We start from the raw sequence: 57671 nt of genomic DNA, 5'->3' as shown, positions 1-57671 counted from the left end.
GGTGCAGGCGCTGATCATCATGGAATATCTGTCGCCGCACATCATTCTGCGGCGGGCACTGATCGAAGGCCGGCAGTTGCCGAACATCGCTAGGGATATCGGCCTGTTCATGGCCCGTACGCTGTTTCGCGGCTCCGATCTGTCGATGACAGCCAGGGATCGCAAGGCCGATCTGGCGCTGTTCGCCGACAATGTCGAACTTTGCGACATCACCGAGAACCTGGTGTTCTCGGACCCCTATTTCGACGCCAAGATGAACCGGCACACCAGCCCGCAGCTCGACAGCCTGGTTGCAGAACTGCGCGCCGACCGCGACCTCAAGGTCGAAGCGCAGCGGCTGAAGCATATCTTCGCCGCCAATGCGGAGACGCTGCTGCATGGCGACCTGCATTCCGGCTCGATCATGGTCACCGACACGGAAACCCGGATGATCGATCCGGAGTTCGCCTTCTACGGCCCGATGGCCTTCGATGTCGGCATGCTGCTCGCCAATTTCTGGATGTCGTTCTTCTCGCAGCGCGGACATGAGCAACAGGGCAAGCGCGATGCCATGCGCGCCTATCTGCTCGATGTCATCGTCGAGACATGGGCGGTGTTCCGCGCCGAATTCTCGCATCTGTGGCGCACCGAGCGTACCGGCATGCTCTACCAGAAGAGCCTGTTCGAGGATCAGGGCGACAGGCTCGGCGCAGAGCAGGCGCTCGACCATGTGCTGCACCAGATCTGGACCGACCTGCTCGGCTTTGCCGGCATCGAGGTGCACAGGCGCATCCTCGGTCTCGCCCACAATGCCGATTTCGAAACCATTGCCGATGAAGACCTGCGCGCCAGTTGTGAAGCGAAGGCGCTGAAATTCGGCCGTCACATCGCCGTCAACCGGCGTCAGATTCACAGCATCGACGAGGTCAATAATTTGGCCGCGCTGATCGAACAGGAGAGCGGAATTTGAACGTCGGCGACCGCCAGTACCGGACCATCTGGCTGAGCGATGACGGGCGTTCGGTCGACATCATAGACCAGCGCTGGCTGCCGCATGATTTCCGTGTCGAGAGAATCGGCACCGTATCCGGCATCGCCACCGCCATCCGCGACATGTGGGTGCGCGGCGCGCCGCTGATCGGCGTCACCGCCGCCTATGGCGTCGCCATGCAGATGGCGGACGATGCGTCCGATGCCGCGCTCGATGCCGTGTGGGAGACCTTGCATGAGACACGTCCAACCGCGATCAATTTGCGCTGGGCGCTCGACGAGATGCGACGCTTCCTTCGCCCGCTGCCAACAGAACAACGTGCCGCGGCCGCCTATCGGCGCGCCAGTGAAATCGCCGACGAGGACGTCGGGCTGAACCGCGCCATCGGCGAAAACGGACTTGCCATCATCAAGGCGATCGCCGCGCGCAAGCAGCCGGGCGAGACGGTCAACATCCTGACCCATTGCAACGCCGGCTGGCTGGCGACCGTCGACTACGGCACCGCAACCGCGCCGATCTACCTGGCGGCCGAGGCGGGCATTCCCGTCCACGTCTATGTCGACGAGACGCGGCCGCGCAACCAGGGCGCCCAGCTAACCGCCTGGGAGATGGCCGGCCACGGCGTGCCGCACACGCTCATCGTCGACAATGCCGGGGGTCACCTGATGCAGCGTGGCGAGATCGACATGGTCATCGTCGGCACCGACCGCACCACCGCCGACGGCGATGTGTGCAACAAGATCGGCACCTATCTCAAGGCGCTCGCCGCCGCCGACAATGACGTGCCGTTCTATGTCGCGCTGCCGTCGCCGACCATCGACTGGACGGTGCATGACGGGCTCAAGGAGATCCCGATCGAGCAGCGCTCGGCCGACGAGGTTTCGCTGGTCTGGGGCAAGACCGCCGGCGGCGAAATCGCCCAGGTGCGCGTCTCCCCGGAGGCGACGCCCGCGGCGAACCCTGCCTTCGACGTGACACCGGCGCGGCTGGTCACCGGCCTGATCACCGAACGCGGCGTCGCCAAGGCCTCGCGCGAAGGCCTGAAGGCGATGTTCCCCGAGCGGGGATGATCGGTCGGCAACTTAGTAAAGTGGCCTGACCAGGTGTCGCGGCATTGGCCATTGTCCCGTGATGCCGGGCTGTACCGGTCGTTCGAGATAGGTCGACAGCACCACATAGCTGCGCGTCGACGTAACGCCGGGCGTGTCGTAAAGGCGCGAGAGAAGCCCTTCGAGCGCCCTCGTGTCCTCGGTGCGGACCTTGAGCAGCACGCAGGTATCCCCGGCGACCGTGTGGATCTCCTCGACCTCCGGGTATTCGGAAATCGCCATCAACTCCGGGGTCTTGCCCCAGCCCCTTGTGTCGATGTGGACAAAGGCGAGCAACGGCTTGCTTACCGCATGGGGATCGATGATGGCGGCTGTGTTGCGAATGGCGCCGCTGCGCCGCAGCCGCTTCACCCGCTCGTGCGCGGCCGGCGGGGAAAGCCCAACGCGATCACCGAGTTCGGCGTAGCTGACCGTGGCGTCGTCGACCAGCACGCCTAATATCTTTCGGTCGATTGCATCGATATCCCTGGCCGGGGGCCTGTTCGGCTGAATACCATTTGTTTCTTCATTCATGGAGAGAATTCCCGATTGCAGCTGAATGAAATACGGCCATTATGGCGATATGTCGAACAGCAATCAAGCAGCAGCTCTAACCGCAAACGCCCGGCCGCCCATCCCAGCCCTCGCCTATCTGTTGACCGGGTGCATCGCTGTGATTGGCTCGAACTCGCTGGTTTTGGGGCCGATAGCCCCTGCCGTGGCGGTGTCGTTCGGAACCAGCGTCCCCGCCGTCATGGTCGCGGCGGCTGCTTTTGGCCTCGGAACCTCGGCAAGCGCCCTGTTCCTGGCACGCTATATCGACCGGCTCGGTGCCCGCCGGATGCTGCAGGGGGCATTGCTACTGCTGGCGATAGCCCTTGTGGCCAGCGCGGCGGCACCGACTGTAATCATGCTGGTCGCAGCACAGCTCCTCGCAGGCATCGCCGCCGGTGTCGCGATGCCGGCCATCTATTCCAGCTCGGCGGCGATCGCGCCGCCCGGCCGCGAAAGCGGGACCATCGGCATCGTGCTGACCGGATGGACGCTCAGCATGGTGGCCGGGGTCTCCTTGTCGGCCGTGCTTGCCGATCTCGTGCATTGGCGCGCCGTTTTTGCCGCGGTCGCGCTGCTCGCGATCCTTGCGCTGGCAAGTCTTGCGATGACGTCGCTGAGCGACGCCAGGAAGACTGGCCCGGCACCAACGCCGCTGGCGGCGTTGAGCATTCCCGGCATCGTGCCGCTGCTCATCGCCTGCGCGGCCTTCATGACCGCCTTCTACGGCGTCTACGGCTATCTCGGCGATCACCTGCACAGCGGGCTGGGCAAGCCGGTGAGCGCCAATGGGTGGGCCGCGCTCGCCTATGGCATCGGCTTCGGCGCGGCCGCTCTCCTCGACGGCGTGATCGATCGCCTGGGTGCCCGCCGCGTCATGCCGTTCGCCTATCTGCTCGTCGCCGTTGTCTACGTTGCCCTTGCGGCGACGAGCAACAATTTCGGGCTGGCCCTGGCCATGGTGGCGGTGTGGGGGCTTGCCAACCACTTCGGACTGAATGTCCTGGTCACCCGCCTCTCGGCACTCGACCCCTCGCGGCGCGGCACGATCATGGGCTTGAACAGCGCGGTGACCTATCTGGCGGTTTTTGTCGGCACCACCGGTTTCGGCCCGCTCTATTCCAGCTTCGGCTTCGCCATCTGCGCAATGGTCGCGGCGCTGCTGATGCTGGTTGCCGCTTCGGCGGCGGCATGGCGCTAGACTAGCCGAACGGACGTAATGGGCCACCGGCGTCCGCACGGTTGACAGCAGCACTCCCGCTCTTTCATACAAGCACGTTAATGTTCTCAGGGCGGGGTGAAAGTCCCCACCGGCGGTAAGGACTCTCACTTCGCATGGTTCCTTTCCGAAAACCGGTTTCGGTTTTCGGGGTCGTGCACGAGACCCAAGCCCGCGAGCGCTTTCCAACAGAGTTGGAAAGGTCAGCAGATCCGGTGTGATTCCGGAGCCGACGGTCACAGTCCGGATGAAAGAGAACGAAACGGAAAACGGACCGCCCAGGCGGGCCGGCTTTCGTGTCGTGCGTCCTGATTCTGGTTCGAAACGGAAGGATGGACCCATGAATCAGCATTCCCACAAAGACTACGAAACACGCATCGCCGTTGTCAGGGCGCGCTGGCACGCCGATATCGTCGACCAGTGTGTCGCCGCCTTCGAGGCGGAACTTGCCGCGCTCGGCGACGGGCGCTTTGCCGTCGAAATCTTCGACGTGCCCGGCGCTTACGAAATCCCGCTGCATGCCAAGACCCTGGCCGCGACCGGCCGCTATGCCGCGATCCTCGGCACGGCATTCGTCGTCAATGGCGGCATCTACCGGCATGAGTTCGTCGCCGGCGCCGTCATCGACGGCATGATGAACGTGCAGCTCTCCACCGGCGTGCCGGTGCTTTCGGCGGTGCTGACACCGCACAACTATCACGACAGCGCCGAGCACCACCGCTTCTTCTTCGAGCACTTCACCGTCAAGGGGAAGGAAGCGGCCAAAGCCTGTGTGGAGATCCTCACCGCTCGGGAAAACATCGCGGCATGAAGGCGGCGGCTCAGGCTGTTTGCAATTGGTCTGACGCAAGGCCGCGTCGCCCGTCCCGGGATCTGTACCCGGGGTGCCGGGATGGGACGCGGCCCTGCCGATGGCGGTCTACAGCTTCAGATCGAAACTGACCTTGAAGGCATGCCCCTGGACGTCCTTGGCGATCTGGCCGGAATAGGAGGCACCCAGCGTGGCGTTGGGGGACAGCGGAACATCAAAACCAGCTTCGACCGCCAGCGCGTCCCTGGCGATCGGCACGCCCGCAATGGTGAAGAAGGCTCCGGTGTTGAAGGCCAGATCGGAGGTCGGCCCGACATCGCCATAGGCGTGCTGCCAGCCCAGCATGCCGTGCAGGGCAGCCCCGGTCACTCCCGTGTCGAACTGGGTCGAAGCACGAACACCGAACGTCGAGAAGGTGTTCTGGGTCGACATCTCCTGGCCGGTCAAGGCAGACGTCGCGCCGCCGGTCTCGGCGAAGCCATCGGTCTTCAGATGGACATAGGCGAGGTTGGCGAAAGGTTCGAAGGCATTGCGCCCGATGTCGAACCGGTAGGAAAGCTCGCTGAAGGCCTGCGCCGTCGTGGCATTGTAATCGGCGGAAAGCTGTTCGCTGAAGGCGGGGAAGACAACGCTGCGCCTGGTTTCGATGTCATGCCAGCCATAGATCGCGCCGGCGCGGAAACCGAACTGGCCCAACTGCGTGCCGGCATAGACGCCGAGATTGTAGTTGTCGCTCGAGCCCGATGAGTCGCGGTCGGTGACATCGAAGCTCGAATTGCTGTAGCCGCCGAGCACGCCGAGCCGCCAGCTTCCGACAGGTGCGTCGGCGCCCCCGATGAACCCGGCTGTCTTGCGGCCGAAGGCGGCCGCATCGCCGGATCCGTTCGCGTCGCCCGTCATGGCCAGTGCCTCGCTCCAGATCACGATGCCGTCGGCGGTGGACGGCGCGGCGTGCACGCCGCCGGCGTCGATGCTGGCGGTGGTCAGAACGGGTGCGGAGACCGCGTCGAAGGCGGATTGCAATCGGCGGTTGGCGGCGTCCCGCGCGAAGCGGCTATCCTCGACAAGCGCGCCATTGATATCGGCGTGGATCTCGCCGGAGAGCGCGTTTCCAAAGGGGCGCAGATAGCGATAGAAGCCTACCGCTTCTTCGTTCGGGTTGCCCTCCAGCGCTTCCCGGTTGAGGATGTACATCGACCAGCCGTCCTTCGTCTGGTTGAAGGAAAGACCTTCGACTTCCTGCTCGCCGTCGATTTTCAGGTTGCCGAGGTTTTCGACTTCGCCGGTCTTGAGGTTCGCCCGGTAGATGATCTTATCGTCATTGTCGGTCGAAAAATACATCCAGCCGTTGAGGAGTTTGCCCCCTTGCGCCTGGTCGATCGTGTGCGTCAGCGGAATGTATTCCTTGAAGCTCCAGTCCGACAGATTGTAGACCGCTATTTCCGTCGCATTCTCATAGGCCATGCCGTAGCCGAGGCCGTTCTTGGCATCGACGGCCACCCAACTGGCGATGTCATGGATGCCGTGCGGCGGGTTGAGCGAAAAGGCCTGCCCGGTGAAGCTCATGTCACTCGCACGATAGACCGCGAAAACCGGGTTTTCGTACTTGCCCCCGGTGACCGGGTCGCGCTTGCTCGAGTCCAGCGAAATGTAGAGAAGCCCGTCGGCGTAATCGATGTCGCCGATATGGTTCAGCCCGATGTCGGAATATTGGGACGGAAGCTTGAGACTATCGGGAATGGCGGGCGAGACCGTCAGGGAGGGATTGTAGTTCTTGTCCGTGCGCTCGAGAATATTGGTACCGGAGAAGTACCAGTTCGTGCCGTCCGTGGTCACGCCCTGCTGCTTCGAGGTTATCGCATCGCCGGTAAAGATCGTCTTTTCGACCATGATCCAGGGTTCGACGGCAAACGCCGGCACGGATGTCATGGCAAGGGCGCTGGACAGCACGATGCAGGAGGTTATGGTTTTCGGAAGGCAGGCCGTTCCCCTCAGGGCGGCTTTGCTGGCGTGGTCAATCATCTTGGGAGACATTTCTGGCGCATTCCTGTTGGTGTGTATGATCGACGGCTCGACGCGCACGACATCGGCCAACGACGGCGAGGCGCCGTCGGCGATGACCAGACTCGAGATTTTTATGGCTCTTCGGGTGCTATCTGCGCTTCGGTTCGTCGATCGCTCTGGCGGAGAGTTCAACGATGTGCTCACTAGGGCGGGCACGTGACAATCGTATGAATAATGGGAATAGTATGAAGATTTCAGGCGCCCCTCCCCGGGCATCCCGGATGACGTCCCGCATGGCTGGCTCGTCTCATTCCGGCCTTCACGCCAGGCTGCTCAACGAAATCGGTCTCAGCATCGTGCGCGGCGAATTGATTCCGGGCGATCAGCTGCCGAATGGCGATGACTGGAGCGCCTCCTATGGCGCAAGTCGCACCGGCCTGCGAGAGGTCGTCAAGGTGCTGGCGGGCAAGGGGATGGTGGAAATGCGCCCCAGGACGGGGACCAGGGTGCGCCCGCGCAAGGATTGGAATTTCCTCGACCCCGATGTGCTTTTGTGGCGTTTCGGCTCGAGAACCACGGCCGAGGAGGCGCGTTCGCTGTTCGAACTGCGCCGCGCGATCGAGCCTATGGCCGGGGCCCTGGCGGCGGAGCGCGCCAGCCCGGAGCAGATCGCTGAATTGCGGGCCATCCTGGAAGAGATGGAACAGGCCGGCGACGACGGCGAACGCTTCGCAGTACCGGATCTGGCATTCCACCAGACCATCCTGCACATGTCGGGTAACGAGCTGATCGGGTCGCTCGCCGCCTTGATCGAGACCGCGCTGGTGATCAGCTTCCGGCTTTCGGACGACAATCCGGCCGGCCAGCGCCACTCGCTCAGCGTGCACCGGCAGATTGTGGAGAACATCGAAAAGCGCGACCCGGCAGCCACCAGCAAACTTCTGATCGACCTGCTGGACGGGGCGGAAGAGGATGTGCGGCGTTCCCTCGCGGCCCGGCTTGGCAGACAGAAATGAGGCGGCGTTGCACACACTCAGCGCTGGGCGTCCCGGACCCTCTTCCCCCCGACGCCGACATCGCGTTCGATCCGTCCGGCGGAGTGCGGTCAATAGGGAGCCAGCCTTTATCGCGCTGTAAGAAGATTTGCGGCCGGGTCGGTCGGCGGCGGTTGCGGTCGCGCGGAAATCCGGCCAGAAGCATCGGTGGGCTGGACGATGCGCGGACAGTCCGCAACCACAGCTTGAAACCAGATACGGGAGACTATTCGTTGGCTCGCATCACATTGAGACAATTGCTCGATCACGCCGCCGAACACGGCTATGGCGTGCCTGCCTTCAACATGAACAACATGGAACAGGGCCTCGCCATCATGGAGGCGGCGGAGGAGACCAAGTCTCCCGTCATTCTGCAGGCGAGCCGCGGCGCGCGCGCCTATGCCAATGACGTGGTGCTGGCCAAGCTGATCGACGCGCTGGTCGAGATCCATCCCGACATCCCGGTCTGCATGCATCTCGACCATGGCAACAACGAAGCCACCTGCGTCACGGCGATCCAGTACGGCTTCACCTCGGTGATGATGGACGGCTCGCTAAAGGAAGACGGCAAGTCGCCCGCCGACTACGCCTACAATTCCGGCATCACGCGCCGCGTCGTCGACATGGCGCATTGGGGCGGCGTTTCGGTGGAAGGCGAGATCGGCGTGCTGGGCTCGCTCGAGAGCGGCGGCGGCGAGCAGGAAGACGGCCATGGCGTCGAGGGCGCGATCAGCCACGACCAGTTGTTGACCGATCCGGTGCAGGCCGAACAGTTCGTGCGCGACACGCATGTCGATGCGCTGGCGGTGGCCATGGGCACCAGCCATGGCGCCTACAAATTCTCCCGCAAGCCCGACGGCGCAGTGCTGGCGATGAACGTCATCGAGGAAATCCACCGCCGCCTGCCCAACATGCATCTGGTCATGCACGGCTCGTCCTCGGTGCCGGAAGACTTGCAGGAGATCATCAACAAATATGGCGGCCAGATGAAGCCGACCTGGGGCGTGCCGGTGGAAGAAATCCAGCGCGGCATCAAGCACGGCGTGCGCAAGATCAACATCGACACCGACAACCGCATGGCGCTGACCGGCGCGATCCGTAAGGTGCTGACCGAGAACCCCAGCGAGTTCGACCCGCGCAAATACCTGACGCCGGCCATGGCGGCGATGAAGAAGCTCTGCAAGGAGCGTTTCGAGCAGTTCGGCACCGCCGGCAATGCGCCCAAGATCAAGCCGATCCCGCTGTCGGACATGGCCAAGCGCTACAAGTCGGGCAGCCTCGATCCGAAATTCGGCTGAACGGCCGGCTGCTGGAGCGGTTCAGCGTTTGAAGCGCCGAACCGCTCTTCGTTTTCCACGCACTTGCCGGGATCCTGCGAGGCCCGCCGTGCAGGGCGCCAGGGCAATCGGTGATCTCGAGCGGTATGACCATGCCGGCGGCGTCGATCGCATTCTGCAGGATCCCCAGCCGCTTGGCGACCTCGGACTGGCCAGGCCGCCTGACGTAGTGAAGCCACGTGGCGCGTGCCGGCGGCAGTTCGGCTGGAACTTCGAGCGTCAAAAAGGGTTCTTACATCGACACTTCAGAGTCGCGGCGCGCGGCAAGGAAGGAGCACGTCATGAGCAAGGATCGCGGCAGGGAAGGCCCCGCCTTTTCCGGACAGGACGCAAGGCAGGGCGAAATCATCCTGCGCACGCGCACTCAGCGCATCATCTTCGTTGCTGGCCTGATCGGCATCGTTGTCCTGGCATTGGTGCTGGCTTTGGCCGTCCGATGACCGGCGTGCCCCGTCTCGACTCGAGGGTGCGGCGCATTGCGCCATAAGGAATCGCCGGCGCCGGGCGGTGCCGAAGACCTTGCGAACAAGGGCGGAGCACGAAAACAATGTTCGAGCCGCTTTGCTGCGATATGCCGGTTCATCCGACTTGGCCCGATCTCGTCGCGCGCCTCCTGTTTGTGCTGCTGGCAGGTTTCCTCATTGGCCTGAACAGGGAAGCGCGCGGCCACACCGCCGGGCTTCGCACGACCATCCTGGTCGGCCTTGCGGCCGCGGTTGCCATGATCCAAGCCAACATGCTGCTTGATACGATGGGCAAAGGGGCGGACTCCTTCGCCCGCATGGATGTCCTGCGTTTTCCGCTTGGCGTGCTGACCGGTGTCGGCTTCATTGGCGGCGGCGCCATCCTTCGGCGCGGCGATCTTGTGACCGGCGTCACCACCGCCGCCAGCATGTGGATCATGACCGTGATCGGGCTTGCGTTTGGCGGCGGCCAGTTCGGCCTTGGCGCGATCGCAACGCTGCTGACGCTGGTAACGCTCCAGCTGTTGAAATGGGTCGACCTCAAGATTGCGCGAGACCACCATGCGATCCTGTCGGTCGCCTCGGCGAAATCCTCACCGCCCGACCTTCAGGAAATGGTACGGCCGCTTGGCTACGACGCACGTCTTTCCTCGGTCGAGCATGACTCCGTCCGCGGCCGCTTCGTGTACTCCTTCAACCTCGAATGGAAACAACCCGAGGCGGTCGAAACGTCAACGGAAATCCTGGCGGTGGTCGGCCGGCACTGCGAGATCGAGAGATTTGAGCTGATCGGCGAGAAGTCGCCCTGAATGACGGAAGCGTTGCGGTCTCACTTCCGCGCTACCAGGAACTCGATCCCATCGCTGCCATCCAGGTGAAACGCCACCGCCCTAGCGGAACGTTCCGGTACGGAGTGCAAGCGAGTGCCGCCTGACCGTATTGCTCCGCAAGCGGACGCCCGATGCCAGTCATTCGAAGGAAACAGATCCTACTGCAAAATCCGCGCGGCAGGCGGTACGGAGTGGTTATGCGCGATGCCGGCGTCGGCATCGCCCTCGCCGAGCGAACGGTCGAGGCCGGTCGCCACCACCGAAACCCTGAAGCGACCTTCCATGCTCTTGTCGAAGATCGCGCCGACGATGATGTCGGCGTCTTCGTAGACCTCCTCGCGGATGCGGGTGGCGGCCTCGTCGACCTCGAACAGGGTCATGTCCCTGCCGCCCGATATCGACACCAGGACGCCTTTCGCGCCCTTCATCGACATCTCGTCAAGCAGCGGATTGGCGATCGCGGCCTCGGCCGCCTTCATCGCCCGGTTGTCGCCGGATGCCTCGCCGGTTCCCATCATGGCGCGACCCATGCCGCGCATGACCGACTTGACGTCGGCGAAGTCGAGATTGATCAGGCCTTCCTTGACGATGAGATCGGTGATGCAGCTGACGCCGGAATAGAGCACCCGGTCGGCGATGACGAAGGCATCGGCGAAGGTGGTCTTGGCATCGGCGATGCGGAACAGGTTCTGGTTCGGGATCACGATCACCGTGTCGGCGCTTTCGCGTAGCCGCTCGATGCCCTCCTCGGCCATCTGCATGCGGCGCCTGCCCTCGAAGGTGAAGGGCTTGGTGACGACGCCCACGGTCAGAATGCCGGCCTTGCGCGCCGCCTGGGCGATGATCGGCGCAGCACCGGTGCCGGTGCCGCCACCCATGCCGGCGGTGACGAAACACATATGCGTGCCGGCCAGATGGTCCATGATCTCATCGAGCGATTCCTCCGCGGCGGCGCGGCCGATCTCGGGAAGCGAGCCGGCGCCCAGGCCTTCGGTGACATGCGCGCCAAGCTGGATCAGCCGCGTCGCCTTCGACATGGTCAGCGCCTGGGCATCGGTGTTGGCGGCGATGAATTCGGTTCCCTGAAGCTGTTCGGCGATCATGTTGTTGATGGCGTTGCCGCCACCACCGCCGACGCCGATGACGGTGATCTTGGGTCTCATCTCGGAGATTTCCGGCTTCTTGAACTCGGCCATGCTGCTTCTCCTTCGCCAATTGCGCGCGCTTCACGCCCCACCCGCAGAATGCCTGTAAGACATTGCGATCGAGCGGCATGACGCGAATCAGTCCGTCCGGATGGGTGCCCCAAAAAGCCAGAGAGCGGCCGGACGTGCAAGAGCACGCAAGGTCAAGATTTGTGATGAAGAGGCCAGCCGTGTGCTGCCCGCCGTCCGGCCCCTGTCGAATGCGCGCGATCCGGCCTTCGCTTCAGGACGCCTTGCGCTTGGAATAGCGGGGATAGTGACTCCCGTTTTGCCGATCGCGTCGGTAGCCAGCGCAAGGCCTTAAAACGGACTTTGCACCAATCATGATCCGATGGGGTATACACCAGGAAACGATGCCGACGGTTTAGATCGAAAGAATAGAGGTACGAGAGAATTGTCCAGTCTGCCACCAAACAGAGCGTACGGGCCCGGATCGTCGCGTGGACTTCTGCCGCTATGAAACGCCCCGTCGAGCATGGCGCCATGGCCGTTTCCGGCTACACGGTTCCCTGGCACATGGCGGCCGGAACCCCGGTCGCGCTCCATCTCTCATCGTCGCGGCCGCTGCGCGACGTGCGGATCGTGCGACTCGACACGCCCTCGGCCGAATTCATGGATTGGCATGTCGAGCCGACCGGGCATGCCGCGTCGCATCGCGACTTCGATCATGGGTCCTTCCTGAAGATCATGGCGACTGAACTGGCCAAGGCCGCCGAGATCACCGGTGTTGCCTTCGAAGTCTATCTGACCCGCAATGACGGCGCCCGCGTGCTCTTCGAGAGCGGAAACCTGCGCCTTGGGCTGGAGGATGGACGACTGACGTCAGGCCATGACGGCAAGCTGTCCGAGGCCGGCGAGATCCTGCCGGCAAACACCTGGCTCACGGTCGAGATTTCGTCCGACGGCGGCGGGACGATCCTGAAGATTGGCTCCGACGACCTCTTGTCGCCTTATCGCCTGCACCATCAACTTGATCTGCGCTGGTCTCCGTCCGGCGACATGGTCTTCGGTACCAGCGCGGCAAACGATGTCCGAACACTGAATGCCAAGTTTGCAGCGATTGCCCTGCAAACAGCGGTCGGACGCATCGCCTGGACGTTCCCGACCTTGCTGCCAAGCGGCCCGATCGCCTCGACGGGCGGAGATAGCGCCCTCTTGCTGGAAGCGGTCAACCAGCCGGCATTCTGCATGACCTCGCGGCGCTGGGACGGGTCGAGCTTCGATCCCCGGCTGGTGCCGTCGCATTACGACGCGGTGCATTGTCACGACGACGATATGGGCGGGCTGCAGTGGCCGGCCTCATACCATCTGCATGTCCCGGCCGAAGCGTCGGCGGGCGTCTACGCGTTCGATGTCGGCCATGACGAAGGATCGGAGCGCATCGTCTTCTTCATCACTTCGACGGGCCGCCGGGCGCCGCTGCTGTTCCTGGTGCCGACAGCCACCTATCTCGCCTACGCGGACGAATTCCTGCCGGCGCATCTCTACGAATGGCTGTGCGAGGATCGCGGCCATCGCTTCGCGACCGATAACAATCTGAAGTCGCTCTACGATTACCATAGCGACCTCAGCGGCGTGTCGATCGTTTCTTACAGAAAGCCGAAGGCGACGCTGCGCGACGACTACAATTACCCGCTGTGCGGCTGTCCGCACAACCTGCCGGTCGACCTGCATTTCCTGCGCTTCTGCCACAACAACGGCATCGCCTTCGATCTCATCACCGACCACGACCTGCATGAGCGAGGTCTTGCGGGCCTGGAGGGCTACCGGGCCGTGATCACCGGCAGCCATCCCGAATACATGTCGGTCGAAATGGAGCATGCGCTGCGCCAATTCGCGGCGGCGGGCGGCAGCATCGCCTATCTCGGCGGCAATGGTTTTGCCGGCAAGGTGGCGTTCCGGGACGATCTGATGGAACTGCGCCGTTCGCCGCTCGAGGCGGGCCGCACCTGGGACGGACCGATCGCCGAACAGTCGCTGTCGATCACCAACCAGCCGGGCGGCCACCTACGCGCCAGCGGGCGCGGCGAATTCTCGCTGACCGGCGTCGCCATCTCGCTGATGGGGTTCGATGGCGCGCGGCCCTTCACGCGCACGCCGGAGAGCCGACAACCTTCAGCCGCTTGGCTGTTCGACGGCGTCGCCCACGAGACCTTCGGCGACGAGGGTATCGTGCTTGGCGGCGCGGCCGGCTACGAGGTCGACGCCACCGATCCGCATCTCGGCACGTCACCCGATACGACAGTCATCGCGCGCGCCACCGGCTTCCCGGACAGCTTCGTCCATGACCCGACGCGCTGGTACGAGGGCGGTGCGGGCGAACTCGAATCGCGCCGTTGCGCGGAGATGACGCTGCGCCACCTGCCTTCAGGCGGTTTGATCTTCTGCGCGAGTTCGGTCGCCTGGTGCGGCGCCTTGCCGACCGGCGATGCGACGAACGACGTCGGCAGGATAACCATGAATTTGCTGACGTATCTGGCGGCGGCAAAGAGCCGGCCGGATCCGGACCGGCGCACCGGGTCCGATTGATAGCGGGGCTGGAGCGAGTGCAGGGGAAGGTCGGCTTGCCGCGCAACGAGCGAAGCATCTATCATGCGCCGATAAATCGCTGGCTTCGGCGTATTCGCCGTCCCCGCCTTTCGGGACTATCCGCGGCTGATGTCGTCAGGTTGGATTTCAGAACGTATGAAGTAGCGCTCCCGCCCATGGCCGACAGAACACAATTCGGGTTGACCGCCGTAGACAGCATCCCCTTGCACGAGAAGGTCTATCTGGAGCTTGTGCGGGCCCTGATGTCGGGCCAGTTCACGCCCGGGCAGAAGCTCACCTCGCGCAAGCTCGCCAAGGAACTCGGCACCAGCGACATGCCGGTGCGCAGCGCCTTCATGCGGTTGCAGGCGCTGCGGGCGCTGAGCCCGATGCCGAACGGCAGCGTCGAGGTGCCGGTGATCTCGGCCGACCGGTTCTCGCAACTGACCGCCGTGCGCACGATCCTCGAAGGTTCGGCGACCGAACTGGCGACAAAACGCATCAACGGCAACAATCTGCGGGCAATCCGGCGCCACAGCATGGACTTGACCCTGGCGGCGCGCGAAGGCGGTATCGACGATTATCTGAGGAAGAACTACGCCTTCAAATTCTCGATCTATCGCCATTGCGGCAACGAGCAGATGATCTTCCTGATCGAGACCGTCTGGATGCAGGTTGGCCCCTTCCTCAGGAATCTCGCCATGGGGTTCGAGGATGATCTCTCCTCGATCCTCGACATCGACTATCATGAGGAGGTCGTCGCGGCGATCGAGGCGCAGGACGGCGCGCGAGCCCGCGCAGCCATCGTCCGCGACATCGACGAGGGTGCCGCGCACATCCTCCAGCAGGCCAGGTTTCCGGACGCTAGAGGGTAGGATTGAAGGTCTCCCGACAGGCGCCACCTGTCGTTCCTTCGGCGAATGATCGCAAACCCTGAAGATTGGCCTACGCCGCGCGAACTTCGTTATCCCTAGGCGGAGCAGGAGCGAAGCTCCGTCGCGGAGACTCTGGGATGACGACGCGATGGAGGTTTCTGCCAATCGCCAAGGGCTGCGGTTCGGGGGGCAAGCGATCGAATGCCCCTTGGCTTTCGGCCTGCTTGCCTCTATGTTGCGATCGCAGATCGCGAAATTGGTTTTCAAATGCCTCCCGACATCCCGGCTAGTGAATTGAAAAAATAAGGAAAAGCATCCGGCGCCGACCGGACATGCTTTCCGAAAAACTCACTAGAATTTTTACCAGGGATAGCGCAGCCGGCCAGGCTTGGGCACCTTCGAAAACCAGAGGTTGGAAATTGAGCGATGCAATTGCGGACGTCCTGAGCTGGCTTGAAAGCAGGAACGACATCCAGAGCCTGAGGGCGGCGGTGTGCGATCTCAACGGCGTCATGCGGGGAAAACGCATCCCTGTGGAGCAGGCCCGCAAGGCGCTGGAAGGCAAGCTGCGCATGCCCTACTCGCTGATTGGCCTCGACATATGGGGCGAGGATATCGAAGGCAACACGCTGGTGTTCTCGACCGGCGATGCCGACGGACTTTGCCAATGGACGGGACGCGGCATCCTGCCGGTGGACTGGACAGCGCATCCGACGGCGCTGGTCCCGCTCTGGCTCGCCGACGAAAGCGGCGCGCCCTATCTCGGCGATCCCCGGCGGGCTCTGGCCCGCATCCTCGACCGCTACCAGGCGCTCGGGCTGACCCCGGTCGCGGCGACGGAGCTCGAATTCTATCTCGTCGATCCGCAATCGCAGCGGCCGGTCGGGCCGGTTTCGCCGGTCACCGGGCGCCGCCTCGATTCCGACGCGGCACTGTCGATCGACGAGATCGACGATTTCGAGTCCTTCATCCACGACGTCTACGAAGCCTGCCGCGCGCAAGGCATTCCCGTCGACACGGCGATCGCCGAAAATGGCGTCGGCCAGTTCGAGATCAACCTGAACCATGTCGCCGACGCCCTGCGGGCGGCCGACGATGCGGTGCTGTTCAAGCGCACGGTGAAGGGCATTGCCCGCAAGCACGGTTTTGCCGCCTGTTTCATGGCCAAGCCCTATGGCGACCGGGCCGGCAACGGCTTCCATGTCCATTTCAGCCTGGTCGATGCCGAAGGGCGCAACGTGTTCGACGACGGTACGGATCAGGGCTCCGACATCATGCGCCATGCCGTCGGCGGACTGCTGGCGGCGATGGCCGAGAGCACCTTGGTTTTCGCGCCGCATTTCAATTCCTACCGCAGGCTTCGCCCGCGGTCCTATGCGCCGACCGCGGTCGCCTGGGGCTACGAGAACCGCATGGTCGCGATCCGCATTCCCGGCGGCCCGACCGGCGCGCGGCGCATCGAGCATCGCGTGTCGGGAGCGGACGCCAATCCCTATCTCGTGCTTGCCGCCATACTGGGCGCGGCGCTGATCGGCATCGAAAGGCAGATGTCGCCAGGCGACCCGACCGGAAGCGATGGCCAAGGCCTTCCACCGGCGAAGCTGCCGCCGGACTGGGCCTCCGCGATCGCGGCCTTCGAAAGCGGAACGCATGTGGCGGAGATTTTCCCGGCGATCCTGCGCGACTCCTTCATCGCCTGCAAACGTCAGGAACTGAACACGTTCGCCCTCAATGTCAGCGACTTCGAGATCGAGACCTATCTCGAAAGCGTCTGAGGTGCTTACGGCGATCGCTCGGCCTTCAGCACCGAGACCGCCGCTTCGCTGTTGTGGACATAATCGTTGGCGTCCGGCTGCCTCTGCAGCAGCAGGATGAACAGCAGGTCCGTCAGCGTCAGCTGCGCGTCGCGCGCGGTGATAGAGGAGGAGCGCGCACGCTCTTCATCGGCGATGGTGTAAAGGCGGATGTCGGCGACGCGGCTCAGCGGATTGTCGTCCAAGCCGGTGACGGCGATCACCGTCGTGCCGCGCTTGCGGGCAAGCTCGGCGATGCGCAAGGTTTCAATGCTGGCGCCGGAATAGGACAGCGCGAACAGCACGTCGCCCTCCCCAAGCGTCGAGACATTGGCCATCTGGATGTGGCTGTCGCTGTCATGCAGGACGTTGCGGCCGAGCTTCATCAGCTTGTAGGAGAAATCGCGCGCCACCAGCGAGGAGGCGCCGACGCCGACCAGATGGATGCGGCGCGCGCCATCCAGCAGGTCCAGCGTCCGGGAGATGATGCGTTCGCTGTTGGCGGCGACGGTCTGCTGCATCGACAGAAGCTTGCTGCCGATCAGCTTCTTCAGGATGACCGGAAAACCGTCGCCGACCTCGATGGAACCGTGGATGACGCCCGCCGGCACCTGCCAATCCCGCGCCTTGGCCTCGCTGACGGCGAGCTTGAGCTCCTGGTAGCTGGCATAGCCGAGCTTCTGGCTGAACTTGACCACACTCGACTGGCTGCGGCCGATCTCGGCCGCGAGGGCGGCCGTCGACAGCCGCAGCATCCGGTCGGGATTGTCGACGATGTACTGGCCGATCTCACGATCGCCAGGCGCCATGCCGTCAAGCTTCGCGTTGATCTTCTTCAGAACGGACATGGATCCTCTAGAGCGTGGTGCCGAAAAGTGTGAAGCGGTTTTCGGACGACATCATGCTCCATCCCTTTGATTTAGTGCTCCGGTGCTCGACGTCAGAGGAATAAATTATTCCAATTCCGATTGACAGCCAAGAACGCAGAATTAATTCTCCGACTGGACCGGCGAAAGCTCGGGGTTCGAGACCGGCTCCCGAAAGCGAGCCGGACGGCCGCCCGCTTCGCCACACAAGGTATCAGCCATGGACAGACTGCGGATCGTCGGCGGACAAAGACTGCAAGGCGCGGTGACGATCTCCGGCGCCAAGAATGCCGCTTTGCCGCAGATCGCGGCCGCCCTGCTCAGCCCCTACCCGCTCGAACTGACCAATCTGCCGGAAGTGACCGACGTCGAGAACATGCTCGGCGTGGTGCGGCTTCACGGCGCCGAGGTGACGCGGTCGGCGCATGCCGCGACGATCGACACCAGTGCCGCCGTTTCCAAGGAGACGTCCTACGACACGGTGCGGAAGATGCGAGCGACGGTGCTGGTGCTGGCGCCGCTGCTTGCCCGGTTCGGCCATGCGCGGGTTTCGCTGCCGGGCGGCTGCGCGATCGGCGCGCGGCCGATCGACATGCATGTCGCCGCGCTCGCGGCACTCGGCGCCCGAATCGCCATCGAGAACGGCTTGATCGTCGCTTCAGCGCCGAACGGGCTCACCGGCACACGCATCGTCTTGAGCTCGCCATCGGTCGGGGCAACGGAAACCGCGATAATGGCCGCGACCACGGCCAAGGGCGAAACCGAGGTCCTCAACGCGGCGCGCGAACCGGAAGTGGCCGATCTCGCCGCCTGCCTCAACGCCATGGGGGCACGCATCGAAGGCGCCGGCACGCACCGCATCCTGATCGCGGGCGATACAGGCTGGCATGCCGCCAGGCATGACATCATCCCGGACCGCATCGAGGCCGGCACTTATGCCATCGCCGCGGCGATCACCGGCGGGCAGCTCGAATTGACCCATGCCCGGCTCGAGCACATGGCCTCTGTCGTGCAATTGCTGGAGGCCACCGGCGTCAGCGTCTGGCCCGGGGACCGCGGCCTCATCGTGTCGCGCGAGCGGCCGCTCAAGGCCGCCGACCTCACGACGGAACCTTATCCGGGTTTTCCAACCGACCTGCAGGCGCAGTTCATGGCGCTGATGTGTTGCGCGGACGGCGCGTCGCTGCTGCGCGAAACCATCTTCGAGAACCGCTTCATGCATGTTCCGGAACTGATGCGGCTCGGCGCCAACATCAAGCTGCAGGGCACGACGGCGCTGGTGCGCGGTGGCGCGGAACTGCACGGCGCGCAGGTGATGGCCACCGACCTGCGCGCTTCGGTGTCGCTGGTGCTGGCGGCACTGATCGCCGAGGGCGAGACAACCATCAACCGCGTCTATCATCTTGACCGCGGCTATGAACAACTGGACCGCAAACTGCGTCTGTGCGGCGCCGACATCGAGCGGCTGGGCGCATGAGCGGCGGCGCGATTTATTTCCTCGGTGTCGACGGCGGCGGCACCGGCTGCCGAGCCCGCATCGAGGATGCCGAGGGCACCGTGCTGGGACAGGGTCTGTCCGGCCCGGCGACAACCCGGCTCGGCATCGACGCGGCCTGGGCCTCCATTGCAAAGGCGTTCGCCGCGGCGATCGAGGAGACAGGATTCGGCCCGGCCGAAACCGCCCGGATCCGCGCCGGCATCTGCCTTGCCGGCATCGGCCGCATGGGTGCGCTGGCGGCGCTGCGGGCGATCGCGCATCCGTTTGCCAGCATCGATTTCGTCAGCGACGGCGTCGGCGCCTGTCTTGGCGCGCATTCCGGCCTCGACGGCGCCATCGTCATTGCGGGCACCGGTTCGATCGGCCTCGGCTTTGTCGAAGGCCGCGACCTGCGCGCCGGCGGTTACGGATTTCCGATCTCCGACGAGGGCAGCGGTGCCGATCTTGGGCTGAAGGCCGTGCAATTGGCGTTGCGCGCGCATGACGGCCGGCACGAGCGGACGGCGCTGCTGGCGGAGGTGATGCAGCGCTTCGAGGGTGACCCGATGGAAGCCGTCGCCTGGATGGACCGCGCCAGCGCCACGGATTACGCGGCGCTGGCGCCGATGGTGATGCGCCATGCCGACCAGGGCGACCCTGTCGGACGGCGCATCGTGCAAGGGGCCGCCGAGCAGATCGACACGCTGGTGCGGGTGCTGTTCGAGAAAGGCGCGCCGCGCGTGACCTTGCTGGGCGGCCTCGCCAGCCCGCTCGAACCCTGGCTCTCCCCCGATGTCCGGCGCCGGCTCAAGCCCGCGGATGGCGACGCCGTATCCGGCGCGATCATTCTTGCCAGACGGTCACTCCGCACACGGTAGGCTTCGCAGGAGAAGGAATAAAATATTCCAAAAATTTGTTGACGGTGCGAATATCAAATTCTAAAAAGTTAACAACAGAGACTGAATGGCGACAGGCGGATTGATTCATCCGTGCCACTGGCACCGGCCGAAGATCCATATTCGACGCCCGCCGTGCGGCGCGATTTGAAAGCACCGAGATGACTGAACAAAGGTTGATGTCCGAGCTGGACCGGCTGGTCTCCGAAGGCCGGAACCCGAGAACTGTCGACATCGACCTGCTGCCGACCATCGACGTCCTGCGCAAGATCAATGACGAGGATAGGGTTGTCCCGGCGGCTGTCGAAAAGGTGCTGCCGGAAATCGCGGCGGCGGTCGACCGGATCGTGCTTGCCTTCCAGAAAGGCGCGCGGCTGATCTACATCGGTGCCGGCACCAGCGGGCGGCTCGGGGTTCTCGATGCTTCGGAATGCCCGCCGACCTTCCGCGTGCCGGAAGGCATGGTTGTCGGCCTCATCGCAGGTGGTTCCGACGCGCTGGTGCGGTCGATCGAGGGCGCCGAGGACGATCCGAAGATGGGCGCACAGGCGCTGCGGGAGATCGGCCTCGCACCCGACGACGTTGTTGTCGGCATCGCGGTCAGCGGACGCACGCCCTACGTCATCGGCGGGCTGAACTATGCCAGGCAAATCGGTGCAACGACGGTCGCCCTCTCGTGCAATCCGGCGTCGACCATCGCCGGCATCGCCGACATCGCCATCTCCCCGGTCGTCGGCCCCGAAGTGCTTACCGGCTCGACACGGCTGAAGTCGGGAACCGCGCAGAAGCTGGTGCTCAACATGCTGACCACCGCCTCGATGATCCGCATCGGCAAGAGTTTTCAGAACCTGATGGTCGACCTCAACCCTTCCAACAAGAAACTGGTGGCCAGGGCGATCAGGATGGTCATGCAGACGACCGGCTGCACTGCGCCTCAGGCACGGCACGCTCTCGACCAGACCGGCAACGACGTCAAGCTGGCCATCCTGGTGACGATCACCGGCGCGGGCGTCGAAGAGGCTCGCACCGCGCTCGGCAAGGCTGGGGGATTCCTGCGAAAAGCGATCACCGAGATGACGGCATGATGGCGCATGAGACAAGACGGCGTGAAGCCGCTTAGACTGGGCCGATACTCCAAAGCATGTGTGTCTTGGAAGCGGTCGGTGGAAACTGCAAGGCATCGAGTTCAAAACCATAATGGGAGACGAAAACAATGGTAAGGCACCTCATAAGAACATTGCTGTCGGGCTTCGCCGTGGCGGCGATGCTCGGCATCGCGACGGTTTCGGCGCAGGCGGCGACGCTGCATATGGCATGGTCGCAGGACGCCACCGGGCTTGACCCACACAAGCAGACGGCCTTTTCGTCGCTGCGGCTCCTGGAACTGATCTATGAGCCATTGGTGCGGGTCGACGCCAGCCTGCAGATCGTCCCCGCCATCGCCACGTCCTGGGAATTCTCCAAGGACGGCAAGGAACTGACCTTCAAGCTCGACCCCAAGGCGAAATTCCAGGACGGCACGGCGGTCACCTCCGCCGACGTCAAGGCCTCCTTCGAGCGCATCCTCGACGAGAAGACGGGTGCGGCCGCCCGTGCGAATTTCCTGTCGATCGCGAGCATCGATACACCTGACGCGACGACCGTCGTCTTCCATTTGTCGCAGCCCGACGTGCCGATCCTGACGGCGATGAGCGACGTCAACGCGGCCATCGTTCCGGCGGCTGAAATCAAGGCCGGCTCGATCGGCACCAAGGCGGTCGGCTCGGGACCCTTCAAGCTCGACAAATGGGATCCCAACGCTAAGGAAGTGCTGAGCGCCAACAAGGAGTGGGCCGGCGGCGCGACCGGCGTCGACGGCATCGAGATCAGCGTGCTGCCCGACGAGGCGGCGATCCTCGCCGCCATGCGCACCAAGCAGGTCGATTTCGCGCTGCTCAATGACCCGCTTGTCGCCACGCTGGTGCCAAAGGAACCCAGCCTCCAGCTCAACCGCGTGCCGGTGCTGGCCTATCACGTCCTACAGCTCAATCCATCGCGCAAGCCGATGACCGAGCTCAAGGTGCGCCAGGCGATCTCCTGCGCCATCGACCGGCAGGAGGTGCTGGACACCGCCTCGCTCGGCGAGGGCAAGGTCACCGGACCGCTGACCATCCCGGCGCTGGCGACCGATCCGAGCCAGTTGTTCTGTTACAAGCGCGATGTCGAAAAGGCCAAGAAGCTGATGGCGGAAGCGGGTTTGGCCGATGGCTTTTCGGCGACCGTGATCGGCGCCACCGGCGAGCCGCCGACGGCCGCGGCGGAAGCCCAGGTCATACAGTCGCAACTGGCCGAAATCGGCGTCAAGCTCGACATCAAGATGATGGAGCTCAACGTCTATGTCGATGCCTGGCTGAAGGGCGATTTCGACATGGCGATCGCGCTCAACGGGGGCCGCGCCGACCCCTACACGATGTACAATCGCTATTGGACCAAGACGGGCAATTTGCAGAAGGTGGCGAACTATATCGACGACACGCTCGACAGCCTGATGCAAAAGGGCCGCGCCGAGACCGATCCGGCGAAACGCAAGGCGATCTTCGCCGAGTTCGAAAAGCACCTCGCCGAAGTGTCGCCATGGATATGGCTCTACACGTCCTACAGCTACACGGCCCAGCAGAAGAACATTGCGGGCTTCACACCGACGCCGACGGGCACGCTGTTCAGCCTGAGCAAGGTTACCATCCAGCAGTAGCCGCCGCAGGCCCTAGAGTCGGATGATTTCAGGTCGAATCGACCTGAAATCTGAATCCGCCTCTGGATCAAAAGATAGAGCATGATGTCATCCGAAAACCGCTTCACTTTTCCGCATCATGCTCTAGACGAGAGGACTTCTTCGCGTGAACTATCTGATGCGACGACTGGCGGCGTTTCCTCTCGTCCTGCTTGGCGTATCCATCCTGGTCTTCGTCGCGATCCGGATGGTGCCGGGCGATTCGATCACGGCGATGCTGGGTACCGAAGCCGGCCTGCTGACGCCAGCGCAGCGGGACTCGCTTGCCGCCTATTTCGGCATCGACCAGCCCTGGTTCGTCCAGTACTGGCGCTGGATCGGCGGCATCCTGCACGGCAATTTTGGCATCTCCGTTACCTATGGCAGGCCGGTCCTCGACGTCATCCTCGAGCGCTTCCCGCTGACGCTGGAGCTGGCTCTCCTGTCGATGATCATCGCGCTCGCCGTCGGCATGCCGGCCGGGATCTACGCCGCCACGCACAATGAGAAGCCTTCCGATCTCGGGGTGCGCATCGTCGCCATGATCGGCCAGTCGACGCCGAGCTTCGTGCTTGGCCTGTTGATCATCTACACGCTGTCGGCCGGCTTCGGCGTATTGCCGGCAATGGGCGAATTCGCGCCGCTCCGGCAAGATCCCCTGCGCAATCTCAGCCAGCTGGTCCTGCCGGCAATCACCCTCGGCTTCGCCTTCGCGGCGTCAGTCACGCGCATATCGCGCTCGGCGATGCTCGACGTGTTGAGCGACGACTATGTGCGCACCGCGCGCAGCAAGGGCGCGCCGGCGCGCAGCGTCATCTGGCGGCATGCGCTCCCCAACGCGCTGATCCCGGTCGTGACGCTGAGCGGCATCGAGTTCGGCTATCTCCTGGGCGGCGCTGTCATCGTCGAGCATATCTATGCCCTGCCCGGTCTCGGACGCATGGTGCTCGACGCGATCCTGCAGCGCGACTACGCGCTGGTGCAGGGAAGCGTGCTGTTCATTGCCTTCAACTTCATGATCGTTAATCTCCTGGTCGACCTCGCCTATGTCGCGCTCGATCCGCGCATCCGGCTGGGAGAACAGTGATGCGTATCCTGCGCGCCATCTTGGGCCATGGCAGCGGCCGCATCGGCGGCATCATCGTCGGCGTCTATCTCATGGTCGCGATCCTCGGCCTGGTGGGGCTGACGCCGCACAATCCGATCACGCAATACCGCGTCGATCGCCTGCACGCACCCAGCGCCGCCTACTGGATGGGCACCGATCTGTTCGGGCGCGATGTGGCCAGCCGCCTGATGGCGGGCATTGGACAATCCTTCACGGTCGCCTTCTTCTCGGTGGCCTTCGCGGCCCTTGCCGGAACCGTGCTCGGGCTGGCGGCCGCCTGGCTCGGCCGGCGCTGGGACGGGGCGGTGATGCGGATCATGGATGTGCTGCTCGCCTTCCCCGCGATCCTGCTGGCGCTGCTCATCGTCACCGTTGCAGGACCGGGCACATGGACCAGCGTCGTTGCCATCGGCATCGTCTACACGCCGATCTTCACCCGCGTCGTGCGCGGCCCTGCTTTATCGCTCAAGGCCCGCGAATTCGTTGATGCCGCGCGCACCTTCGGCAGCAGTTCGAGCTATATTGTCACGCGCCACCTGCTGCTCAATCTGGTGGCGCCCTTGACGGTACAAGTGACGCTGGCGCTGGCCTGGGCGCTGCTCACCGAGGCGGGCTTGAGCTTCCTGGGTCTCGGTACGCAGCCGCCGGCCGCCTCGCTCGGCTTGATGCTGAGCGACAGCCGCAATCTGATGGAAACCGCGCCCTGGCTGATGATCTTCCCGGGCCTGACGATCATGATCAGCATCCTCGGCTTCAACCTGCTTGGTGATGCCCTGCGCGATATACTCGACCCGAAGATGCGGAGGGCGCCGGCATGACCCCGCTTCTATCTATCCGCGACCTTCGCGTCGGCTTCGGCCGCAATCCGCAGGCCAACGAGGTGGTGCGCGGCGTCAGTTTCGACCTGGCCGATGGCGAGACGCTGGCCATTGTCGGCGAAAGTGGCTCGGGCAAGTCCGTCACAGCGCTGTCGATCAACCGGCTCATCGATTTCGGCGGCGGCCGCATCACCGGCGGCTCGATGCAACTGAAGCGGGCCAACGGCACCATCTTCGACCTGATGAGCGCGACCGAGCCGCAACTGACCGGCATTCGCGGCGCCGAGATCGGCATGATCTTCCAGGAACCGATGACCTCGCTCAATCCGGTGCTGACGATCGGTTCGCAGATCGAGGAATCGTTCCGGCTGCATCGCGGTCTGACCGGCCGGCAAGCCACGGCCGCAGCCAGGGACGCGCTCGACCGCGTGCGCATTCCCGATGCCGCGCGGCGGTTGAAATACACGCCCAACCAGCTGTCGGGCGGCATGCTGCAAAGGGTGATGATCGCCATTGCGCTGGCCTGCAATCCGCGCCTGCTAATCGCGGATGAGCCGACGACCGCGCTCGACGTCACCGTGCAGGCGCAGATCATGGCGCTGCTGGCCGAACTGAAGCGCGAAAGCGCCATGTCGATGATCTTCATCACCCATGATATCGGCCTGGTTGCCGGCATCGCCGACAAGGTGATGGTGATGCAGAACGGACAGGCCGTCGAACAGGGCGAGCTGAACCAGATCCTCGACAATCCGCGGCATCCCTACACGCAGCATTTGCTGCACGCCGTGCCGCATTTCGCCAACGGCCGCGCGACGCGCGCGGACGGGCAGCGCGACAAGGATGCAGGCGCGGAGCCGGCCTTGAAGGTCGACGGCCTCGTGGTGCGGTTTCCGCTCAAGAGCAATTTCTTCAGCCGCGCCACCGGCGCGGTGCACGCCGTCGATGGTGTCGACTTCGACCTGATGCCGGGTGAGACGCTGGCGATCGTCGGCGAAAGCGGTTCGGGCAAATCCACCACAGCAAAGGCGGTTCTGGGGCTGGTGCGGTCGACGCGCGGCAGCTTTTCGGTCAGCACGCGAACGGCCTCGGCCGAGCGCAGCGCCAAGCCGGTGCAGATGGTGTTCCAGAACCCCTACGCTTCGCTCAACCCGAGACTGACCATCGAAAGCATCCTGGCCGAACCGGTGATCGCCACCGGTGGTCGTGTGGATACCGAGACGCGTGCCAGGATGGCGAGCCTGCTCGAACGCGTCGGCTTGCCGAAGAACAGCCTGCAGCGCTATCCCCACGAATTTTCCGGCGGCCAGCGGCAGAGGCTGTGCATCGCCCGTGCGCTGATGCTCAACCCGTCCGTCGTGGTTCTCGATGAAGCGGTGTCGGCGCTCGACGTCTCGGTGCAGGCCAAGGTGCTGGAGCTGCTGGTAGACCTGCAGCGCGAGTTTGGGCTCGCCTATCTGTTCATCTCGCACGACATGGCGGTGGTCGAGCGGATCGCCCACCGGATCGCCGTCATCTATGCCGGCCAGATCGTCGAGATTGGTGACGCGACCTCGGTGCTGTCGAAGCCGAAACATTCCTATACGAAGAAACTGATCGCCGCCGTTCCGACCATCGACCGACGACGCGAGCATTTCGAAATCGACACGCGCCAGGTGCCCTCGCTGGTGCGCCCGCAGGGGTTTGAGCCGGCGCCGGCGAAGTGGGAGCTGTTGGGCGCAGATCATATAGTGAGGGTGGAAACTTAGACATGTTTGCGGGACAGAGGGGGGTGCGACGGAGCGCGACCATTCAGATGGAGGTCGGCATTGAGTGACCTCGGCCAGCTCTTCGACCGCGCATTCCAACCGCTCACAAATGCAGTGGCCGGCAGGCGCATTCCCGGCGGCGTGCTTGGCATTGTCGACACAAACGGCGAACGCATCATAAAGGCGATCGGCTCCGCGCAACTCGTGCCGAAGCAGCGGCCGATGACCGTCGAAACATGGTTCGACCTCGCATCCCTGACCAAGGTCATCTTCACGACGCCGCGCATCCTGGCGCTGGCGGAGGATGGTATCATCGATCTCGATGCGCCGCTGATCTCCGTCCTGCCTGATTTGCGCCAGTACGATGCCGGGGCCTGGGAGCGGACGGTGACGTTCCGGCAGTGCCTCGGTCACCAGACGCCCTTTCCGGCCGTCGAGCCGATCTACACTTATGGGCGCGACCCCGATCTGCTGCGCGCCTTCATCCTGCAGCGCGAATGGCGGGCTCGCGACCCGGTCTATTCCGATATCAATTTCATCCTGCTCGGCTTGGCTCTGGAACGGCTGTCGGGCAAAACGATCCGTGACCTGGAACCCGGTCCGGGCTTTGCCTGGTCAATAGAGCCGGACGCCGCCGCCGCGACCGAGGACTGCACCTGGCGCCATCGCGTACTCTGCGGCGAGGTGCATGACGATAATTGCGCGGCGCTGCAAGGCGCGGGTCATGCCGGCCTGTTCGGCACGGCAGCTTCGGTGCTCGATTTCGCGCAGGGGCTGCTGGATGGCGATGGCGCATCCGAACGCTCGATCGCGCTGATGCGCACCCCCGTGTCCGACACCCGCACCCATGGTTGGGAATGCCCCTATGAGGGCTGGTCGGGTGGCGCATTGTGCAGCCCGGGAACGATCGGCCACACCGGCTTTACCGGCACCGGCCTGTGGATCGATTTCGATAACGGCAAGGCGTGGACCTTGCTCACCAACCGGATCCATCCGACACGTCATTTTGACAGCGGAATCATTTCGCTGCGCCAGCGGGTCGGCGATCTCGTTAATGGAGCTCATTGATGGAACCAATCTGGGCCGTCGGCCTGATGACCGGAACCGTGCTTGACGGCAACATCGACGTCGCGCTGATCAAGACCGATGGCGAGCGCATCGACGATTTCGGCACTTACCGGCTGATGCCTTATCCCCCGTCCATCCGTTCCCTGCTGGAGGAGACGCTGAAGGAGGCCCGGGCCTGGAATTTCACCGGGCCCGAACCGGCGATCTTCCGCAGGGCCGAGGAAGCGCTGACGCGTGCCCAGTCGGCGGCGGTGAAGGAATTGGTCGAGGGCTATGGCATGACGATGGCCGATGTCGGCGTCGTCGGCTTTCACGGCCAGACGGTGCTGCATCGCGCGCCGCAGGTCGGACGGCTCGGGCAGACACGGCAGCTTGGCGATGGCGAGCTGATGCATTCCATCCTGGGTACCAAAGTCGCTTACGACTTCCGCTCGGCCGACATGCGCGCCGGCGGGCAAGGCGCGCCTTTGGCCGCCGCCTATCACACCGCGCTGATGCGCAGCGCCGGCGCCAGCGGCGAGGTGGCCGTGCTCAATCTCGGCGGGGTCGCCAACATCACCTGGTGGGACGGCGCCGACAATGTCGTCGCCTTCGACACCGGCCCCGCCAACGCGCCGCTCAACGATTTCATCAAGTCGAAAGGGCTCGGCGAAATGGATCGCGACGGCGCGCTTGGCCGCGCGGGAACGGTCGATGAGGTGAGGCTCGCCAAGCTGCTGCAGCACCCCTATCTGACCAAACCCTATCCGAAATCGCTCGACCGTTTCGACTTCGGCGCCGCGATGGCCGACGGCCTGGGCGCCGAGGATGGCGCTGCCCTGCTGACCGCCTTCACCGCCGCCGCCGTCGGCAAGGCGCTCGACCTTTTGCCAAGCCGGCCGAAAAAATTGGTGGTCAGCGGCGGCGGCCGTCACAACCCGACGATGATGGCGATGCTCGCCAGCCGCGCCGGTGTCGAAGTGGTGCTGGCCGAGAAGCTCGGCTGGAGCGGCGACGCGGTGGAAGCCGAATGTTTTGCCTTCCTGGCGGTGCGCGTGCTGCGCGGCCTGCCGATCAGTTTCCCGAGCACGACCGGCGCACCGCAGCCGATGCGCGGCGGGCGCGTGGCCGGCTGATCAGGCAGGCTGAAGTTTCTTCTGCAGGAAGATGCGGCTGCGGCCGACCGGGAAATCGGCCAGCGTCCCGAAGGGTTGATAGCCCTGGCGCTGGTAGACCCTGGAGGCATTGGGACTGAAGGTGTCGATCCAGGCGTTCCGGCAGCCACGCGCCACAGCTTCCTGCTCGGCAGCATCCAGCATCCTGCCGGCCATGTGCTGGCCGCGCAGCCTTTCATCGACCCACAGCCATTGCACGTAGAGCCAGCCCCAGGCCGTGTAGCCGGAGATGCCGGCAACGACCGCGCCGTCCTCGTCGCGCACGAACACGGCCAGCGCCTTCCTTTCCGACACGCCGACATCGCCGTCATTGAACGCCGTCAGGCGCTCGCCGAGAAAGGCGAGGTCTTCCGGCAAAGGGTTCGCCGTTGTTTCGAGTGTCGTGTTCATGGCTCTTTCCGGAATGCTTGGCTGGGCAGGAATGAAGCGTTACGAAGCGCAATGCCCTCGCGCAATATCTATATCCGCTCTCGGACGGATTGAGCGTCCGGATCGCCGCCATTGCGAAAATCGGCAGCGGCAATGCCGTAGCGTTTGAGCTTGTCGTAGAACGTCTTGCGCGGCACGCCGAGCGCGTCGATGGCGCCGCGCACGTCACCGCCATGGTCGCGCAACGCATCGCGGATGAGCTGTGCCTCGTATTGACCGACCCGCTCGGGCAGTGCCGCCGAGGGTTGCGGCAACCGCGCGGGTGCCGCGCTTGCCTCGTCGTCAGGCCCGAGGCCAAGCGCGACACGATCGGCGAAATGCGCGAGTTCCCGCACATTGCCCGGCCATGTATGCGACTGGAGATGATCGCTCACCGCCGCGTTCACCGCCGGGACGGGGCGGCCGAAGCGCTCCGCCGCCTTGCCCAGGAAATGCCCGAACAGCATCGGGATGTCGCCGCGCCGCTCGCGCAGCGGCGGGATGCGCAGCGTCACCACGTTAAGGCGGAAATAGAGGTCCTCGCGGAAATCGCCACGCTGGTCGGGCCGGCCGAGATCGACCTTGGTCGCCGCGACGACCCTGAGATCGAGGCGCCGGGTCTCGTTGGAGCCGAGCGGGGTGAGGCTGCGCGTCTCCAGCACCCGCAGCAGCTTGACCTGCAGGGCCGGCGGCATGGATTCGATCTCGTCGAGAAACAGCGTGCCACCGCTGGAATGCTCGATGCTGCCGATCCGCCGCCGCTGCGCGCCGGTGAACGCGCCGGCCTCGTGGCCGAACAGCTCGCTTTCGATGACGGTCTCCGGCAGCGCGCCGCAATTCAGCGCCACGAAAGGCTTGACGCGCCGCCGGCCCCATCCGTGCAAGAGGTCCGCCACCACCTCCTTGCCGGTTCCGGTCTCCCCTTCCACCAGCACGTCGACATCCATGTCGGCGATCTGGCGCAAGGTCTCGCGAAGGCGCCGGATGGCGGGCGCTTCGCCGATCAGCGGCAGGCCGTCGGCGGCGAGCGCCGCGGCCTCGCGCAGCCGCCGGTTCTCCATCACCAGCCGCCGCTTCTCGCTCGCCCGCCTCAGTGCCTCGACGAGGCGATCTCCCGCATAGGGTTTTGGAATGAAATCATAGACGCCATCCTTGAGTGCGGCCACCGCAAGATCGACATCGCCATGTCCGGTGACCAGGATCACGGGTATGTCAGGGTCGATCGCCTTGATGCGGTCGAACATCTGCAACCCGTTCATCCCGGGCATGCGGATGTCGCTGACGACCACACCGTCGAAATCCCTGTCGATGACGCCGAGTGCCGCCTCGGCGGCATCAAGGGCGACCACCGTGAAGCCGGCAAGTTCGAGCAATTGCGTGGTGGCATGCAGCAGGTCGGCATCGTCTTCGACGAGCGCCACCAGCCCTGATCCCTCGGTCATTCAATCCGCCTCAAATCGATGGTGAAGGACGCGCCCGCCGCGCTGCCGGGGTCGAGCCGCAGCGTGCCGCCCAGTTCCTGGGCGATCTCCTGCGAGATCACCAGTCCGAGCCCAAGCCCCTTCTCCTTGGTGGTCTGGAACGGCATGAACAGATTGGCGGCCGCCTCCGGCCCGAGACCTGGACCGTTGTCGCGCACCGAGATCAGAATCCTGTCGTCCTGCTCGGCGAGCTCGATCTCGATGCGGGGGTCGGGTTGGTCCTTCATCGCGTCCAGTGCGTTCTGCAGCAGGTTGACCAGGATCTGCTCCAGCCGGATGCGGCTCGCCATCACCATCGGCGACGCGTTGCCACGCGGCTTGACGATGGTGACACCGGAATCGCGTATGCGGCCGGATAGCAGCGACAGTGCCCCGTCGATCGCCTCGCGCACCGGCAGCGGCGAGGCAGCGGTGCCCGGCCGGCGGGCGAAGGTGCGCAAGGTGCCGGTGATCGCGCCGATGCGCTCGGTCATCGAAACGATCGAGGTCAGATTGCCGCTCGCCGGCTCGGTCTTGCCGCTGTCGAGGAAGCGGCCGGCATTTTCGGCATAGGTGCGGATCGCGGCGACCGGCTGGTTGATCTCATGCGCGACGCCGGCGGCGATCTGACCGAGGATGGAAAGCCGGTTGGCCTGGGCGAGATCGTCACGCAGCCTGCGCACCTTGGCTTCGGCGCTCTCACGCTCGGCGATTTCGCCGGCAAGGGCCGTGTTGGAGCGCGTCAACTCGGCCGTTCGCGTGGAGACGCGGCTTTCGAGTTCAGCGTTCATACGCGCCAGCGCTTCCTGCCGCAGCCGGCGCGTGCGACGGCGGCGGGTGAGCACGTAGGCAAGCAAGCCCGTCAGAAGCAGCCCCAGCAGCGTCGTCAGGCGCGCCGTGTTGACGGCGGAGGAAAGTGCGGCGTCGGCAGGCGTCAGCAGCCAGAGGCGCCAGCCGGGAACCGCACCGGGCAGGTTCTGCACCACCTCGACGAACCGGCGCGGCTTGCCGGGGCCGTCGATCGTCGCCAGGCCGTCACCAGCGCCGCGCCGTATCGGCAACGGTTCGAAGGCGGCATCGGGCAGTTGCAGCTGCGCATGAGCAGCGGCGGCGTCTTCGGTGGAGAGCGGCGCCAGCGCATGAAACCGCCATTCGGGCTGGCTGGTGGCCAGCACGACGCCACGTTCGTCGGTGACGAAAACCAGGAACCTGCTGGACCGCCAATTGGCCTCCACGCCGTCGAGTTCGACCTTCAGCACCGCGACGCCAAGTGGCTTGCCGCCATCGTCGACGCGGCCGGCAAGGTAGAGCCCCGGCCGGCCGCTGATTGTGCCGAGGCCGTACTGGCTGGCCGCGCCCTTCGCCATCGCCTCCTGGAAATAGTGACGAAAATTGTAGTCGATGCCGACAAAGCTGGTCGGTTCGCCGGCATTGCTGGCGGCGATCGCGATGCCGGCCGTATCGATGACGTAGATGGCGGACGCCGAGGCATCTCCGGCAATGGCTTTCAGCTTTTCATTGAGCGCGGTCTCTTCCGTTTTTCCGGCCCGGCGCAACGCATCGCGCACCGCGTCGTCGCGCGCCAGCACCAGTGGCACCAGGCGCTGTTTTTCGATTTCGCCGGTCAGGGTTCCCGCCGCCAGCGGCATGGCGGCCAGCGCGCCGTCGCGCAGATCATTGGCCGCCTGGCCGGCGGCGATGCGTCCGGCAATGGCGATCGCGCCCGCAAGGATCGCAAGGGCAACGACGGCGACAAACCAGCGGCCATCGCGTAGCCGGGCAACCGCCTCGCGCAGCAACCCGCGGCTGGCAAATCCCACGGAGCCGCTATCGGTCCCTGCTTGCGGCGTCTGCCCTCTCCCTTTTGTCGCGGCCTTGCAGGCACTCTAATGCGAAATTCCGCCCAGGCAAATGCCGCATGTGCGGAAATCCGCACATGCGGCAGCCGAAGGACGCTGAACAACGCCCGGAATCCCGGTATTCCGGTGTTTCCGCGATCTGGCACGCCGCTTGCAAAAGTCCTGGCCAGCGGCGGGCGACCGGAACGCCGCGATGGGAGAAGTCACGCAGGGCGGTGCATTTGCCGCCCATCCGGCCAGGGAGAGTTCGATGCACATCGCAGACCAATCGGCCGCGCCCGCCGCGCAGCGCAAGCCCCTCTATGCCCAACTCTACGTGCAGGTGCTGGTGGCGATCACCGTCGGCATCCTGCTCGGCCACTACTATCCGTCGATCGGCGAGAGCATGAAGCCGCTCGGCGACGCCTTCATCAAACTGGTCAAGATGATCATCGCCCCGGTCATCTTCCTGACGGTTGCGACCGGCATCGCCGGCATGAGCGACCTGCAGAAGGTCGGCCGCGTCGCCGGCAAGGCGATGCTCTACTTCCTCACCTTCTCGACACTGGCGCTGATCATCGGCCTTGTCGTGGCCAATGTCGTGCAGCCGGGCGCCGGCTTCAACATCGACCCGGCGACGCTCGACGCCTCCACCGTCAACACCTACGCCGCCAAGGCGCATGACCAGTCGGTCACCGGCTTCCTGATGAACATCATTCCGGGCACGATCGTCGGCGCCTTCGCGGATGGCGATATCCTGCAGGTGCTGTTCTTCTCGGTGCTGTTCGGCATTGCGCTGGCGCTGGTCGGCGACAGGGGCGCGCCGGTGCTCAATTTCCTGCAGGCGCTGATGGCGCCGATGTTCAAGCTGGTCAGCGTGCTGATGAAGGCCGCCCCCATCGGTGCTTTCGGCGCCATGGCCTTCACCATCGGCAAATACGGCATCGGCTCGGTCATCAATCTCGCCATGCTGGTCGGCACCTTCTACGCGACGTCATTCCTTTTCGTGTTCGTCGTGCTGGGCGCGGTCTGCCGCTATAACGGCTTCTCCATCCTGTCGCTCATCCGCTACATCAAGGAAGAGCTGCTGCTGGTGCTGGGCACGTCCTCGTCGGAAGCAGCCCTCCCCTCGCTGATGGAGAAGATGGAAAAGGCCGGCGCCAAGCGCTCGGTGGTCGGGCTGGTCATACCGACCGGCTATTCCTTCAACCTCGACGGCACCAACATCTACATGACGCTGGCGGCGCTGTTCATCGCGCAGGCAACGAACATCCATTTGTCCTTCGGCGACCAGATCCTGCTGCTTCTGGTGGCGATGCTGTCCTCGAAGGGCGCTGCCGGCATCACCGGCGCCGGCTTCATTACCCTTGCCGCGACGCTTTCTGTCGTGCCCTCGGTACCGGTCGCCGGCATGGCGCTGATCCTCGGCGTCGACCGTTTCATGTCGGAGTGCCGGGCGCTGACCAACTTCGTCGGCAATGCGGTGGCCACGCTGGTCGTCGCGCGCTGGGAAGGCGAGCTCGACGAGGCGAAGCTTGCGAGTGCATTGGCCGGAACAGCCGACGACAGCCTGCCGGCGGATATCGTTCCCGCCGAGTGATTGGGGCGGCAACATGGCAATGAAATGGCCGAGGCATTGCTGCCTCCGGCCATTTTTTCATGCGCTGACGATGTCAGGCGGCGCGGGCTTTGCCGATTGGCGCCAGCGCCTTGCCGTCGGTGGCGAAGAGATGGCAGTGGGACGGATCGACCTGCATCGCGATGGGGCTGTGCAGCGGAGTGGTGTCGGTGCCTTCGGTCTGCACGACAAGCCTTGCCTTCTCGCCAATGTCGGCATGCAGGATAGTCAGGCCGCCAAGCCGTTCGGCCAGCACGGCCTCGCCCTTGAACTGGCCGGCGTCCGCGATACGGATATGCTCCGGCCGGATTCCAAGCAGCAGCTCGGCATTTGGCGCATTCGTTCCGGCCTCGACCGGCACGACCAGGCTTGACCCGCCCGGCAGCGCAACGGCAACGCCGTCTCCGCTCGCGGACAAAACCCGCACCGGGAGCATGTTCATCTTCGGCGAGCCGATGAAGCCGGCGACGAAGACATTCGCCGGACGGTTGTAGAGATCGAGCGGAGTGCCGACCTGCTCGATTGTCCCACCGTTTAGGACCACGATCTTGTCGGCCATGGTCATCGCCTCGGTCTGGTCGTGGGTGACGTAGACGATTGTGGCGGCGAGCCGCTCATGCAGCTGCATCAGTTCGAGGCGCATGTTGACGCGCAGGGCGGCATCCAGGTTCGACAGCGGTTCGTCGAAAAGGAAGACCTTGGGCTGGCGCACGATGGCGCGGCCGATGGCGACGCGCTGGCGCTGGCCGCCCGACAGTTCCTTCGGCCGCCGGTCCAGTAGATGCGACAGCTGCAGCACCTCGGCCGCGGCCTTGACCTTGGCATCGCGCTCCTTCACCGGCAGACCGGCGATCTTCAGCGCGAAGCCCATGTTTTCCGCGACCGTCATATGCGGGTAGAGCGCGTAGGACTGGAACACCATGGCAAGGCCGCGTTCGGAGGGATCGACCTCGTTGATGCGCGCGCCGTCGAGCATGAGCTCGCCAGCGGTGATCTTCTCCAGCCCGGCGATCATGCGCAGCAGCGTCGACTTCCCGCAGCCGGACGGGCCGACGAAGACGACGAACTCGCGGTCGCCGACATCGAGGTCGACGCCCTTGATCACCTCGGCATTGCCATAGGATTTGCGCAGCCCGCGCAGCTTGAGCTCAGCCATTGAAGTCCCTCCTCGTCTCCGGATAGGCGCTTGGACCGGCAGGCATGCGGGCAGCCAGCGCACCCAAATCATCGAACAGCACCAGGCTGGCGGCGCCGACCAGGCCGGCATGGCGGCCGAGCTGGGCCTGGACGACCGGCACATCGCGATAGGCGCGCATGGCGCGTTGCCGGATGGTCGCCTCGATGACCGGATGCATGAGGTCGAGACCATTGGCGATGCCGCCGCCGACGACCAGCACGTCGGGCGAATAGAGATGCAGGAGGTTGGTGAAGCCGACGCCCAGCCAGCGCGCCTCCTCCTCGAGCAGGGCCAGAGCGAGGTCGTCCTGCAGGCGCGCTGCCTCGACCACGTGGCGGCCCGTGACTTCGGCATTGGCCGAGAGACGGCGCAACGTCGATCCGTCGAAGGCCGATGTCGCGGCATTGGCGCGGCGGCCAAGCGCAGTGCCGGAGGCGATGGCCTCGAAGCAACCGACAACGCCGCACACGCAGCGTTCCCCTTCATTGGTGATGGTCATATGGCCGATCTCGGCGGCCAACCCGCGGCGGCCATGCAGGATGCGCCCATCGGCGACGACACCGCCGCCGATGCCGGTCGATACGGTGACGAAGACCAGCGAGCGCGCGCCATGGCCGGCGCCGAAGCGCCATTCGCCGAGCGCCGCCGCGTTGGCGTCGTTCTCCAGCCGCACCGGCAGGCCGAGCCGCCGCTCGAGGATGTCGGCCAGCGGCACGTCCTGCCAGCCGGCGAGCGTCGGCGGTCCGACCGCGATGCCGGCCAGCGGATCGAGCGGCCCCGGCGCGCCGACGCCGACGCCGACAATGGCGAGGCCCGGCGCCTCGGCATGAACGGTCGCGGCCAGCGCCTCGATCTGGCCGATCACCACGTCGGGGCCGGCCTGTGCCTGCGTCGGCACCACCGCGAAGGCCAGGATCTTGCCGTCACGGTCGACCAGAGCGGCACGAAGTTCGGTGCCGCCAAGATCGATCGCGAGAGCGGCTTCGGTGCTCATGCCGCGACCTTCAGGCCATGCAGCCAGCTGATGCGGCCGGCCAGATCCTTGTCGCCGAAGGCGAGCGAGCCCAGGACCACGGTCTCGGCGCCGGCGGCACGCAGCAAGGGCACGGTCTCGTGGCGGATGCCGCCATCCGCTGCCAGAACCACAGCCTGCTCGCGTCCAGCTTTCCTCAAGATGGTGCGAGCCGCGCCCAGCCTGTCGCAGGCCTTGTCCGACAGGCTCTGGCCCTTGACGCCGATGGCGGTTCCGAGAAGCGTGACGAAAGCGGCCTCGGAGACGAACGGCGTCACCGCCTCGACCGGCGTCTCCAGCCTCAGCACGACGCCGGCCTCGGCGCCGAGTTCACGTGCCAGCCGCACGGCGCGCAGGCCCGCCTCGCCATTTTCGGCATGGACGCTGATCATGTCGGCGCCGGCCTCGATGAACTGGCGCGTCTGTGCTTCGACGATGCCAGCATCGACCATCAGATGGACGTGAATGGGCTTGGCCGTCAGACCGGCAATGCGGGCGACGAGATCGGGAAAGAACAGGAAGGACGGTGCGAAGTGGCCGTCCGCCACATCAATATGATGCAGATCGACATAGGGCTCGATGCGCTTGAGGTCGCTTTCGAAATTGGCGAGATTGGCCGACCAGAGCGAGAATTCTGCGATCAGACGATCGCGCGGCAATGCGGCGATGGCGGCCGGGCCTGAAGGAGGTTTCGAGGTCATGGCTGGTCCTGGTTGTTGAAATTTCGGTCGAGAAAGCCTCCGATCGCGGTCCGGATTTCGGCGAAATGGCGATCCTTGTCGGTGGCCTTCGGCGTCACTTCGGCGAAGGCAGCATCGGGAATGGTCCCGGCGAGCTCGCGGGCGACCGCCAGGGGATGGACCAGATCGATGCCACTGCCGATGACCAGCGTGGGTATTGCCAGGCCGGTGGCTTCGGCCCGCGCCACGCCAGGTCCGCCATTCGCGATTGCCTGCATCACCTCGGCGAAGACGGCCGCGTTTTCCCGCGCGAAGAAGCCGAGCAGCGAGGCGAGATTATCCGGTGCTCCGCTGCGAAAGCGGGCTGCCGTCTCGGAAGAGGCGAAGGCTTCCCGTGCCTTATCCAACGGGCGGCTGCGGATGAGTTCCGCCACCTCGACGTAAGGACGCATGTTTGGCGGCGCCGCGTCGAAAACCCAGGCGGGGCGCACCAGCACCAAGCCAAGCACGCGGTCCGGCTGGCGGGCGGCGAGCCGCAATGCGATCGCCGCGCCCATCGAAATGCCGCCTGCAACGAAACGGTCGAGCCCTGCGGCATCGGCGGCGGCCAGCACATCGTCGGCAAACATCGCGATCGAAAAAGGACGCCTGCTGCCGGCGCCGGAGCCGCCCTGCGCGCGGCATTCGAGGGTCAGCCGGCGGCGCGACACGTGGTCGGGGAAATTCTGCGCCACCTGGGCGGCATCACCACCGAGACCATGCTGGAAGACGACGGGAAGCCTGCCCTGCTCCGTGTCGAAGACACGAAGTGCGGCATCGTCGCGAAGCATGATCGTCGGCGCGGCACTCATCGGAACAGTTCCCGCAGGAAGGTGGCGACGCCAGGAGCCTCGTTGGCCGACAGTCCATGGGTGACGAGTGCGCCGTCGAAACCCACGTCCTTCAACCGCGCGACGAAATCGGGGAAGTCGACGATGCCTTGCCCAGCCGTGGCAAAGCGGCCGTCACCATGCCGGTCCTTGGCGTGCGCCATCGCGATGTGGCCGGCGGCTTCCTCGATCGCGGCGGCGACGATGGCGCGCGCCTCGTCCGGCGTCGCATGCTCGAACAGGTTCGCCGGATCGAGCACGATCTTCAGACGCCTCGAACCCATGTCGGCGATCAGGCGCGTCGCCTCCCCGGCCGAGGTGACGATGTTGGCCTGCTCGGGCTCGATACCGAGATCGACGCCGGCACGTTCGGCCAGGACAAGCGCCTTTTCCATCTCGGCAGCCATGTCGGACCATGCCGCCGGTGTCGCATTGTCGGGATGATGGGCCCATTGGTCGGCGGCATTACGCGAGCCGGTGCAAAGCGTCACCAGCGGGATGCCGAGGGTCGCTGCCGTCTCGATGACAACAGCGAGGCGACGAAGACCGTCGTCGCGCACGGACTTGTCGGGATGCGCCATGTTGTAGGTGCCCGACAGCGCTGCCAGCGAGACGCCTGACGATCGCGCGGCGGAACCAATGGCCGCGACGGCGTCGGCCGGCACCGCATCGGGCATCGAAGGCAAGCCGGTGCAAGCGAGATTGAACTGCGTCGTCTCGTATCCGGCCTGCCTCACCGCGGCCAGCACGGCGGCTGGGTCGGTGCCCGAAAAAGTCTTGGCGAAGATGCCGAGGCGCATCAGACCCCACCCGAAACCGAGGCGAGTTCAACCCGCTCGCCGGTCTCGACAGAGCGGGCAATCGCCACCATGGCGCGGATCGACGCGATGCCGTCCTCGACATTGGCGCCGCGCATCGGCGCGCCGGTGAGCACCGTATCGGCAAGGCCTTCCAACTGGCGGCGGAAGAAATGGCCGTCGGCGCCTAGCGGTTTGCGCGAGGTCGCATCCTTCTCATGGAAGATATCGACCTCGCTGGCGCGGAAGTACCAGGGGTTGAACGTCTTGGCGATCACCGAGCCGTTCTCGCCATAGAGCTGGAAGCCCTCGTGCCAGTCCATGCGCACGGCGACGGTAAGATCGAGATGGCCAAGCGCGCCGGTGGCGAATTCGGTCTCGACAAACCAGCAGTAAGCGCCGAAGCGCTCGTTGAGCCGGGCGCGCACGGCGGTGATCTCGCCGCAGAGGAAGCGCGCCGTATCTACGAGATGCGAGCCGTGCGCCAGCATGAAATATTGCCTGAGATCAGCCTTGGGGTTGCCCGCCGGCTTGCGCGCCAGCTTGCTGGTCACTGGCAGCGGCTGCACGGCATCGGTGTTGGTGTAGCGATGAGTGGAATCGCAGTACCAGGCCTTCAACGCCAGCACCTCTCCCATCTCATCGCGAACGAAGTCGCGCGCCGCCTCCAGCGCCGGGTCGAAACGCTTCATGTGCCCGACCTGCAGCACCTTGCCGGAGCGCTTCACAGCCTCTGCCAGAGCCTCGCCTTCCTCCACCGAGGTGCCGATCGGCTTTTCGCACAGAACATGCTTGCCGCCGTGGAGCGCCTTGATCGACATCGGCACGTGATAAGCATCCGAGGTCGCGACGATCACCGCCTCCAACTCGGGATCGGCGAGCATCTCATCATAGTCGGCATACATCTTCCGCGGCTCGTAGGTGGCGCCCATGCGGGCGAGCAGGTCGGGTGCCGCATCACAGATGGCGTAGAGGTCGGCATTGGCGGCCTTCACGCAGGATTCCAGATGCGCGAACTGCGCGATGGGGCCGCAGCCGAGCACGCCGACCCTGAGCCGTCTGTCTTGTTTGATCATCTTTTCATTCTTCAGGCGCCGTAGCTGCGCATTGTCTGGCGGTTGGTCTTGACCGCGCCGGCGGGATCGGCGGCGGCCGTATTGGATTCCTCTTCCAGCACCAGCCAGCCATTGAAGCGTGGCGCGGTGCCGGCGATCTCGATGACTTCAGGCGTATTGCACACACCCTCGCCCAGCATCGCCCAGGTGCCGTTGGCGTCGACGTCCTTCAGATGGATGTAGCGGATGCGGTCGCGATAGGTGCGCAGCGTATCGGCCATGTCCTTGTGGCCGCGCAGGATGTGGCCGGTATCCGGCACCCAGCCGACCAGATCGGGGTCGAGCAACGCAAAGATCCTGTCGTAGTCGGCGCGGTCGAACAGCAGCGTGTTGTGGTGCGAGCTCGGATGCACCGCGACCTCGACACCGGCCTTGCGGCCGAGCTCGCCGGCCCTGTTGTAAACCTCCGCGGCGATCGCGAACTTGTCGTCGCGTGGCCCGTCGGAAACGACGGTCGCCGAACCCATCGAGACCAACGCGCCGGGGAAGGCGGCGGCGAAGTCGATCCAGCGCTTGGCGGTGTCGAGGTCGGCGCCGATCTGGTCCTCGAGCGTGAAGCCGCTCTTCGACCCGAAGGCGAAAGAGACGAGCGTCAGGCCGGACGATTTCAGCGCGGCGGCGAACTCCAACGGCCGGTCGGCGTAGCGGCCGATCATGGTGTCGGTGATCTCGATGCCGGCATAGCCGCCATCGGCGATCGCCTTCAACAGATCGTCGGGACCGCCGGTCCAGGCCTTGCCAAGCATTTCCCAGGTGAAGGTCTGGCAGCCGACGTTGAGCTTCGTCTTCGTCATGTCGTTCATTCCTTGACGCCGCCCTGGGTCAAGCCTTCGATGATGTGGCGCTGGAAGAACAGCACCAGAAGGATCAGGGGCACCGTCACCACGGCGGAGGCGGCGGCGATATCGCCCCAGGGGACGTAGTAGAGGTTGGTGAAGTTGGCGATGCCGACGGGTATCGTCTGCCGGTCGATGTTGGAGGTGAAGGCGAGCGCGAACAAGAATTCATTCCACGCGGTGATGAAGGCAAGCAGCCCGGTGGTCACCAGGCTCGGCAGCGACATCGGCAGGATGATGCGCCAGAGCAGGCCGGGGACGCTGACGCCGTCCATGCGCGCGGCCTCGTCGATCTCGCGCGGCAGCGTCTCGAAATAGCCGAACAGCACCCAGGTTACGAGCGGCAGGCCAAGTGCCAGATAGGTGATGATCAGCGCCGTGTAGGTATCGAGCAGGCCGAGATTGGTGGCGACGAGATAGAGCGGCCCGACCAGCGCGATCTGCGGGAACATCGACACAGACAGGATGACCATCAGGATGCCGAAGCGGCCCTTGATGTTGAGCCGCGACAGCGCGAAGGCGGCCAGCGAGCCGACGAACAGGCACAGGAACGTCGTCGCCAGCGAAACCACCAGCGAGTTCCACACATAACGGTGAAGCTGCTTCTCGACGAAAGCGTTGTAATAGTGTTCCAGCGTGAAGGGATGCGGGATCAGCGACGGCGAGCCCGATGTCAGCATCTTGTCAAGCTGGAACGAGGTCGAGAACTGCCAGATGAACGGGCCGCCCGACCAGACCAGGATCAGCAAGGCGCCGGCATAGATCACGAAGCTCTGCAGTGGCGAGCGCGTCTCGTTCATTGCGCCCTCCTGATCTGGCGGACGAGATAGACGACGAAGACCAGCGCGATAATGCCCTCGGTGATGAACATCGCCGTCGACACGGCCGAGCCGTAGCCGAACTGCAGCGTCGAGAACAGCACCTTGTAGGACAGCGTCGACAGCGTCTCGGTCGAATCGGCCGGGCCGCCGCCGGTCAGCACATAGACGAGGTCGAAGACGCGGAAGGCGTCGAGCGCGCGGAACAGGCCGGCGATCAGCAAGGTCGGCATCAAGAGCGGCAGGCGGATATGCCAGAACGTGATCCAGCCCTTAGCGCCGTCCATGCGTGCTGCCTCGATCAGCGAAATGGGCACGGTCTGCAGGCCGGTCAGCAACAGCAGGGCCATGAACGGCGTCGTCTTCCAGACGTCGGCGATGATGATGGTGATCATCGCCGTGTCGGGGGAGCCATACCAGTTCACGTTCTGGTCGATCAGGCCGGCATGCAGCAGGAGGTAGTTGATGATGCCGTTCTGGCCGTCGAACAGCCAGCCGAACATCTTCGAGGTAACAACGGTGGGCATCGCCCAGGGAACCAGCATGGCCGCGCGGACGAGCCCGCGCCCCTTGAACGCCTCGCACAGGATGAGCGCCATGCCGAGCCCGATCACCGTCTCCAGCACAGTCGAGGCGGCGGTGAACCACATCGTATGCCACCAGGCGTTCCAGAACTGCGGGTCCCCCCAGAGTTGCACATAGTTGGAAAGGCCGGTGAAATCCTGATCCTGCGTGATCAGCGAGGTGTTGGTGAGCGAAAGATTGAGCCCGTTAACGATCGGGTAAAAGGAAACCGACGCCAGCGACACGAAGGCCGGCGTCAGCAGGATGAGGCCCCAGAAGGCGCCGGGAAGCGCCCTGCCGAGCCGCCGCGGCCGGCGAACACTGGAAACAGTGGCGGCCGCGGTCATTGTCAGGCGACGATCTTGTTGATCTGGTCGGCGAGCGCGTCCATCTCGGCCTGCACCTTGCCTGAAACCAGCGCCTTGGAGATGCCGGACTGCAGGGCCAGCGTCACCTTGGCGTATTGCGGCGTGATCGGCCGCGCCGTGGCGCCGGTGAATACTTTCTCCAGGCTCGCCATGAAGGGTTGTTCCTTCTTGATCTGCTCGTCCTGGAACAGTGCCGGCCGCGTCGGCGCCAGCCCGAAGTTGAGCGCGATGCGGTGCTGCGTCTCGGTCGACGACAACCAGGTCAAGAGCTCGATCGCGGCTTCGCGCTGCTTGGAGTTGGCATTGACGCCGAGCTGGTAGCCGCCGAGGCAGGCCGAGCTCTTGCCGCCGGGGAATGACGGCAGAGGCGCGACGCCAACCTTGTCGACCACCTGTGAGGTCTTGGCATCCTGCGCGATCGGCCAGACATAGGACCAGTTGCGCATGAACATCGCCTTGCCCGAGGTGAAGGGCTGGCGCGATGGTTCCTCGTCCCAGGACAGCACGTCCTGCGGGCTGATCTTGGTGGTTGCGATGGTGTCGTGCAGGAACTGGATCGCCTCGACCGCGCCTTTCTGGTTGATCAGCGACGACTTGCCGTCGGGAGCTAGGATGGCGCCATTGTTGGAGGTGATGATCTCGACCGCGTCGCAGACCAGAACCTCGGCCTGCTTGCCCTGCCAGAGATAGCCGAAATCAATGTCACCGGCCTTCTGCGCGGCGGCGGCGATTGTCGCCATGTCGGCCCAGGTTTCCGGCACCTTGCCGCCATGCTTTTCCAGCACGTCCTTGCGGTAGTAGAACATGCCCGAATCCATGAACCAGGGAAGGGCCGTAAGCTTGCCGCCATAGGTACAGGCATTGAGGGTTCCGTTGAAATAGGCACTGCGCTTGTCGGCCGGGAAATACTCGTCCAGCGGCAGCGCCCAGCCGGCGGCGGCGAAGCCGGCGATCCAGATCACGTCCTGGCTGAAAACGTCGGGCGTGCCGTTGCGGCGGGCCAGCTGCTGCACCAGACCCTGGTAGACCTCGGTCGAGGAGCTCGGCGGCGGCAGCGCTATGTTCTTGACCAGGATGCGGTCCTGCGATTCGTTGAAGGCCTTGATCAGGTCGCCGAAGGTCTCCTTGCCGAAGAAAGCCGCACTGGCGAAGCTGATTTCGGCACGCGACTGGGCGCGAGCACGGCCGAGGCCAAGGGACGTCCCTGCCCCGAATGCCGCCGCGCCAAGCAGGCCGGCGGAACCGATGAGAAACTGCCGGCGATCGGCGATCGTCACGTGACCTACAGGCTTAGTAACGGCGGTCGGCCGTTTTTTCATGTCTGTCATCTTCTCCTCCTAAGGCTGGCAGCCTCCCGATGTTGCGCCAGCGTTTTCGCATGGTGTATAAAAATTTTACGCGCGTCAATATTTAAAATACTGTATAGCGCTTTTCCGAAACCGATCCATTGCCCGCGCAACGGATCCCGCAGACCGTGACCAAACCGGGAGGACGATCGAACATGCAGGGGAAATCAAAGGACAAGCTTGGAATCGGCGTTATCGGGTGCGGCAATATCTCGATGACCTACCTGCGCAATGCCGCGCTGTTCGGCGGCATCGAGCTGCGGGCCTGCGCCGATATCTCGGCCGAGATGGCGGCGTTGCGGGCCAAGGAATATGGCATCCAGGCACTCGGCGTCGATGCGCTGCTGGCCGACTCCGAGATCGATCTTGTCCTCAACCTGACCATTCCGGCGGCCCATTTCGACATTTCGTTCTCGGCACTTTCGGCCGGCAAGCACGTCTTCACCGAAAAGCCGCTGGCGACCTCGGCCACCGACGGACGCCGGCTGGTGGCGGAGGCGGCCAGGCGTGGCCTGCTGCTCGGCTCGGCTCCCGACACCTTCCTCGGCGCCGCCGGGCGCCGGGCGCGGCGCCTGATGGATGAGGGCGCCATCGGCCGTCCCGTCACCGGCACCGCCTTCATGATGGGGCGCGGTATGGAGCACTGGCACCCCAACCCGCAATTCTACTACCAGCCGGGCGGCGGCCCGGTCTTCGACATGGGCCCGTATTATCTGACCACGCTGGTCAATTTGCTCGGCCCTGTCGCGCGCGTCATGGCGATGGCGACACGGGGCCAGGAGGAAAGACTGATCACCGCCGAGGGACCATTCAAGAACACCTCGTTCAAGGTCGGCACGCCGACCAATGTGCTGTCGCTGCTCGAGTTCCGCTCCGGCGCGACCGTCACCTTCGGCGCGTCGTGGGACATCTTCAGGCATTCCAACCACCCCATCGAGTTGCATGGCACCGAGGGCTCGCTGCGCCTGCCCGATCCCGATACGTTCGGCGGCACGGTGTCGCTCTCCGAACGCGGAGCCGATTGGAAGGATTTCGCCAGCGAGGGCGAACTCTATGGCGCCCGCAACTGGCCTTATGTCGCGCCAGACCGCGCCAACTATCGCATGCTTGGCGTTGCCGATCTGGTGCGCTCGCTACGGACAGGTGCCACACCCCGCGCTTCCGGCAATCTGGCACTGCACGTGCTGGATATCATGGAAGCGATCCTGCGTTCGGGCGAAACGAAAAACTCGGTCGCCATTGCCGGCGACGTCGTCCAGCCAGCGTTGCTGACCGAGGACGAAGCAAGCAGCCTGCTCGCCCAGTGACGGCGGAGATGGCGATGGTGCTCGACCCCGATGCTTTGCGTGCCCTCGAAATCGGCCGTGCGGCCGGCGGCTCGCCTTTCGAGAGCGGCAGCGTGGCGGCGGCACGGGCGGCCTACAACGCTTCGTTTCCGACGCAGCAGGGCGAGCACGAACCGGTCGCGGCGACCGCGCAACGGCAGATCGACGGGCCGAACGGCCCGGTCACCATCCGCATCCATCGCGGCATCGGCGCGCCGCGGACCGGCGCGCGCGCCGTGCTCTATCTGCACGGCGGCGGCTGGGTCATCGGCAATCTCGATTCGCATGACGAGATCTGCCGCTGGCTGGCCAATCTGGGCAACGCTGTCATCGTCTGCCCAGATTATCGGCTGGCGCCAGAACACAAATTTCCGGCAGGGCTCGAGGATTGCGCGGCAGCGCTCCGCTTCATGGCGGAAAGCGCCGGAAAGCTCGGGATCGACCCGGCCCGCATCGCCGTTGCCGGCGACAGCGCCGGCGGCAACCTTGCCGCCGTTCTGGCATTGCTCGCCCGGGACGGGCTGGCGCCGCCGCTTGCCGCTCAGATCCTGATCTATCCCAACACCGATGCACGCCAGACGGCGGACAGCTATCGGCGCTTCCGTGACGGCTTCGGACTTACCGCCGCCAGCATGGCCTGGTTCCGCGACCACTATGTGCGAACGCCTGACGACATCACGGACTGGCGCGTCTCGCCGCTGCTGGCCTCGAGCCTTGCCGGCGCGGCACCGGCATTTGTCATGATCGCCGGCCACGACATTCTCGCCGACGAGGGCACGGCCTATGCCGAGCGCCTGGGGGCCGACGGCGTGCCGATGGTGCTGCGGCAGTGGCCCGGCCAGATCCACGGCTTCGTCTCGATGGGCCGCCACATCCTGGCCGCGCGGCAAGCGATGAGCGAGGCGTCGGCCTGGCTGCAACTCCAGACGCGCGTTCAGGCCGACTGACGCATCACCAAGGTCGCGCCTAGCTTGACGCTGCGTGCCAGATCCTGTCCGGGGGAATCAGTCTCATCCAGCAAGGCCAGCAGGATCTCGACGCTGCGTCCGGCCATGGCGGCGAAATCCTGCGCCATGGTGGTCAGCGCCGGACAGGTATAGCGGCTCAGCGGATGATCGTCATGGGCAGCGACACGGAAGTCGCAATCGGGGCGGCGGCCGATCTTCAGGCCGCGCGAGAAGGCGGCCGACATGACACCGAAGGCGAGACGGTCATTAGCGCACAGCAGCGTGCGGGCCGGCAGGCCGCCCTTGTCGAGCGTCCTGTCCATCCATTCATGGCCGATGCGCTCGAAGTCCCAGCTGTAGTCGCCCGCCGCCTTGAGAACGACGGGCTCCAGGCCGGCGGTCTGCATCGTCTCGATATAGCTCTGCAGGCGTTCGTCCGAATTGTGGTTGACGTGCGGAATGTCGACATAGGCCGGCGGCTCGCCGGACCGGCAGAGATAGTCGACGATGGTCGACGTGCTCTGGTGATTGTCGTTGCCGACGAAAGGCGTGTCACCTTCGATGTAGGTGTCGAAATAGACGATCGGAATGTTCTCGCTCATCCGCTCGAAGACGCCGGGTTCGGAGACCAACCCCAATGGTGCGACGATGGCGCCAGCGACCTTCAGCGACATCAGCGTCCTGACCGATTCCGCCTCCAGTTTCGGCGAACCGTGCGAGGAGATGACGATCGGCCAGAAGCCTTCATCGCGGCAGCGCAGTTCGATGCGGCTGACCATTTCGGCATAGAACGGATCGGTGATGGCCGGCACGACGATGCCGACATTGCGGGTGCGCTTGCGGTTGAGATTGCGCGCGAAAACATTCGGCTGATAGTCCGATGAACGCAGTGCCGCCTCGATGCGCGCCCGCGTCGCCGCCTTCACGCTCGCCGGATCGTCGAAGTATTTCGACAGGGTCGGCCGTGACACGCCGGACGCCCTGGCGAAGTCGTCCATCGTGCGGTGCGTCTTCTCCGCCATCGATATTTCCAGCCCCTATGTCTTCGCCCGCCAGCCGCCTCAAGTCCGGCCAGAATCAGTCTTGCGGCCGTAGCCGACGGGCAGCAATGCTTGACCGAGCTTATTCAGTCAAATTTTCACGCTTCCCGATACAATGGGAAATCATTTCGCGCGTCAAATTATTTATTGACGCTCTAAAAATTGCAACTTAGGTTTTGAGGCCGCACGACATGGAAAAGGCGCCCGGCAACCGGGCGCCGACCATCCGGCAAATGGTGAGGACATGAAGAAACTGGTTTGCGCCGGCGAGATCCTGGTCGAGATCATGGCCGAGCGGATCGGCCAGAGTTTCCTTGCTCCCGGCCTGCTGGTGGGTCCGTTTCCATCCGGTGCGCCGGCGATCTTCATCGACCAGGCGGCGCGGCTCGGTCAGCCGGCGGGCCTTATCGCGGCCGTTGGCGATGACGACTTCGGCCATTTGAACATCGAGCGCCTGCGCACGGACGGGGCTGATGTCTCGGCTATCAAGGTCCACCGAGGTGCCGCGACAGGCACGGCCTTCGTCACCTATGAGGCGGACGGCAGCCGGCACTTCGTCTACAACATCAAGCAGAGCGCCGCCGGCCTGATCGAGATCGGCTCCGAGGCGCGCGCGCTGCTGGCGGGCGCCGATCATTTCCACGTCATGGGCACCTCACTGTTTTCGCCCGAGGTGATCGAGGTGGCGCATACCGGGATCGAGACAGTCAAGGCGCGTGGCGGCACGGTCTCCTTCGACCCCAACATCCGCAAGGAAATGCTCGATCTGCCGGGCATGCGCGACGCCTTGCACTTCGTGCTCTCGAAGACCGACGTTTTCCTGCCGAGCGGTCCGGAACTGTTCATCTTCGCCAAGGCAGCCGATGAAGAAAGTGCCGCGCGCGAAATGCTGGATCGCGGCATCTCCACCGTCGTCGTCAAGAAGGGCGCGCAAGGCGCTGTCCACTACGACAAGGCCGGACGCACCGCATCGCCCGGCTTTGCCGTCGAGGAAGTCGATCCAACCGGCGCCGGCGACTGTTTTGCGGCGGCCTTCGTCTCCCTTTGGCTGCGCGAGGCGGCACCCGAGACAGCGCTGCGCATCGCCAATGGCTGCGGCGCGCTGGCGGTAACGAAGAAGGGGCCGATGGAAGGCATCGCTTCGCTTGCCGCTGTCGAAGAATTCCTCAAGACCGCCAGGACCGGGGCGCCGGCATGAGCCAGGCGACGGACAGGCTGGCGGCCATCGCGGCCCGTCGCGCGGCGGGCGAACGCGGCGGCATCGCCTCGATCTGCTCGGCCCATCCGCTGGTCATCGAGGCAGCACTTCGCCACGGCAAGGCGCGCGGCGCTGACGTGCTGATCGAGGCCACCTGCAACCAAGTGAACCATGAAGGCGGCTACACCGGCATGACGCCCGCCGATTTCCGCCGCTTCGTCGAGACGATCGCCGGCAAGGTGGCCTTTCCCCTGGACAGGCTTGTGCTCGGCGGCGACCATCTCGGCCCCAATCCCTGGAAGCATCTGCCGGCGCCCGAGGCGATGGCGAAGGCTTCGCGCATGGTCGATGCCTATGCCGAGGCCGGCTTCACCAAGATCCATCTCGATGCCAGCATGGGCTGCGCCGGCGAAGGCGCGGCACCACCTGACGCAACCATTGCCGCGCGCGCCGCCGAACTGGCCGAGGTCGCCGAGGCCGCGACTGGAAGAACCGGCGGGACCAGGCCTGTCTACGTCATCGGCACGGAGGTGCCGGTGCCGGGCGGCGCCCTGGAAGCGATGGACCATCTGGCGGTGACGACGCCGGCGGCGGCACGCGAGACGGTGCGTATCCACAGCGAAGCCTTCAGCAGGCACGGCCTCGACCAGGCCTTCTCGCGCGCGATCGGGGTTGTCGTGCAGCCAGGCGTCGAATTCGGCAATGCCGAGGTGATCGCCTACCGGCCGGAAGCCGCCAAGGCGCTGGCCAGCACTTTGCAGGGCCTGCCGCAATTCGTCTTCGAGGCGCATTCGACCGACTACCAGCCGGCCGCGGCGTTGAGCGCGCTGGTCAACGATGGCTTTGCCATCCTCAAGGTCGGGCCGTGGCTGACCTTCGCGCTGCGCGAGGCGCTCTATGGCTTGAGCCACATCGCCGACATTCTGGTTCCGGACCCGGCGCGCGAAACCCTGCCGGCGGCGATGGAGCGCGTCATGCTGGCTTCGCCGGGCAACTGGAAGAATTATTATCATGGCTCGGAGGCCGAGCAGCGGATCGAACGCCATTTCTCCTACAGCGACCGTATCCGCTACTACTGGCCGGCGCCGGAGGCCCAGCAGGCCACGGAGGCATTGATGCAGGCGCTTGGCGACCGCGACATCCCCCTACCTCTCATCAGCCAGTATCTCAGCCGTCTCGATGGCGCGGTGGCGAACGGATCCGTCGCGCCAAAAGCCCGGGATTTGCTGATCGCCAGCGTGACGGAAGTCCTCGACATCTACGCCAGCGCAACCAGCTGATCCGCAGTTACGACCTCGGCACGAGGACCAGCGCCCCCGTGGTGCGGCGGGCTTCCAGATCGCGGCCGACGAGCATCAGACCGTTTTCGATGCGCTGCCACGGCGTGATCCAGAGAGCGCCAGACGCCATGTTGGCGCATCTCAAAGCCGTCGAGCGCAACTGCTCGGACGGTGGCAACCGAACCGGGGAGGCAACGCCTCCCCGATCTCGCGATATCACTCGCCGCGCATCGTGGCCTGGAAGGTCGGCAGGTGCTTCTTCTGCGCTTCCAGCATGCGTTCGCGGTAGACGCCATAGATGACGTCGGTGTCGTGCAGCGTCACGCCAGCAATGGTCGGCGAGGCGAAGACCGGCAGTTCGATGCCGCGCTTGGCAAGCTGCTCGGCGGTGCGCGCGATCAGTTCGTGTGCCAGGATCATGGCGAGCACGGTCGACGAGCCGGAGACCGGACGGCTCCAGCCCTCGACTGGCACGATCGCGTCCTCGATCGGCGAGCAGGTGTCGATGACAAGGTCGGCCGCGTCCGCCAGCCGCTTGCCGGAAGAATGCGTCGCCGGCTTGTCGAGATTGTTCTTGCTGGTCACGGCGACGACGAAGATGCCGCGCTTCTTGGCATAGAGAGCGGTGTCGATACCGGACGAGTTGCGGCCGCTATGGCCGAAGATGATGATGGAATCGCCCTTGTTGAGGGGCTGATGATCGAGGAACTTCTCGGCGTATTTCTCGGTCCGCTCAAGCCACAAAAGCTCGCGCACGCCGCCGGCGCCGAGCACATTGTGCCACATCACGCGCGGGTCGGTCAGCGGGTTGAAGCCGACATAGCTGCCGTAGCGGGGGAACACTTCCTGTACCGGCAGCACCGAATGGCCCGAGCCATAGAGGTGAACCAGCCCGCCGCTTTCAAGCGAGTCGGCAAAGCGGCTGGCAGCCTGGCCGAAGGCCTCCTGATTGGCTTTCGAAGCCTGTTCGATGAGGGCGGTCAGGCGGGGAATGTAGAGATCGGACACGTGGATACTCCTGTTTAAGTGTCGGCTTGGGATGGATCAGCTTCTGGTGGCTGACGGGACGCGCCCGGCGCGCAGCGTCGAGCGGATTTCGTAGCGATCGCCCCGCATGATCGAGACGGTGAATTCGAACGGGCCGCGCTCGTCGGTGGTGATGCGCTCGACGATGAAGGCCGGGCTGCCGGCGGGCAGATCGAGTAGTTCGGCATCGGCCGCCCCCACCGCACCGACACGGTAATTCTCGCGCGCCGCGACCGGCACGATGCCATAGTGGCGTTCCAGCGCCTCGTAGAGCGAGCCCTGCAGCAGGCCGGCATCGAGGAAACCCGGCACGCGCGCGGCCGACAGCTGCGCCGTCTGGATGCCGATCGGCTCGCTGTTGCCAAGCCTTAGACGCCGGATGCGCACGACCGGGTCTCCCTCTTCTATCTCCAGTGCACCAGCCGCCGCCGCATTGGCGGTCGTCAGGCTGCAGTCGAGCAGGCGCGAGCCGGCGACCACGCCCATATTGCCCATTTCCTGGGTGAAGCTGGTGAGTTCGCGGGTGCCGGCGACCAGCGTGGTGGAGCGCACGAAGGTGCCGCGGCCATGCTCGCGCCGCAGCAGCCCGCCTTCCTCCAGGTTGCGCAGCGCGTGGCGCAACGTGATGCGGCTGACGCCGAACAGCGCGCACAGCCGGTCCTCCGCCGGGATCTGATCACCGGTTGCCCACTCGCCGCTCTTGACGATGGCGCGGATCGCCTCCTCGACCTGATACCAGAGCGGCTCCGGCCGCCTGCGGTCCGGCTGCTGAAAGCTCGCTTCGCTCATCGCACTTGCCTCCACCCTTCCCCCATACGGCCGGCAAGTGCCGCCCCGACAAGACCGGCACTTGGGCCGAACCGGCCGGGCTGTACCTCGATGCCGCGCAGATGCGACGGCAACTGACGGCGCAGCGCGGCCAGCAGCGGCGGGCGCATCACATCCAGTGCTTCGGCCAACCCACCTGATATCAGCACCGCCTGCGGATCGAGCAGAGCGACAGCGCCGGCAAGCGCTGTGCCGAGCCGGCGCGCCGGCAGTTCCAACAGGGTCATCGCGGCCAGTTCGCCGGCCTGGGCCGCCGCGATCAGCTGGCGGCCGTCGGCGAGCCCGATCTCGCTGGCCAGGACATCGAGCGCCCGGCCCGAAGCGACGCGCTCCAGCCAGCCGCTGCGCTCCTGGCCGTGATCCTTGACGTCGGCGCAGGCCCAGCCGAACGAGCAGGCGCCGCCATGCGCGCCGGCAACGATACGGCCATTGGCCAACACGGCCGAGCCGATGCCGGTGCCGATGGCCAGCAGGATGGCGTCCGACATGCCTTTCGCGCCGCCTTCGGCTGCCTCCGCCAGCAACGCGATCTGCGCATCATTGCCAAGCGCGATCGATAGATCTGGAAACAGACCCTGGATGTCGACGCCGTCGAGGAATGGCAGGTTCGGAATCCAGCGGCAGACGGTACCCTCGACCAGCCCCGGCACGGCAATGCCGAGCGCCTCGACCGAGCCGGCGTCCGCGCACAAGGTGTGGATGCGGGCGACGAAAGCGTCGAGACTTGCCGGCGCAGGCTCGCGGCTCAGCATCTCCAGCGCTCCGATATCTCCGGTAGAGAGGGCGGCGCGCAGATTGGTGCCGCCGAGATCGACGGCCAGAACCCGTGTCATCGGCCGCTATCTCCACTGGCTGGCGGCGCGAACAGGCCGCTGCCGGCGTTCCACGAATGCGAGGCCGCCGCGAAGGCCTGCGCGTGGCGCGTGCCGCGCAGGCAGCCACGCAGCCGATAGAGGGCGCTGTAATAGTCGACATAGGGAAAGCTGCTTAAGCCCCGCGCCAGCTCATATTCGTGGACAGCCTCGCTCCACGCCCCGAAGCCGTCGCTGACATCGACGAGATGCTCGGGCCGGAAACCGTCATCATCCTCCCAGTTCTCGCCGAACAGCAGCAGGCCCGGCGTGTGTGCGGCGTGGTCGCGCACCAGCGTCGGTAGCGCCGAAAAGAAGATACCGGTCTGCGTGAGATGGGCGGCGGCGCGATGGTCCTTGTGCCAGCTGCCGTGCCAGTGGGTGATAACCACCTCCGGCCTCAGTTCGCGGATAACGTCGCAGACTTTCAGTGCCGTCTCGTCATCGGAAGGCAGGAAGGCGTCGTGCAGGCCAAGGTCGCGCACGGCCACGCCAAGGCGCGTCGCCGCCCTGCCCGCTTCTTCTTCCTTCTGCACGCAATAATGCGCGGGGATGAGACAGGGATGGCCCTGCTCGCCCATGGTCAGATGCAGGAAGGTGACTGCCGCGCCACGCTTGACGGCGGCGGCCGCCAGCGGCCCGGCGATCACCTCGGCATCGAAGGCATGCGCCCCGACGACCAGGATCGAGTTCGCGGCGTAGATCCTGTCCTCGATCATTTCATGCCTCCCCCGGCGCCGACGCCCTCACGAATCTGGCGGGCAAGCAGACAATACATGATCAGGATCGGCGCCATGGAGATCGCCAGCGAGGCGAACACAAGGCCCCAGTCGGTGCGGAACTGGCCGACGAAAACGCTGATCGCCAGCGGCACGGTCTTGTAGCGGTCGTTGAAGATGAAGATCAGCGGGAAGAAGAAGTCGTTCCACACCGCGATGGCGGTGAAGATGGCGACGATCGAGACCGCCGGCTTCACCATCGGCAGGATGATCTGGAACAGGATGCGCACCTCGCCGGCGCCATCCATGCGCGCTGCCTCGTCGAGTTCGGAGGGCAACACGCGCATGAAATTGGCGAAGATGAAGACGGCGAAGGGAATGCGGATCGCCGAATAGACCAGGATCAGCCCGGTCAGCGAATCCAGGAGGCCGAGATTGCGCATCAGCGTGAACAGCTCGACCGAGGCCAGCCGGATCGGAAGCATGATGCCCGACAGGAACAGGCCGAGCATGATGGCGTTCCAGCCGAGCCTATAACGGCTGAGCGGATAGGCGGCCATGGCCGAGACGACGATGGTGAGGGTCACCGCGCCGCCGGTGACGATCAGGCTGTTGATGAAATTGTGACCGAGATCGGCGTGTGTCCACGCCCGGACGAAATTGTCGAAGGCCCAACTCGTGGGCAGGCCAAGCCGGTTGGCGTAGATCTCGGCGGTGGTCTTGAAGCAGGAGACGACGAGGATGTATAGCGGCAGGAGAACGGCCGATGTCCAGACAATCAGCACCATCCAGCCCGGCAAACGCGCAAGCTGCCGCGAGAGGGCCGGCCCGCGGGAAATGGCCAGCGCGCTCATAACTGCACCGTCCGGCGGTCGAAGAAGCGCAGCATCAACAGCGTGCCCATGCTGAGTATCAGGAACAGCATGGTGCCGAGCGCCAGCGCGAGGCCGATATCGGTGATGCCGACAGCTCCCTCCGCGCCAAAGGCCAGCCGGTAGAAATAGGTCACCAGCGTGTCGGTCGCGTAGCTCGGATTGCCCTGCACGCCTTGCATTACGTAGACGATATCGAACTGGTTGAAAGTGTTGATGAACGACAGCGTCGTCAGCGTGCCGAGCGCTGGTATCAAGAGCGGCAGCGCGATGGAGAACAGCATGCGCGCGTTGCCGGCGCCGTCGAGTTTCGCCGCCTCGAATATCTGGCCGGAAATTTGTCTCAGGCCCGCCGTGTAGATCAGCACCGGCAGGCCCATCCAGTTCCAGGCGTCGACGGCGATCAGCATGCCGAGCGCCGTATGGCTGTTGCCGAGCACGGTGAGGCTGCCCTGATGCAGGCCGAGCCCGTTGAGAGCCCATTCGACGACCCCGCCCGGCGCCAGAAGCAGCCGCCAAAGCGCACCGACGATGACCGGGCTGAGCACCGCCGGGAAGAAGAACACCGACTGGAAGAAGGCCGCGCCCCTGTCGCGCAGGAACAGCAGCCACGCGAACAGCAGGCCGACACCGTTCTGGAAGACCATGATGCCGAAGAACCAGGCGGTGTTGTGCCAAAGCGCGCCGTAGAGCCGGGCATTGCTGGGGAAGACGAACAGCCTCGAAAAATTCGACAGGCCGGCGAACTCGACCATGCGCAGCCCCTTCCAGATGAAGAAGCTGCCCCAAAGCGACATCGCCAGGGGATAGAGGACGAACAGGGCGTAGACAGCCAGCGCCGGCAGGATGAAAAGCACGGCCATGCGCTGCTGCGTGCGCCTCAGGCTGCTTGTTCGGCGGGGGTTGATCATGCGCTGTTCTGTCCGGACGAGAGGCCGGCCGCGAGGCGGTCGGCCCGGCTCCTTACTGCTTCGGCTTGAACCAGGTGGCGACGGCGGCCTGCATGTCCGCGGCCAATTTTTCCGGCGCGATGTTGCCTTCGATCATGTCGATGATCTCCGACTGCAGCACCGAGGATGCCGTCGGCGACTGCCAGCGGAAACCCACCAGCGTCAGATAGGGCGTCGAGTTCTTCGACATCTCCATCATTTCGGCCAGCACCGGATCCTTGATCTTGACGTCGGTGCGGGCCGGTGGCCAACCGAGCTCGTCGGCGAACATCTGCGCGAATTCGGCCGACGCCATGAAGTCCAGCACCTTGGTGGCGGCCTCCTTGTTGGCGCTTTCGGAGACGAGGCCATAGGAGCCATCCGAGAAGGCCGAGGTGTAGAGCTTTGCCCCTGCATCATCGGCCGGGAACGGGAAGATCGAGAATTTCAGCTTGGGGTTCTGCGACTTGAAGCTGCCGTTCTCGAAGGAGCCGCCAAGGAACATCGCCGCCTTGCCGCCGATGAACTGCTGCGTCGCGGTGGTATAGTCGATGCCGGCGAAGCCATCGGGGAAATACGGTTTCAGATCAGCGAAGCGCTTCAGTGCCGCGACATAGCGCGGATCCTCGAAGGTCGCCTTGCCGGTCATCATCTCATCGTAGAAGCCGGGGCCGTAGACGGTCGGACCGATCACGCCAACGCCGATCTCCAGCTCCCAGGCGGAGCCGTTGGCGCCACCGGTGGCGATCGGAGTGATGCCGGCGTCCTTCAGCTTCTCGCAGGCGGTGACGAAATCCTTGTAGGTCCTGGGGATCTCGATGCCTCGGGCGGCAAAGATATCCCTGTTGTAGAAGACGCCCATCATCGGCACCGAATAGGGCACGCCATAGAGCTGGCCATCGGTGCGGCCGCGCGCGCCGCCAAGGGCGGCGTCCGGCATCTTCTTCAACTCCGGCACGCTGTCGTCGAGCGCATCGAGATAGCCCGCGTCGACGAAAGGCTGCAATTCGCCATAGGCCTTGAGCTGGGCGATATCGGGCCCGCGCCCGCCGCGCAACGCCGTGCTCAGCCGGTTCTGGTAGTCGGCATCCGGCGTGAACTGGATATTGACCTTGATGCCCGGGTTTTTCGCCTCGAACGCGTCGAAGATGCGGCGCATCGCGGGCTCGTCCTCGGTGCGCCAGCTCCACAGCGTCACCGCGCTGTCGGCCTTTGCCGGGAGCGCGGTGAAGACGCCGGCGCAAGCGGCGGCAAGGCCGCCGATCAGCCCAAGCGCCGCACGTCGATGAATTGAAAGCATGCTCATTGCCAGTCTCCCATTGTTCTCAGTCTTTGGCGTTTCGCGGGACGTCGAGGCCGCGAAAGAGTCATTCGCTCCGCCAGAGTCATTATAATGACATAGCATCATTCGCAAGAGGTCTGACATGCCGCCAGAGCGACACGACGAGCATAAATCAACGGACATGTCAGATTAATATGTTGTTCTATATGAATAAATTTCTCCTTGAAATCGAACGGAGGAAAATCATATCTGCGGCCGATACCGCTTTTTCGCAAACAGACCCTTGCGCCATCGCTTCATGTTGTCATAACGTCATCGCGATCGCTAAGCCTGAGGGGAGGATGAGGATGTCTCTGGCCTGGACTTCGAAACTGGCACTGGCCGTGGGCCTTGCCATCCTGCCCGCCACCGGCTGGGCACAATCCGTCAACATCTCCTATCTCACGCACTGGTCGCCCGAGACCGTCACGCTGCTCGAAGCGGCGGCGAAGGACTACGCGAAGACCAATCCGGACGTCAGCATCACCGTGCGCGCCGTTCCCTTCGGTGATCTCCTGACCACGCTTCGCTCCCAGGGCGGCGCCGCGGACGGTCCGACGATCGGCGGCATCTACGATCTGTGGCTGCCCGAACTGGCCCGCGACAAACTGGTCGCGCCCGCCCCCGAAGCGGTCGCCAGCGAGGTGAAGGCCTCCTGGCCGGCGGGCGTCGCCAGCGCCGCCTCGGTCGGCGGTAAGCTCTACGGCATTCCCAACGAGATCGATGTCTATGCGCTGAACTACAACAAGGCGCTGTTCAAGCAGGCCGGGATCGCTGCCGCACCCAAGACCTGGGACGAGTTTAAGGATGCCGCCAAGAAGCTGACCAACAAGGATGCCGGACAGCAGGGTTTCGGCATGATCAATTCCTGGGCGGCGGGCGTCGTCCATCCCTTCGCCTCGCTGCTGGTCTCCAATGGCGGCGACCTCGTCAAGGACGGCAAGCCGATGCTGGACAGCAAACAGGCCGGCGAAACTTTCCAGCTCTATGAGGATCTGATCAAGTCGGGCGCCAGCGTGCCGGCGATGGCCACCGCCGACGCCAACACCACCGGACCGTTTCTCGACAACTTCGTCTCCGGCAAGACCGGCATGATCATCATGGCCAACTGGTGGGAGAGCGCGCTGAAGACCGGTATGGGCGACAAGTTCGCCGACATCGCCACAGCACCCATCCCCGTAGGCCCAAGCGGCGACAAGCCGCATCCGATCTCCTATTCCTGGATGACGGTGGTCAACGCCAATGCCGGCGCGGCCGAGCAGAAGGCGGCGTGGGATTTCCTGGCCTGGCTGAACGGCCCGAAGTCGGGCAAGAACGGCGCGTCGGCCATGTCCGACATATTGATGTCGATGGGCATCCTGCCCTCGCGCACCTCCGACATCGAGGCGCACAGGGACAAGCTCGGCTCCGCATTCCTGTCGGGCTATGTCAGCGTGCTGGCCGACGCAAAACCCTTCCCGGTCGTGCCGGGCGGACAGGAATTTTCAGAATCCCTGCAGCAGACGCTCGAGGCGTTGCAGTATGGGCAGGTCTCGGCCAAGGATGCACAGCCGACGGCACAGGCCGACGCCGCCTCGATTCTGGAACGCGCCGCGAAGTAATGATTCAGAGATACCGTGCCTCGGCGGGCATCATGCTGGCGCCCGCCGTGACGCTGATCGGCATCTTCATCCTGTTGCCGATGCTGCTCACCATCTGGCTATCCTTCCAGGACTGGTCGACGCAGACGCCCTTTTCCAGCGCCAGCTTCATCGGGCTCGACAATTTCCGCGAGATCTTCGGGCCGAGTTCGGTCGGGCGCGACTTCAAGGGCGCGCTGATCAACACCTCGATCTAC

52 protein-coding genes, 1 pseudogene and 1 riboswitch (1 of these 54 running past the window's edge) are annotated in these 57671 nt (G+C 64.7%); of the genes and pseudogenes, 28 read left to right on the top strand and 25 right to left on the bottom strand.

The genetic code is table 11. The annotated features are described in order from the left end of the window. Positions 1-949: the 3' portion of an S-methyl-5-thioribose kinase gene (gene mtnK / locus FJ930_RS02645; protein WP_141834490.1), read on the top strand. It extends 323 nt beyond the left edge of the window; 949 of the gene's 1272 nt are visible here — the last part of the coding sequence; its start codon lies off the left edge, out of view; its stop codon occupies positions 947-949. Beyond that, positions 946-2040 (top strand): S-methyl-5-thioribose-1-phosphate isomerase, encoded by a 1095-nt coding sequence (gene mtnA, locus FJ930_RS02640; protein ID WP_141834488.1) that lies wholly within the window; start codon positions 946-948, stop codon positions 2038-2040. Before mtnK ends, mtnA begins: the two co-directional genes overlap by 4 nt. 12 nt (positions 2041-2052) lie before the next feature. Here the strand turns inward: mtnA and FJ930_RS02635 are convergent, their stop codons facing one another. Next, positions 2053-2592 carry an Lrp/AsnC family transcriptional regulator gene (locus FJ930_RS02635; RefSeq protein ID WP_141834485.1) on the bottom strand — a complete coding sequence of 180 codons (540 nt, stop codon included), beginning with the start codon at positions 2590-2592 and terminating at the stop codon, positions 2053-2055. Between the two features lie 49 nt (positions 2593-2641). On the opposite strand from FJ930_RS02635, the gene FJ930_RS02630 reads away from it, so the two are divergent. After that, a complete protein-coding gene (locus FJ930_RS02630) occupies positions 2642-3811 on the top strand; it encodes an MFS transporter (protein WP_141835111.1) in 1170 nt (389 codons plus the stop codon). 78 nt (positions 3812-3889) lie between these two features. Beyond that, positions 3890-4092: riboswitch (FMN riboswitch) on the top strand. Positions 4093-4169: 77 nt separating this feature from the next. Continuing rightward, entirely contained in the window at positions 4170-4640 is a 471-nt protein-coding gene (locus FJ930_RS02625) for a 6,7-dimethyl-8-ribityllumazine synthase (RefSeq protein ID WP_140743505.1), read from the top strand. Positions 4641-4748: 108 nt separating this feature from the next. On the opposite strand, the gene FJ930_RS02620 is transcribed toward FJ930_RS02625, so the two are convergent. Next, a complete protein-coding gene (locus tag FJ930_RS02620; RefSeq protein WP_181763257.1) occupies positions 4749-6569 on the bottom strand; it encodes an autotransporter domain-containing protein in 1821 nt (606 codons plus the stop codon). On the opposite strand from FJ930_RS02620, the gene FJ930_RS29935 reads away from it, so the two are divergent. From FJ930_RS29935 to FJ930_RS02600, 5 genes are all read left to right on the top strand, one after another. Beyond that, on the top strand, positions 6568-6864 hold the full coding sequence (locus FJ930_RS29935) for a hypothetical protein (protein ID WP_181763256.1): 297 nt from the start codon (positions 6568-6570) through the stop codon (positions 6862-6864). The two genes, FJ930_RS02620 and FJ930_RS29935, sit on opposite strands and share 2 nt — an antisense overlap. A 136-nt stretch (positions 6865-7000) precedes the next feature. Beyond that, positions 7001-7660 (top strand): FadR/GntR family transcriptional regulator, encoded by a 660-nt coding sequence (locus FJ930_RS02615; protein WP_246676790.1) that lies wholly within the window; start codon positions 7001-7003, stop codon positions 7658-7660. Positions 7661-7911: 251 nt separating this feature from the next. Next, positions 7912-8976 (top strand): class II fructose-bisphosphate aldolase, encoded by a 1065-nt coding sequence (gene fba, locus FJ930_RS02610; RefSeq protein ID WP_141834476.1) that lies wholly within the window; start codon positions 7912-7914, stop codon positions 8974-8976. Positions 8977-9296: 320 nt separating this feature from the next. Then, on the top strand, positions 9297-9455 hold the full coding sequence (locus tag FJ930_RS02605; protein ID WP_140743513.1) for a peptide ABC transporter permease: 159 nt from the start codon (positions 9297-9299) through the stop codon (positions 9453-9455). 107 nt (positions 9456-9562) lie between these two features. Continuing rightward, a complete protein-coding gene (locus tag FJ930_RS02600; protein WP_140743515.1) occupies positions 9563-10288 on the top strand; it encodes an MgtC/SapB family protein in 726 nt (241 codons plus the stop codon). Between the two features lie 179 nt (positions 10289-10467). Here FJ930_RS02600 and ftsZ read toward each other — a convergent pair whose 3' ends face one another. Next, positions 10468-11505, bottom strand: coding sequence for a cell division protein FtsZ (ftsZ, locus tag FJ930_RS02595; protein ID WP_140743517.1), 1038 nt, complete (start codon positions 11503-11505; stop codon positions 10468-10470). 465 nt (positions 11506-11970) lie between these two features. Between ftsZ and FJ930_RS02590 the strand changes: the two genes are divergently transcribed. The 3 genes from FJ930_RS02590 to FJ930_RS02580 all read left to right on the top strand — a co-directional run bounded on the left by FJ930_RS02590 (position 11971) and on the right by FJ930_RS02580 (position 16693). Then, positions 11971-14043 carry a N,N-dimethylformamidase beta subunit family domain-containing protein gene (locus FJ930_RS02590; protein ID WP_141834463.1) on the top strand — a complete coding sequence of 691 codons (2073 nt, stop codon included), beginning with the start codon at positions 11971-11973 and terminating at the stop codon, positions 14041-14043. 176 nt (positions 14044-14219) lie between these two features. Continuing rightward, positions 14220-14918, top strand: a complete 699-nt coding sequence (locus tag FJ930_RS02585; RefSeq protein ID WP_141834460.1) for a GntR family transcriptional regulator — start codon at positions 14220-14222, stop codon at positions 14916-14918. A gap of 419 nt (positions 14919-15337) precedes the next feature. After that, entirely contained in the window at positions 15338-16693 is a 1356-nt protein-coding gene (locus FJ930_RS02580; protein WP_140743523.1) for a glutamine synthetase family protein, read from the top strand. 5 nt (positions 16694-16698) lie between these two features. On the opposite strand, the gene FJ930_RS02575 is transcribed toward FJ930_RS02580, so the two are convergent. Beyond that, positions 16699-17559, bottom strand: coding sequence for a MurR/RpiR family transcriptional regulator (locus FJ930_RS02575; protein ID WP_141834457.1), 861 nt, complete (start codon positions 17557-17559; stop codon positions 16699-16701). Positions 17560-17797: 238 nt separating this feature from the next. Between FJ930_RS02575 and murA the strand changes: the two genes are divergently transcribed. The 9 genes from murA to FJ930_RS02530 all read left to right on the top strand — a co-directional run bounded on the left by murA (position 17798) and on the right by FJ930_RS02530 (position 28553). Continuing rightward, on the top strand, positions 17798-19054 hold the full coding sequence (gene murA, locus FJ930_RS02570; RefSeq protein ID WP_141834454.1) for a UDP-N-acetylglucosamine 1-carboxyvinyltransferase: 1257 nt from the start codon (positions 17798-17800) through the stop codon (positions 19052-19054). Then, positions 19051-19932: an N-acetylglucosamine kinase gene (locus FJ930_RS02565; RefSeq protein ID WP_141834451.1), complete on the top strand. Its 882-nt coding sequence runs from the start codon at positions 19051-19053 to the stop codon at positions 19930-19932. Before murA ends, FJ930_RS02565 begins: the two co-directional genes overlap by 4 nt. 179 nt (positions 19933-20111) lie before the next feature. Next, the gene (gene murQ, locus FJ930_RS02560) at positions 20112-21035 is read left to right on the top strand and encodes an N-acetylmuramic acid 6-phosphate etherase (protein WP_141834448.1); all 924 of its coding nucleotides are present in this window, start codon (positions 20112-20114) and stop codon (positions 21033-21035) included. A gap of 128 nt (positions 21036-21163) precedes the next feature. Then, a complete protein-coding gene (locus tag FJ930_RS02555) occupies positions 21164-22681 on the top strand; it encodes an ABC transporter substrate-binding protein (protein WP_141834445.1) in 1518 nt (505 codons plus the stop codon). 145 nt (positions 22682-22826) lie between these two features. Next, positions 22827-23786, top strand: coding sequence for an ABC transporter permease (locus FJ930_RS02550; RefSeq protein ID WP_141834442.1), 960 nt, complete (start codon positions 22827-22829; stop codon positions 23784-23786). Then, complete coding sequence (locus FJ930_RS02545; RefSeq protein WP_141834439.1) at positions 23786-24625, top strand: ABC transporter permease; 840 nt, start codon at positions 23786-23788, stop codon at positions 24623-24625. The genes FJ930_RS02550 and FJ930_RS02545 overlap by 1 nt, the downstream gene beginning before the upstream one ends. Beyond that, a complete protein-coding gene (locus tag FJ930_RS02540; protein ID WP_141834436.1) occupies positions 24622-26370 on the top strand; it encodes an ABC transporter ATP-binding protein in 1749 nt (582 codons plus the stop codon). The genes FJ930_RS02545 and FJ930_RS02540 overlap by 4 nt, the downstream gene beginning before the upstream one ends. 60 nt (positions 26371-26430) lie before the next feature. Next, positions 26431-27438 (top strand): serine hydrolase domain-containing protein, encoded by a 1008-nt coding sequence (locus FJ930_RS02535; protein ID WP_141834433.1) that lies wholly within the window; start codon positions 26431-26433, stop codon positions 27436-27438. Beyond that, positions 27438-28553, top strand: coding sequence for an anhydro-N-acetylmuramic acid kinase (locus FJ930_RS02530; protein WP_141834430.1), 1116 nt, complete (start codon positions 27438-27440; stop codon positions 28551-28553). The genes FJ930_RS02535 and FJ930_RS02530 overlap by 1 nt, the downstream gene beginning before the upstream one ends. On the opposite strand, the gene FJ930_RS02525 is transcribed toward FJ930_RS02530, so the two are convergent. The 3 genes from FJ930_RS02525 to FJ930_RS02515 form a co-directional block, all read right to left on the bottom strand. Then, positions 28554-28982 carry a GNAT family N-acetyltransferase gene (locus FJ930_RS02525; protein ID WP_140743545.1) on the bottom strand — a complete coding sequence of 143 codons (429 nt, stop codon included), beginning with the start codon at positions 28980-28982 and terminating at the stop codon, positions 28554-28556. A gap of 68 nt (positions 28983-29050) precedes the next feature. Next, positions 29051-30442, bottom strand: coding sequence for a sigma-54 dependent transcriptional regulator (locus FJ930_RS02520; RefSeq protein ID WP_141834427.1), 1392 nt, complete (start codon positions 30440-30442; stop codon positions 29051-29053). Next, positions 30439-32280, bottom strand: coding sequence for a sensor histidine kinase (locus FJ930_RS02515; protein WP_246676789.1), 1842 nt, complete (start codon positions 32278-32280; stop codon positions 30439-30441). Before FJ930_RS02515 ends, FJ930_RS02520 begins: the two co-directional genes overlap by 4 nt. Positions 32281-32569: 289 nt before the next feature. Here FJ930_RS02515 and FJ930_RS02510 point away from each other — a divergent pair, with 289 nt between their 5' ends. Further along, entirely contained in the window at positions 32570-33898 is a 1329-nt protein-coding gene (locus tag FJ930_RS02510) for a dicarboxylate/amino acid:cation symporter (protein WP_140743549.1), read from the top strand. A gap of 73 nt (positions 33899-33971) precedes the next feature. Here FJ930_RS02510 and ugpC read toward each other — a convergent pair whose 3' ends face one another. The 10 genes from ugpC to FJ930_RS02460 are packed head-to-tail and all read right to left on the bottom strand — an operon-like array spanning position 33972 to position 43480. Further along, positions 33972-35072: a sn-glycerol-3-phosphate ABC transporter ATP-binding protein UgpC gene (gene ugpC / locus FJ930_RS02505; protein ID WP_141834424.1), complete on the bottom strand. Its 1101-nt coding sequence runs from the start codon at positions 35070-35072 to the stop codon at positions 33972-33974. After that, on the bottom strand, positions 35065-36087 hold the full coding sequence (locus FJ930_RS02500; RefSeq protein WP_141834421.1) for an ROK family protein: 1023 nt from the start codon (positions 36085-36087) through the stop codon (positions 35065-35067). The genes ugpC and FJ930_RS02500 overlap by 8 nt, the downstream gene beginning before the upstream one ends. Then, positions 36084-36806, bottom strand: a complete 723-nt coding sequence (locus tag FJ930_RS02495; protein WP_141834416.1) for a ribulose-phosphate 3-epimerase — start codon at positions 36804-36806, stop codon at positions 36084-36086. The genes FJ930_RS02500 and FJ930_RS02495 overlap by 4 nt, the downstream gene beginning before the upstream one ends. Further along, entirely contained in the window at positions 36803-37636 is an 834-nt protein-coding gene (locus tag FJ930_RS02490) for an alpha/beta hydrolase (RefSeq protein WP_141834414.1), read from the bottom strand. Before FJ930_RS02490 ends, FJ930_RS02495 begins: the two co-directional genes overlap by 4 nt. Continuing rightward, entirely contained in the window at positions 37633-38454 is an 822-nt protein-coding gene (locus FJ930_RS02485; protein WP_141834410.1) for a sugar phosphate isomerase/epimerase, read from the bottom strand. Before FJ930_RS02485 ends, FJ930_RS02490 begins: the two co-directional genes overlap by 4 nt. Further along, complete coding sequence (locus tag FJ930_RS02480) at positions 38454-39527, bottom strand: Gfo/Idh/MocA family oxidoreductase (RefSeq protein WP_141834405.1); 1074 nt, start codon at positions 39525-39527, stop codon at positions 38454-38456. Before FJ930_RS02480 ends, FJ930_RS02485 begins: the two co-directional genes overlap by 1 nt. A gap of 11 nt (positions 39528-39538) precedes the next feature. Next, positions 39539-40360, bottom strand: a complete 822-nt coding sequence (locus FJ930_RS02475; RefSeq protein ID WP_141834402.1) for a sugar phosphate isomerase/epimerase — start codon at positions 40358-40360, stop codon at positions 39539-39541. Positions 40361-40365: 5 nt separating this feature from the next. Next, positions 40366-41202, bottom strand: a complete 837-nt coding sequence (locus FJ930_RS02470; protein WP_141834399.1) for a carbohydrate ABC transporter permease — start codon at positions 41200-41202, stop codon at positions 40366-40368. Then, positions 41199-42131, bottom strand: a complete 933-nt coding sequence (locus FJ930_RS02465) for a sugar ABC transporter permease (protein WP_141834395.1) — start codon at positions 42129-42131, stop codon at positions 41199-41201. Before FJ930_RS02465 ends, FJ930_RS02470 begins: the two co-directional genes overlap by 4 nt. 2 nt (positions 42132-42133) lie before the next feature. Then, positions 42134-43480, bottom strand: a complete 1347-nt coding sequence (locus FJ930_RS02460; protein ID WP_181763255.1) for an ABC transporter substrate-binding protein — start codon at positions 43478-43480, stop codon at positions 42134-42136. A gap of 173 nt (positions 43481-43653) precedes the next feature. Between FJ930_RS02460 and FJ930_RS02455 the strand changes: the two genes are divergently transcribed. After that, complete coding sequence (locus tag FJ930_RS02455) at positions 43654-44805, top strand: Gfo/Idh/MocA family oxidoreductase (RefSeq protein WP_141834393.1); 1152 nt, start codon at positions 43654-43656, stop codon at positions 44803-44805. Positions 44806-44819: 14 nt separating this feature from the next. Next, positions 44820-45770, top strand: coding sequence for an alpha/beta hydrolase (locus FJ930_RS02450; protein ID WP_141834391.1), 951 nt, complete (start codon positions 44820-44822; stop codon positions 45768-45770). On the opposite strand, the gene FJ930_RS02445 is transcribed toward FJ930_RS02450, so the two are convergent. Continuing rightward, a complete protein-coding gene (locus tag FJ930_RS02445; RefSeq protein WP_141834388.1) occupies positions 45758-46792 on the bottom strand; it encodes a LacI family DNA-binding transcriptional regulator in 1035 nt (344 codons plus the stop codon). The two genes, FJ930_RS02450 and FJ930_RS02445, sit on opposite strands and share 13 nt — an antisense overlap. Positions 46793-47054: 262 nt before the next feature. Here FJ930_RS02445 and FJ930_RS02440 point away from each other — a divergent pair, with 262 nt between their 5' ends. Then, positions 47055-48008 carry a sugar kinase gene (locus FJ930_RS02440; RefSeq protein ID WP_140743577.1) on the top strand — a complete coding sequence of 318 codons (954 nt, stop codon included), beginning with the start codon at positions 47055-47057 and terminating at the stop codon, positions 48006-48008. Further along, positions 48005-49288 carry a D-tagatose-bisphosphate aldolase, class II, non-catalytic subunit gene (locus FJ930_RS02435; RefSeq protein ID WP_141834385.1) on the top strand — a complete coding sequence of 428 codons (1284 nt, stop codon included), beginning with the start codon at positions 48005-48007 and terminating at the stop codon, positions 49286-49288. Before FJ930_RS02440 ends, FJ930_RS02435 begins: the two co-directional genes overlap by 4 nt. Before the next feature lie 216 nt (positions 49289-49504). Here the strand turns inward: FJ930_RS02435 and FJ930_RS02430 are convergent, their stop codons facing one another. From FJ930_RS02430 to FJ930_RS02400, 7 genes are all read right to left on the bottom strand, one after another. Then, positions 49505-50296, bottom strand: a complete 792-nt coding sequence (locus tag FJ930_RS02430; protein WP_141834382.1) for an SIS domain-containing protein — start codon at positions 50294-50296, stop codon at positions 49505-49507. A gap of 36 nt (positions 50297-50332) precedes the next feature. Next, a complete protein-coding gene (locus tag FJ930_RS02425; protein WP_141834379.1) occupies positions 50333-51103 on the bottom strand; it encodes a GntR family transcriptional regulator in 771 nt (256 codons plus the stop codon). Next, a complete protein-coding gene (locus tag FJ930_RS02420; RefSeq protein WP_141834376.1) occupies positions 51100-51975 on the bottom strand; it encodes an ROK family protein in 876 nt (291 codons plus the stop codon). Before FJ930_RS02420 ends, FJ930_RS02425 begins: the two co-directional genes overlap by 4 nt. Beyond that, positions 51972-52712 (bottom strand): PIG-L family deacetylase, encoded by a 741-nt coding sequence (locus FJ930_RS02415; RefSeq protein WP_141834373.1) that lies wholly within the window; start codon positions 52710-52712, stop codon positions 51972-51974. The genes FJ930_RS02420 and FJ930_RS02415 overlap by 4 nt, the downstream gene beginning before the upstream one ends. Then, complete coding sequence (locus tag FJ930_RS02410; protein WP_141834370.1) at positions 52709-53566, bottom strand: carbohydrate ABC transporter permease; 858 nt, start codon at positions 53564-53566, stop codon at positions 52709-52711. The genes FJ930_RS02415 and FJ930_RS02410 overlap by 4 nt, the downstream gene beginning before the upstream one ends. Beyond that, positions 53563-54447 (bottom strand): sugar ABC transporter permease, encoded by an 885-nt coding sequence (locus FJ930_RS02405; protein WP_246676788.1) that lies wholly within the window; start codon positions 54445-54447, stop codon positions 53563-53565. The genes FJ930_RS02410 and FJ930_RS02405 overlap by 4 nt, the downstream gene beginning before the upstream one ends. Before the next feature lie 100 nt (positions 54448-54547). Then, positions 54548-55819, bottom strand: coding sequence for an extracellular solute-binding protein (locus FJ930_RS02400; RefSeq protein ID WP_141834365.1), 1272 nt, complete (start codon positions 55817-55819; stop codon positions 54548-54550). Between the two features lie 323 nt (positions 55820-56142). Here FJ930_RS02400 and FJ930_RS02395 point away from each other — a divergent pair, with 323 nt between their 5' ends. Further along, positions 56143-57435, top strand: a complete 1293-nt coding sequence (locus FJ930_RS02395; protein WP_141834362.1) for an extracellular solute-binding protein — start codon at positions 56143-56145, stop codon at positions 57433-57435. Then, a pseudogene (locus FJ930_RS02390) lies at positions 57435-57671 on the top strand (sugar ABC transporter permease); the annotation flags it as partial. The gene FJ930_RS02395 and the pseudogene FJ930_RS02390, both read left to right, overlap by 1 nt.

It is taken from the genome of Mesorhizobium sp. B2-4-15, assembly GCF_006658505.1.
GTDB lineage: Bacteria > Pseudomonadota > Alphaproteobacteria > Rhizobiales > Rhizobiaceae > Mesorhizobium.
Note: the sequence above shows the minus strand (reverse complement) of the source record. Positions and strands in the feature narration are given on the sequence as shown.

Bases quoted from the DNA above. Each gene is read 5' to 3' on its own strand.
- FJ930_RS02635 (WP_141834485.1), bottom strand. From the start codon at position 2,592: ATGAATGAAGAAACAAATGGTATTCAGCCGAACAGGCCCCCGGCCAGG.
- FJ930_RS02630 (WP_141835111.1), top strand. From the start codon at position 2,642: ATGTCGAACAGCAATCAAGCAGCAGCTCTAACCGCAAACGCCCGGCCG.
- FJ930_RS02625 (WP_140743505.1), top strand. From the start codon at position 4,170: ATGAATCAGCATTCCCACAAAGACTACGAAACACGCATCGCCGTTGTC.
- FJ930_RS29935 (WP_181763256.1), top strand. From the start codon at position 6,568: ATGGCAAGGGCGCTGGACAGCACGATGCAGGAGGTTATGGTTTTCGGA.
- FJ930_RS02620 (WP_181763257.1), bottom strand. From the start codon at position 6,569: ATGACATCCGTGCCGGCGTTTGCCGTCGAACCCTGGATCATGGTCGAA.
- FJ930_RS02605 (WP_140743513.1), top strand. From the start codon at position 9,297: ATGAGCAAGGATCGCGGCAGGGAAGGCCCCGCCTTTTCCGGACAGGAC.
- FJ930_RS02600 (WP_140743515.1), top strand. From the start codon at position 9,563: ATGTTCGAGCCGCTTTGCTGCGATATGCCGGTTCATCCGACTTGGCCC.
- ftsZ (WP_140743517.1), bottom strand. From the start codon at position 11,505: ATGGCCGAGTTCAAGAAGCCGGAAATCTCCGAGATGAGACCCAAGATC.
- FJ930_RS02590 (WP_141834463.1), top strand. From the start codon at position 11,971: ATGAAACGCCCCGTCGAGCATGGCGCCATGGCCGTTTCCGGCTACACG.
- FJ930_RS02585 (WP_141834460.1), top strand. From the start codon at position 14,220: ATGGCCGACAGAACACAATTCGGGTTGACCGCCGTAGACAGCATCCCC.
- FJ930_RS02575 (WP_141834457.1), bottom strand. From the start codon at position 17,559: ATGTCCGTTCTGAAGAAGATCAACGCGAAGCTTGACGGCATGGCGCCT.
- murA (WP_141834454.1), top strand. From the start codon at position 17,798: ATGGACAGACTGCGGATCGTCGGCGGACAAAGACTGCAAGGCGCGGTG.
- FJ930_RS02565 (WP_141834451.1), top strand. From the start codon at position 19,051: ATGAGCGGCGGCGCGATTTATTTCCTCGGTGTCGACGGCGGCGGCACC.
- murQ (WP_141834448.1), top strand. From the start codon at position 20,112: ATGACTGAACAAAGGTTGATGTCCGAGCTGGACCGGCTGGTCTCCGAA.
- FJ930_RS02555 (WP_141834445.1), top strand. From the start codon at position 21,164: ATGGTAAGGCACCTCATAAGAACATTGCTGTCGGGCTTCGCCGTGGCG.
- FJ930_RS02545 (WP_141834439.1), top strand. From the start codon at position 23,786: ATGCGTATCCTGCGCGCCATCTTGGGCCATGGCAGCGGCCGCATCGGC.
- FJ930_RS02540 (WP_141834436.1), top strand. From the start codon at position 24,622: ATGACCCCGCTTCTATCTATCCGCGACCTTCGCGTCGGCTTCGGCCGC.
- FJ930_RS02530 (WP_141834430.1), top strand. From the start codon at position 27,438: ATGGAACCAATCTGGGCCGTCGGCCTGATGACCGGAACCGTGCTTGAC.
- FJ930_RS02525 (WP_140743545.1), bottom strand. From the start codon at position 28,982: ATGAACACGACACTCGAAACAACGGCGAACCCTTTGCCGGAAGACCTC.
- FJ930_RS02520 (WP_141834427.1), bottom strand. From the start codon at position 30,442: ATGACCGAGGGATCAGGGCTGGTGGCGCTCGTCGAAGACGATGCCGAC.
- FJ930_RS02510 (WP_140743549.1), top strand. From the start codon at position 32,570: ATGCACATCGCAGACCAATCGGCCGCGCCCGCCGCGCAGCGCAAGCCC.
- ugpC (WP_141834424.1), bottom strand. From the start codon at position 35,072: ATGGCTGAGCTCAAGCTGCGCGGGCTGCGCAAATCCTATGGCAATGCC.
- FJ930_RS02500 (WP_141834421.1), bottom strand. From the start codon at position 36,087: ATGAGCACCGAAGCCGCTCTCGCGATCGATCTTGGCGGCACCGAACTT.
- FJ930_RS02495 (WP_141834416.1), bottom strand. From the start codon at position 36,806: ATGACCTCGAAACCTCCTTCAGGCCCGGCCGCCATCGCCGCATTGCCG.
- FJ930_RS02490 (WP_141834414.1), bottom strand. From the start codon at position 37,636: ATGAGTGCCGCGCCGACGATCATGCTTCGCGACGATGCCGCACTTCGT.
- FJ930_RS02485 (WP_141834410.1), bottom strand. From the start codon at position 38,454: ATGCGCCTCGGCATCTTCGCCAAGACTTTTTCGGGCACCGACCCAGCC.
- FJ930_RS02480 (WP_141834405.1), bottom strand. From the start codon at position 39,527: ATGATCAAACAAGACAGACGGCTCAGGGTCGGCGTGCTCGGCTGCGGC.
- FJ930_RS02475 (WP_141834402.1), bottom strand. From the start codon at position 40,360: ATGACGAAGACGAAGCTCAACGTCGGCTGCCAGACCTTCACCTGGGAA.
- FJ930_RS02470 (WP_141834399.1), bottom strand. From the start codon at position 41,202: ATGAACGAGACGCGCTCGCCACTGCAGAGCTTCGTGATCTATGCCGGC.
- FJ930_RS02465 (WP_141834395.1), bottom strand. From the start codon at position 42,131: ATGACCGCGGCCGCCACTGTTTCCAGTGTTCGCCGGCCGCGGCGGCTC.
- FJ930_RS02460 (WP_181763255.1), bottom strand. From the start codon at position 43,480: ATGACAGACATGAAAAAACGGCCGACCGCCGTTACTAAGCCTGTAGGT.
- FJ930_RS02455 (WP_141834393.1), top strand. From the start codon at position 43,654: ATGCAGGGGAAATCAAAGGACAAGCTTGGAATCGGCGTTATCGGGTGC.
- FJ930_RS02450 (WP_141834391.1), top strand. From the start codon at position 44,820: ATGGTGCTCGACCCCGATGCTTTGCGTGCCCTCGAAATCGGCCGTGCG.
- FJ930_RS02445 (WP_141834388.1), bottom strand. From the start codon at position 46,792: ATGGCGGAGAAGACGCACCGCACGATGGACGACTTCGCCAGGGCGTCC.
- FJ930_RS02440 (WP_140743577.1), top strand. From the start codon at position 47,055: ATGAAGAAACTGGTTTGCGCCGGCGAGATCCTGGTCGAGATCATGGCC.
- FJ930_RS02435 (WP_141834385.1), top strand. From the start codon at position 48,005: ATGAGCCAGGCGACGGACAGGCTGGCGGCCATCGCGGCCCGTCGCGCG.
- FJ930_RS02425 (WP_141834379.1), bottom strand. From the start codon at position 51,103: ATGAGCGAAGCGAGCTTTCAGCAGCCGGACCGCAGGCGGCCGGAGCCG.
- FJ930_RS02420 (WP_141834376.1), bottom strand. From the start codon at position 51,975: ATGACACGGGTTCTGGCCGTCGATCTCGGCGGCACCAATCTGCGCGCC.
- FJ930_RS02415 (WP_141834373.1), bottom strand. From the start codon at position 52,712: ATGATCGAGGACAGGATCTACGCCGCGAACTCGATCCTGGTCGTCGGG.
- FJ930_RS02410 (WP_141834370.1), bottom strand. From the start codon at position 53,566: ATGAGCGCGCTGGCCATTTCCCGCGGGCCGGCCCTCTCGCGGCAGCTT.
- FJ930_RS02405 (WP_246676788.1), bottom strand. From the start codon at position 54,447: ATGGCCGTGCTTTTCATCCTGCCGGCGCTGGCTGTCTACGCCCTGTTC.
- FJ930_RS02400 (WP_141834365.1), bottom strand. From the start codon at position 55,819: ATGAGCATGCTTTCAATTCATCGACGTGCGGCGCTTGGGCTGATCGGC.
- FJ930_RS02395 (WP_141834362.1), top strand. From the start codon at position 56,143: ATGTCTCTGGCCTGGACTTCGAAACTGGCACTGGCCGTGGGCCTTGCC.